This window comes from Mycobacterium sp. IDUB_19 (genome assembly GCF_055419445.1).
On the sequence record NZ_JBVAXR010000016.1, the window covers coordinates 57672 to 112233 of the forward strand.

Here is a 54562-nt window from a genome sequence, read left to right on the forward strand (position 1 = left end):
TATCCACCGGCCGGAACGTTCTCCGCGTACTGCGTGTAGTCCCCGCCGCCATGCTCCTGCTGGCCGTAACCCTGACCGCCCTGCTGGTAACCCGGGTCGTATCCGCCCCCCTGCTCGGGGTAGGCCGGCCGTTGCGGTTCGGGCGCGCCCGGGGGCGGGTAGCCGCCATCCTCGGGACGCGCGGGCCCGCGACCGTACTCGCCATAGCCGCCGCCGTAGCCCTGCTGGCCACCGCCGGGCTGACCGCCAGCGGGAGGACCGTAGCCGGCACCGCCCTGGCGGTAGCCCTGGTCGTAACCCTGCGCGCCTTGGTCGTAGCCCTGGCCGGCGTAGCCACCACCGGCAGGCGGACGCTGCTCATACGACGGCGGGTAGCCGCCCTGCCCCTGGTCGGGGTAGCCGCGACCCTGGTCCTGGTAACCACCCTGGCCCGGGTACCCACCCTGCGGCGGGTAGCCGCCTTGTTCGGGATAGCCGCCTTGTTCGGGATAGCCGCCACCTTGCTGCGGATAGCCGCCCTGGTCGGGGTAGCCGCCGCGCTGTTCTTGGTAGCCGCCCTGGTCGGGGTGGCGGGGCGGCTGGTATCCGCCTTGCGGTGGGTAGCCGCCCTGCTCTTGCGGATATCCCCCGCGAGAGTCGGGTCCGCCCTGCGGCTCCTGGCAGCCGCGCTGATCGTCTTGCGGACGCCCGTACCGCTCGTCGTAGTACTCGTCGCCGGGACGCCCCTGCCCCTGACCGCGGTAGCTCGAGTTATCAGTCATTGGTGCTACTCCTGGTTCTGCGCTGAACGCCTGATTAGATTGTGGCCGGGCGGGATCGTTGACCATCGGGCGGGGCTCGACATCGGGGTTGACAGCGCCGCGGGCGCGAAACTGTCCGGTATGCAGGTTCGGCAACTGCTCGAACCGAACGACGACATCACCATACGTTTCCCACCCCTGTTCATGGATATAGTCGGCCAGGTATCTAGCGAATGCGCCCGACGTGAGATCCGGATCGGCGCCCACCTTCTCGAAGTCGTGCATACCGAGGGTAATGACGTATTCGTTAGGCGCCAAAAGGCGATTTCCCCGAAGCGGCCGCAGGCCGTCCTCGGCTTCGCGGCGCAATAGCGCCTCAACCTCTTGGGGGACAATGGATCCCCCGAACATTCGGGCAAATGCGTCGCCGACGGTCGACTCGAGCTTGCGCTCAATCCGCGCCGCAAGCCCCCTTTGGCTACTCACGTCTCAGCGCTCGCCCGCACTTGTCGCGGTGTATCGCCGGCGCAAGGCAAACGATTCGCCCGCGTGTCGTATCACTCATGCATGGTATCGGGACACCGCTACGCTGCGTCACCGTGAGAACTCTGAGAATCATATCCATGCTGGTCAGACGCGGTTCGAGTGCGAGGCGGCGGGGCACTGAACGGGCTCTGACGTCCGCGGGCGCGGTTAGGGTGGAGGGCTACTACAGTGATATGGTCCATCGGTTGTTTTCCCCGGGCGAGTGGCGGAATGGCAGACGCGCTGGCTTCAGGTGCCAGTGTCCTTCGGGACGTGGGGGTTCAAGTCCCCCTTCGCCCACAAGGCGGTTCGATGGACCGCAGGCGCAAAGGCCACGAACTCTAAGAGGGGTCGTGGCCTTCGCTAATTGCCGTCCACAGGGACCGAGATTGGTCGCGCCCGGCTCCGGTGATTAACTGCAATCGTGCGCAGGAAACCAGAGCTGGCGCGACGTTTCTACGATCGCTTCGAGCCAGTGCATGCGGTGACGTACTTCGCGCCAGAGGCGCGGGCGGCACTCGACGAGCTGGGGTACCGAGGCTTCTGGATGGGCTACTTCGCGGCCCGGTCCGCCCCGCTGGGCGCGGCGCCGCCGGAGCTGGTGACCGCGGTCTTTCACAACTTCTCCCCCCAACGCGTCGCCAAGGCCCTGCCGGCGGCTTGGCAGACCGCCGGCCCGGAGGCCGCATTGCGGGCCCGGCAGGACTCGGCGGTCGCGGCGCTGCGCCGTTATGGCTTGAACGAAGATGAAAACGTCAGTGCCGCGGCGGAATTGGCTGGCAAGGCAGCGCGGCAGGCGGCCGTCGACGGGCGACCGTTGTTCGCCGCGAATCGCGCGCTGCCGTGGCCGGACAATCCGCTGGCCGCGTTGTGGCATGCCACCACGCTGTTGCGTGAGCAGCGCGGCGACGGCCACGTGGCGGTCTTGACCGCTGCCGGCATCTCGGGCCGGGAGTCCAACGTGTTGCACGCCGCCGCGGGCCGCGTCCCGCGGGATTACATCGCGCGCACGCGCGACTACGACGACGCGGAATGGCATCGCCACGAACAACGGCTGGCCGAGCGTGGACTGGTGGATGCTGACGGCTCGCTCACCGCGGCGGGCCGGGAACTCAAGGATCACGTCGAATCGAGCACCGACGCGCTCGGCCTGTCGGCGCTCGAGGCGCTCAGCGACGACGAGGTGGAGGCGTTGTTCCAGGCGCTCACGCCGATCACCCGAGCCGTGGTCGAGGGTGGCGACGTTCTATCCGTCACCCCAATGGCATTGCGCCGCGACGAACTGCATGACGCCAGTGCGCATTTAGGCGCTGGCTAGCGAGGTTTGGCGCTACGGATCGCGCGGCAGCAGGCGCTGCTTCTGCTCGATGAATTCGTCTTGGGTGAGAATCCCCGCGTCACGCAGGGAGGCCAGCTCCCGCAGCTCGGCGGCGATGCTCGTGATCGGGCCGCCCACCGGAGTCTGCGGCACTTCGGCTGCCTCGGCCGGCGCGGCATCCTTTGGCTTCCGCCCAAGCACCCCGATCCGCTCCTGGCGTCCCGCGCCACCTCCGCCCGTGGTGCCGGCCATGGCGCGCCCGGCCATGCTCGCCAGGGCCATCTGGCTGAACAGGCTTCCCGCGCTGGAGCCGGTGGCTTGTGCGGCGGCCCCGACGGTCGCGGCCGGGAGCGCCGTCGTCATGGCACGCAACTCGGGGGCCGCGGCCGCCCATCCCGGCGGCACCGACAATCGTCCGATCGAATTCGCTTGGTTGAAACCTCCGGTAACCGTCGCGGCGGGGTTGGTGAGCACCGGAAATGACGTCGGTGGCGCCGCTACGTTGCCCGGCCAAGATTGCACACCCGCCCAGCCGCTGACGATGTCATCGGTGTGGACACCGGTGTAGTAACCGCCCACGTCGTAGGGAAGAGCCGTGGTCCCCAGCGAGGTGTCGGCGGCAAGGCCGGCTGTCCCGATCTCCGGGTCGACGAAAACGGCACTCAGGTCCGCAAGCAGGCCCAGCAGATCCCGCCCGCCAAACCCCGGGAACGCCAGGCTCGGGCTCGCCAGATTCGTCAGCGCGTTGGGGACCGCGGAGAACGACTGCTGAATCGACGAGACGGCGCCCTGCGCGTCGCCGGCGCTGGTGTTGGCGGCTGCGTTGACGGCGGCGGCCTGGTCCCCGGACCCGCTGGAGCTGGTGCTCGACGGTGGCGAGGTGAGCGGTTCGAGCCGGGTCGCCGACGCCGACGCAGCCGCGTAGCTCTGCATGGCGCCGGTGTCCTGGGCCCACATCTCGCCGTACTGCGCTTCGGTGGTCGCTATCGCCGACGTGTTCTGGCCGAAGAAGTTCGTTGCCACCAGCGCGGCCAGCAGGCTTCTGTTGCCGGCGACCACCGGCGGGGGCACCGTTTCCGCAAACGCGGCTTCGTAGGCAGCCGCCGCCAGAATGGCCTGGTTGCCGGTCTGCTCAGCCTGCTCGGAGGTAGTTCTCAGCCACGAGATGTACGGGGCGGCCGCGGCCGCCATCGCCGCCGCCGCGGGGCCCAGCCAGGGCCCGGCGGTGAGGCCGTCGATCGCCGACTCGTACGAGCTAGCCGCCGAGCCCAGTTCGGCGGACAGCGCTTCCCAAGCGGATGCGGCGGCCAGCAGAGGTCCAGAACCGGGGCCTGCATAGATGCGCGCCGAGTTGATCTCCGGCGGCAATGATGCGAAGTCCATCGTGTTCCCTCCGATAAAGATGGCCGCCAGCCGACGGCCCGGTTGACGGCAAACGAACGAGGATACCGTCCGAGCTCGGGGTCCTGTGCTGACTGTTTTGCTTGCGGGGATCGTTAGTTGCCGTGTCGAAACCACGACTCCCGCCCAGCAGTCCAGGATCCGTGTTGGTGGGAGTACCCATTTACCCGGCTGTCCTGGCAAGACACGTTATGCCATGCGGCCAGGCAATTGGGCAGGGACACCTGAACCGGGCCTCTGGTGTGACAATCGGCGCGCTTCGCGGAACGACGGCAGACCGCTTTCGACTTGCTTTGCTCGGCGAACGTCAGGTAGGGCCCCGGCGCGACAACGGCGGTGCAGTGCGCGCCGTCGCTCGACCGGGCTTAGCTGCTGGGCTGGGTCTGCGCCCAGCCCCTCACCTCGGCGGTTACCGGGTCGGTGATCTCGTCGAACTCGGGGTGCTTCTTGAGCACCGTCTCGACCATCGAGCAGACGGGGACGACACGTTTGCCGGCGTCGCGCGCCCCGTTCAGCGCCCCCTCGACGAGGATGGTCGCCAGGCCCCGTCCGCCGAAGTCGGGGTCGACGACGGTGTGGTAGAAAACGCGCTGGTTGCCGCGGTCTGCATAGTCGGCGTGGCCGACGGTCTTGCCGTCGACGGCAATCGTGTACGTCTGGTGTCCCGCGGCGACGGTGGTCTCCGCGCCAGTCTTATCGGTTGTCATGTGGGTTCCTTATCCTTCCGGTCGGTGCGGTATTGGTCGTGGCCGCAGCCGGGTGGTCGGCAGCGGCGGGGCGGGCAGCCGCGGCACTGAACCCCGGTAGCCCTCAACTGCGCCGAAGCGCGGGTCGGCGCCCTCCCACAGTTGGCGATAGGCGACGATCTCATCGTGGGTGCGCCCGACGAAGTTCCACCACATCAGCAGCTCCTCGGTGAACGGGGTACCGCCCAACAGCACTACCCGCGCCGGCCGGTCCCCAACATTGCGCAGCTGCAGTGTGGCGCTGCCCGAGCCTTGATACCCGAGCTCGGCGACTGCCAGGGGCGTGCGTCTCATCGCTACGGCGCCCACATCGCAGAGCACGCCGTGTTCGAAGGCCGGGTCGATGTCGAGGCACAGCTCAGTGTTGGCGTCGAGATCGATCTGGGCACCCAGCAGCGGGGTGAATGTGGGCACCGGAGAACGGTTGCCGGCCAGCTCGCCGAGAAACACCCGCGCGACCGCGCCGGGCAGCGAGATCGAATCGGGCACATGGTGAGCGAAGCCGCGTCCGGTGTCGCGATCGGAGCCGGGCAGGGCGACCCACAGCTGGACTCCGTGCAGTACGGCGTCCGACTCGACCGATACCTCGGAATGACAAATCCCCGCGCCCGCAGTCATCAGATTCAACTCGCCGGGCCGGACCAGGGCGTGCACGCCGGCACTGTCGCGGTGTTCCACTTGCCCACTGAACAGCCAGCTCACCGTTTGTAGTCCCGTATGCGGATGCGGGGGAACGTCCATGCGCGCAGCGACAGGGCCGTAGTGGTCGATGAAGCACCACGCGCCGATCAGCGAGCGTTGTCGTTGCGGCAGGGTGCGTTGCACGCGGATGGCCCGGGGGCCGCCCAGCGGAACTTCTCGCGGGTGTAGCACCTCGATACCCGCAACCCGTGAAGCGCTGCAGGCGACTTCGGCCGGCGCGGTCTCGAGATTGCTCACCGTGCACCCTTCGTTGCGGGCGTGATACGGCCGACCGTACCCGGACCCGCCGGCCTACCTGCCCGGCGGCCGCAGCGCCCGCATGGCCACCCGCATGATCGGCTCGGGGATCTGGTCCTTCACCGACAGGGCGGCGTCGGCCGCGCGGGATCGCAGCGGGGTGCCCCGGCCGAAGATCCGGTTCAGCGGTCCGCCGGTCGGCTCGAGCACGACATGCAGCGGCGGCGTGCCCACGGCGGCGCCCAACGCGTTCGAGATGACCATCCGCTGGATCTCGCTGGTGCCTTCAAAGATGGTGTATAACTTGGCATCTCGATACCACTTCTCGACCGGGTGGTCGGTGATGTAGCCCCAGCCGCCCATGGTCTGGACCGCGCGTTCGGTGGCCTTGATCGCGACCTCGCTGGCGGCTAGCTTCGCCATCGAGCCCTCTGCGCGCTCGAACACGACGTCGTTGGCCGCCATCCAGGAGGCCCGCCAGGTCAACAGCCGGGCGGCGTCGATCTGTGTGGCCAGGTCGGCCAACGGGAACGCGATGCCCTGGTTGTCGATGATCGGCCCGCCGAACGCCTCTCTCTCGGTGGCATACGCCGTCGCGTACTCCAGCGCCGCCCGCGCGATGCCGATTGCCTGAGCGGCGACCATCGGACGGGTCTGCTCGAAGGTGCCCAGTGTCGCCGAGCCGGAGCGCTGTCCACCGGCGACGAGTTCGCGGGCTTTAGCGAGCTTGTGTTCGAGCTTGTCTTGTCCGCCAAGCAAATTGGCGGCCGGAACCCGGACGCCGTTGAATCGCAACTCCGCGGTGTGCGACGCGCGGCAGCCCAGCTTGTCGAGCTTGCGCACCAGTTCCAGTCCAGGGCTGCCGCCCGGTACTACGAAGAGGCCTTGACCGCGGTGGCCGAGCTCCTCGTCGACCACGGCGTTGACCACGTGCACGTTGGCGATGCCGCCGTTGCCGATCCACATCTTGTGGCCGTCGATGATCCAGTCGTCACCGTCGCGGCGGGCGCGGGTGCGCAGATTGCGTACGTCGCTGCCGCCCTCGGGCTCGGAAATCGCGAGTGCTGCTAGTTTGAGATCACCTGGGGTGCCGAAACATTCGGGCGCCCACTGCAGCATCTGCTCCGGGGACGCGGCCTGGCCGATCGCCGAGAGCGCCAGTGCCGGCATCACAATCGCCAGTCCGATTCCGGCGCAGCCCCAGAACAGCTCTTCCATGAACATCGGCAGCGACAGGCCGGTGGGATCGCCGATCAGATCGCGGTAGAACAGCGGACTGTAGAAGCCGCGTTCGGCCGCCTCCTCGAGGACGGGCCAGGGGAACTCCTGCCGCTGGTCGTAGTCCAGAGCGACCGGACGTATCACCGATTCGGCGAACTCGTGCGTGCGACGGGCGAGGTCGTGCTGCGCTGCGGTCGGCGTCAGGTCGAACGGCATGGTTGCACCTCTGGGTCGACGGTCTGATGTCCCGTCGCGATCGACTACCCCGTCGATTGGGTGAACAAACGTTCACGGCACGCGGCGCGCCGGTCAGGCTGCCGAACGCGGGCCAACCCGTGCGATCGGCAGGTGCAGCACCACCGCGGGCGTCGGGATGGCCTCGTGCTCGCTGCGTCCCAACAACGCCGCATTCTCGGGCAGCTGCCGGGAGTTGATCTCGCCGGCGGCGATGCGCCGCAGGATTTCGTGGGCTCGAGCAAGCTGGTCGCGCTTGCGGTATTGGCCGCCGGGAAGTTTGACGCCGGCCCAGACCCCGTATTCCTCCCGATGTGCGATCGCGTACTGGGCGCAACGCCGCTGCTGTGCCAACGGGCAGCGACGCAGGCATTGGATCCGCGCCTCGGTGGCTGACCGCTCGTAGGCACGCGCCTTGGCCGCGCCGTCACCACTGTCGTCGTCGGGGTAGCCGAACCACAGCTCGGGGTCGGTTGCGCAGGGGTGCCCCATGTCGGTCTCCTTGTCTTGGATTAAACGTAGGCAAAAGCGTATACACAACGAACGGGCCTTCGCAAGAGAAACGTGACAAAAACGTATATACATAGCGATAGGGCGCGGGCTGTGTAATATCCGGCCTATGGCCGGAGCCCGCGGGTGAGCCGTGAATCGGCAGGTGCGGCCATCCGTGCATTGCGTGAGTCGCGCGATTGGTCCCTAGCGGAGCTTGCTGCCGCGACCGGCGTCAGCATCATGGGACTGAGCTATCTGGAGCGCGGCGCCCGCAAGCCGCACAAAAGTACAGTTCAGAAGGTTGAAAACGGCCTGGGCCTGCCGCCGGGCACCTACTCGCGGTTGTTGGTGGCCGCCGATCCGGACGCCGAGCTGGCCCGATTGATCGCTGCGCAGCCCCCCGGAACGATGTCTCCGCCCCGCGCCGGGGCGGTGGTGGTCGACCGTCACAGCGACACCGAAGTGCTGGAAGGCTATGCCGAAGCCCAACTCGATGCCCTCAAATCCGTCATCGATCGGCTGCCGGCGACGACATCAAACGAATATGAGACGTATATTCTCTCTGTGATCGCGCAATGCGTGAAGGCAGAGATGCTCGCGGCCAGCTCGTGGCGCGTTGCCGTGAACGCCGGCGCCGACTCCACCGGCCGGCTGATGGAGCATCTGAAAGCCCTCGAGGAGACGCGCAGCGCCCTGCTGAAGCGGATGCCGACCAGCCTGAGCGCGCGTTTCGACCGGGCTTGTGCGCAGTCATTGCTGCCCGACGCGATCATCGCGGCACTGCTCGGCGTGAGCAGTGACGAAATGTGGGATATCCGCAATCGCGGGATGATCCCCGCGGGGGTGCTCCCCCGCGTTCGTGCGTTCGCCGACGCGACGGAGCCGCCGGACGACGACAGCACAGATCAGGACCGCGGCGAGGGGGACCGATGACCGGAAGCGACATCGAGGCGTTGAGCCGCGCACACCAGTTGTTCGCCGGGAGCACCCAGCAGCCAATGCTGGACGCACCCTACCGCGCATCGAACCGAACCATCGCATTGAATGGTGTTGTCGGACAGGACAATTACCAATTTCGGGTAAACCAAAGCCATGAAGCGCTGCGCTCGGCAGCGCGCACGGATACCGCGGCGGCGGGCGTCATCGCCGATGCCCGCCGGGACCGGGCGCAGGCGCGTGAGCTGACCGGGAACGTCCTCGACGAGGCCCGCGCCGACGCCGCCGCTTCCCCGATCACGCCGATTGCCCAGCGCGAGGCGATGCGTCGTCGGGCCGCGAGGCTTCGCGCGCAGCGGGCACATGTGTTGGCCGCCCGGCTGCGCGCTCGACGGCATTCGGCGGCGCTGCGGGCCCTGCGTTACCGAATGCTGCACCACCACGGTCCGGGATTGGGCGGACTGCGGCTGCCGCCGCCGAGTAGCCGGGCCGGAATTGCGGTGCGCGCGGCGCTATCCCGATTGGGCCGCCCCTACGTCTGGGGCGCGACCGGCCCCGATCAGTTCGACTGTTCCGGGCTGGTCCAGTGGTCCTACGCGCAGGCGGGAATCCATCTGGACCGCACCACGTATCAACAGATCAACGACGGAATCCCAGTGCCCCGTTCGCAAGTCAGGCCCGGCGATCTCGTGTTCCCGCACACGGGACACGTGCAGATCGCGATCGGCAACAACCTCGTCGTCGAAGCGCCGTATTCGGGTGCCTCGGTGCGGATCAGCCGGCTGGGCAACTACGTCGCGATTCGCCGCCCGATATGAAACTAGGTTGAACGCATGTCAGAACAAGCCGGCACTTCGCTAGCCGCCATAGCCGCGCGGCAGGCGGCGATGGCGACCCAGCACGGCTCGGTCGCCGAGGCAGACCGTGTGCTGATGGACGTGCTGGCCAGCGCGCATGCCGCGATGCGGGAGAGCATCGCGCGGCTGGACGCAATCGCCGACGAGATCGAGCGCGCTGTTCCGCACCAGGCGAGCCTGGCCGTCGATACGCCTATGGGGGCGCGCGAGTTTCAGAAGTTTCTGGTTGCCAAGCAGCGTGAGATCGCGGCGGTCGTGGCGGACGCGCACGATCTCGATCGTGCGAAAACGGCTGTGCTGGAAAGCCTGCGGGACCAGTACGGCACATCATCGGGCTAACGCGGCGATGTTCATCCACAGCCGCATCGCGGTGAATTGTCGACGGCTTGGGGCCTAAGTACTGTCACCGGGCATGGAGGGGTCGCGACACCGCCCGCGTTCGGGCGCAGCGCCGTTTGGCTAGCCGATGTCGACGTATGACGAGCTGTTGGCCACGGTCAAAGCCGTGCGCGACCGCGCCGGCGATCCAGACGCGTGGCAGACCGGGTTGACGCCGGCGGAGCTGGCCGCCGTGGTCACCCCCACGACACGTCCACAACAACTCGACGCGATCCTGGCCAAGATCCGCCAACAACATCCGGACCTGTTCGGCCCCGACGTGGCAACGGCCGGCCCGCCTCGGGTGCCGAGCCCACCTCAGGGAGATCGCCAGCAGGGCGCCGCGGCCGAAGCCATTGCGGGGGCTGAAGCCGCTCTGGCACATCAGAATTCGGCGAGCTCTCAGCTCGACCTACAAGTGATTTCGGCCATCATGAACGCCCATTTGAGGACCGTCGAAGGGGCAGAAGCGCTGGGCGCGTTGCAGCGCGAGACCGAGGCCGCGGTGCAAACTCGATCGGACTTGGACACTCCGGCAGGAGCTCGCGACTTCCAGCGGTTCCTGATCGGCAAGCTCAGAGACATCCGGGCGGTCGTCATGAACGCCAGCCTGGACGACACGTCGAAGTCAGCACTGATGGCGGCATGGACATCGCTGTATGACGCCTCGAAGACCGTGCCGAGCGGTGCGGGCGAGAGCAAGTCGGCATCGGTGGCCCCGGTCGCAGCGCCCGTGCGTGACAGTGGGCAACAGCCGCCCGACGCCGGATGGGATCCCCTATTGGATCCGCTGCTGACGGACGATCCCGGACTGCTGGGCGAGGATTCGGGGCAGGGTCCGCGCGAGAGCGCGGCGACTCCCACGACCGCGTCGTCGCTGCCGGGCATTCCCAACGTCGGTCTGGGGTCGACGCCCGGGCCGGGTTCGATGGCCGGCTGGGGCACGCCGAGCGGGTTGGCGCTTCCCGGGCGCGAGGGGGGCGGCGAAACCGATCCGGCGTTGGGCGGTCTGGACGACGAGGCGCCCGACGAGGACCCGGCCGATGACGAGGATCCGGACAAACGCAATGACGACGACCACGGCCAGGACGCGTCAACGGCGGAATCACCACCGGCGGGCCCGACGACGGTGACCTTGCCCGACGGTGAGACGGTGACGGCAGCCAGCCCGCAGCTGGCGGCGGCCATCGAGGCAGCAGTGGGCGGCGCGTCGATCCCGGATGCCTTCCACCAACAGGGAATCACCATTCCCGCACCGGGAACCGCGGTGGCCAATCCGGTCGATCCGGTTCAGGTCGCGCCGGGGGATATCGGGATTTTCACCGATCGCCATGCGCTGGCCCTCGGCCACACCAAGGCCCTTCTGGATGGCCAGATTCAGCCCATCGCCACCGTAAGCGGCGCAAGCTTTCTAGGCTGGGAGCATCCGCCGGCCGCGGCCGCCGCGACCGCGCCAGCCAGGACCGACGAACCGACACCCACCCGGCCGGCGGCCACGCCGGCCACTCGACAATAGTGAACTCGCCGGCCCGGCCGGCGGCGCAGGAACAGGAGACAGCGGATGGCAGATCGAATCCATGTGGTGCCCGCGCACTTACGTGAAGCCGCTGCGCGTCATCAGGAAACCTCCGAGTACTTGCGCACCATTCCGTCGTCGCATGCCGCCATCCAGGAGAGCCTGGACTCATTGGGGCCGATCTTCGGTGAACTTCGCGACGCCGGACGCGAACTGCTTGAACTCAGGCGACAGTGCTACGAGCAGCAGGCGGACGACCACGCCGATATGGCGCACAACTTGACCGTGTCGGCCAGGACTTGGGATCAGCATGAACAAGATGCGGGCGGCCAACTCGGCCGCATTGTCGACGGCGGTAGATGACAGACGCCAATCCCGCGTTCGACACCGTTCACCCGAGTGGGCACATCCTGGTCCGCTCGTGTCGCGGCGGATACATGCACAGCGTTGCGCTGAGTGAAGAGGCGATGGATACCGACGCCGCGACCCTGGCCCAGGGCATTCTGCTGACCGCGGATGTGTCTTGGCTCAAAGCGTTGCTTGAAGTTCGTGATGAGATCGTGGCGGCCGGACACACCCCGTCGGCGGAGGTTCCGACCCCGAATGACCTCGATGCGGCGATCGAGAAGCTGCTGGCGCACAAACTGCGCCGCCGCGACGGCGCCGACTAGCCCGCCGCCTCTAGACCAGCCAAGTTTTGGCGGCATCGGGGTCCGGTGCGATATCGCCCGGTGGCTCGATGGGATTGGCGCCGAACAACTCTCGTGCGCGGCCGAGCATGGCACGCACCTCGTCGAGTTGCTGCTGCAGCGCAGAATCAGCCATGGGCTTACGCTACCGAGCGCGTCACACCCGCACAATTCACCTTTGGTAATGAGCGTTCGGCAGGTATCGGTAGTCTGGCCCGGTGGCGATCTTCGGTCGAAAGACGGCGCGCCAGCGCCTCCGGAGAGCTACCCGGGAATCACTGTCGATGCCGGCCTTCAGCTCTCCTGTCGATTGCACCCCCTGGGTGATCGGTGGGCTTTGGCCTGCCGAACTGTCGACGGCGACCGACGAAACCGCCACGCTCGCACAGTATCTCGAGAAGGACTTGCAGCGAATCACCAACAGCGCCAACGACGAGCTGAGGATGGTCAAGCGGTCCGGACTCACCGATGCGACCCGGCACGCGGCGGAGGCCAAGGTCATCGACGAAGCCCGCGCCCGCGCCATGCGGCGAGTGGAATCGACAATTCGCCAACTGGACATGATGAAGGCGCAGATGCGTGCGCGGCGTCAAACCGCGCAGGTCGCGCGGCGTTACAGCGAGGCCGATATCGAGCGGACGCAAGTCATCCCCACGGTCCGGGCGTCGGAGCCCGACGTCCGAGAGCCGACGATCGACGAAACCCAAGTCATCCCGGTGGTCGCCGCGGCAGAGCCCGCAATCGCTGATCCGACGCTCGATCAGACGCAGGTCATCCCCGTCGTCACGGCAGAACCCGTCGCCGACGAGCCCGCGGCCGCTGCCGAGGTGCCGGTCGCGGACGTGTCAGCCGATGAGGACGACGAGTCCGAACCTGCGGTGGGCCGGCATCGACTTCCGTCAACAGCTGTCACTGCGGTCGTCCCAGTGCCGGCGGCGCCGGAGGCGGAACCTGAGCCCGAGCCGGAGCCCGAGCCCGAGCCCGAGCCGGAGCCGGAACCAGAACCCGAGCCGGAGCCTGAGCCGGAGCCGGAGCCGGAACCAGAACCCGAGCCGGAGCCTGAGCCGGAAGCTGCGGAACCCGAGCCAGAGCCTGCTGAAGCTCCGGCGGCCCCCGTCGACACCGAATCCGACGCGGAACGACTACACCGGCTGCTGGCGTTCGTGGTGCGCCAAGAACCACGGCTGAACTGGGCAGTCGGTGACCTGGCGGACGGCACGACGCTGTTGGTCACCGACCTCGCTCACGGCTGGATCCCTTCGGGGATCGCGCTTCCGGTGGGCGTGCAATTGTTGGCGCCCGGACGGCGCGCCGGCAAAGCCCCGGCGCTGCTCAGCGAGGCGATCCGGACCGCGACCTATACCCCCGGCGATCGGGTGGGCCGGTCGACTGACTTCGCCGAGACGGAGTCCTCGGTGCGGGCGCGCGAGCTGCCCGCGGTCGAAGACCTGGGATGGGAGCTGGGTCGACTCACGCACTGGCGCGACGGAATACCACGGTTGGTGCACACCTTGGCGAAAGCCTCCACTGCGGGAACTGGTGTCGTGGAGGAGGAAGCCGACCTGCTGCGGGTGCATCTCGACACCGCCCGCTACCAGCTCCTGAGCCAGTATCCGGACGCCGAGTCTGCGCTCCTGCTCAATTGCCTGCTGCTGGCCGCGACCGAAAGCAGTGTCGCCGGCGACACGACCTCGGCCAACTATCACCTGGCGTGGTTCCAAAAGCTCGATGAGCCGCCGGCCAGCCAGTGGACCACGGACCCGTCGGAGTAATCGGGCAGACGCCGCTCAAATCCCCAAAATCGTGAATTGACGCTGGTTGGAGGGGTCGATGATACTGACATGGTGTCGGGGTCGGGCGGACGCACGAATCTGAGCGACAAGGATCTCGTCGAGGCGGTTCTGCGTGAACTGAGCGAGGCGGCTGACAAGTGGGAAGCCCTTGTCGCGCAAGCCGAGACGATCACGTACAGCGTGGACTTGGGGGATATTCGCGCCGTGGCAAATTCCGACGGCAAGTTGGTTGAGCTGACGCTGCATCCGGGCGTGATGGCCGGCTACGCCCACGCAGCGCTGGCTGACAGGTTGAACCTCGCGATCGCGGCGCTTCGCGAGGAGGCAGAAGCCGAGAATCGGGCGAGGTACGGCGACGAGCTGCACTGATGTCGGTGTCGATGCAGCACTCTGTATCGACCGCCGGAAGGAGTAATGACCGTGCCACTCAATCTGTCCAACCGGGACCAGAATTCGGGGCACCTGTTCTACAACCGGCGGCTGCGTGCCGCGATCACCCGGTTTTCCGTCCGGATGAAGCACGACGACCGCAAACAGCAAGCGGCCGTGGCGCTGTCGATCGTGCTCGTTGTCATCGGCATCGGGTGGATGGCGCTGCTCCATGTCATGAAGCCGTCCGGGTTGGTCGGCCAGTCGTCGATCATCGGCGACCGCGATACCGGCGCGGTGTACGCGAAGATCAACGGGCGGCTCTACCCGGCGCTCAACTTGACTTCGGCACGACTGGCGGTCGGCAGCGCCGGCTCTCCGACCTGGGTCAGAGCCAACGAGATCGCCAAGTATCCGACCGGCCCGATCATCGGAATTCCCGGTGCGCCCGACACCTTGCCGGTCACGGCGAGCGCCGAATCGGCGTGGTCGGTCTGCGACGCCGCAGCCGCCCGCGGCAGTGGAACCGCTCCGGTGGTGACCTCCATCGCCGGCCAGCTCTCCCCCATCGGCCGGTCGGAGCCGATGGGCCCCAAGCAGGCCATCCTGGCAACGCACAAGGGCGCGACGTATGTGATCTGGCGAGGCCAACGGTCCCGCATCGACCCAGCGGACCGATCGGTGACATTCAACCTCGGCCTCGACCCCGGGGTGACCTACCCGATCGAAATCTCCAACGCCCTGTTCGACGCCATGCCCTCAACGGAACCCCTTGTACTGCCTGCGATTCCGGGTCGTGGGACCCCGTCGCGCTGGGTGCCGGGTTCGATCGTGGGCAGGGTGCTGGAAACCCGTGACGCCAGCGGCACGGTCAACGGCTTCTATGTGCTGCTGCCGGACGGCGTGCAGAAAATCACCAGCTTCGTCGCGGACCTGTTGCGGACCGCGGATTCAGAGGGTTCGACGACGCCTACCCTGGTCGCGCCCGACAAATTGATTCAAATCCCGGTGGTCGACGTGCTCGATGTCGACTACTACCCGTCGGAGAAGCTGGATTTCGTCGACACCGCGGCGAATCCGGCAACCTGCGTGGGATGGCAGAAGCAATCGGGTGATCCGCAGGCCAGGATCACGATCTTCACCGGCCGAGGATTGCCGGTTCCGATCGGCGAGGATTCCCGCCTGGTTCGGTTGGTTCGCGACGACCGCGACCCCAATTCCGCTGAGGCGCAACAGACACTGGTGCTACCGGGTGCGGCGAACTTCGTCACGACCACCAGCGGTGTCGCGACGGCCGACAGCCGGGAAAGCTTGTATTGGATTTCACCGCAAGGTGTTCGATACGGCATCCAATCGGATCACCCGACCTTGCAGGCGCTGGGGCTGGATCCACGGCTGGCCGTGCAAGCACCCTGGCCGATCGTGCGTACCTTCGCGACCGGGCCCGCGATTGGGCGTGACGCCGCCCTGGTGGCGCGCGACGCTGTCACCGGACGCGGTGCCGTGGCGCCAATTCCTGATCTCAATGAACTGGCAGGCGGGGGTTAAGTAGCGATGTCCAAACGAGGTTTCGTCCGCGGCAGCCGCAAGCCGGCGCCGAACGTTCCACCGGTGCGCATCGCGGTCGCCGCACCGTTGGCGTTGCCCGAGCGTGAACCCCGCAACATCCTGCTGATGATCGCGGTGCCCGCGCTGCTCGTCGGAATCATCGGCACCTTGGTGGTGATGTACGCGTCCGGGATTCGATCGCTGCAGTCGGGCTTCTTCCCGATGATCGGTCTGGTCGGGTTCGGCACGCTGATGTTCAGCGGGCGCTTCGGGCGGGGGCGCCGAATCAGCTGGGGCGAGCAGGAGAAACAGCGGCGCAGCTATCTGCGCCAGCTCGACGAGGACCGCGACGAGGTGCAACGCGCCGCCCAGGATCAGCGACGCAGCCAGCTCTTCGTGCACGGCGATCCGCAGAAGCTGGACACGGTCATCGGCGGCCCCCGGATGTGGGAACGGCGCCCCGCCGACCGGGACTTTCTCGACGTCCGCCTGGGGATCGGTATCCAGCAAGCCAGCGAGTCGGCGGTGTCGCTGCAGTGGCCCGACGTTCCGATCGGTGAAGAGCTGGAGCCCGTAACCGGTGGCGCGCTGAGGGATTTCATCCTCGAGCAGAGCAAGATCCGGGGTATCGGCAAGGTTCTGAGCCTACGGTCGAAGCCCGGCTTCAGCTTCATCGGTGACGATCCAAGCGAGCTGCACAGCCTTGCCCGCTCGATCCTGTGCTCGCTTGCCGTCTACCACAGCTCCAGCGATCTCAAGGTCATGGTGGTGACGCGCCATCCCGAGTTGTGGTCGTGGATGGTGTGGTTGCCGCACAACCAGCACGACGAAATGTTCGACGCGTGCGGACTGCGTCGGTTGGTGTTCACCTCCCCCACCGAGCTGGAAGAGGCGCTCGACGCCGAGCTGCACCGCAAGGGCCGCGGCCCGTGGACGCCGCCGGTCGGCATGAGCCCGACGTCGATGCCGTCGCCCATCGAGTCCAGCATCGGCCTGGCGCTGGGGCCGCACTGGGTGATCGTCGACGACAACGTCGGCACCCCCGAGCAGTGGGAGGGTGTGACCGGGCAGAAGGGCATGGCCGGCATCACCGTGTTGCGGCTGGCCACCCGCGCGAGCGTGGGCGTCGGATTCGCCGACGACAGTGAGCGTTTCAGTCTGCGCGAAGGCAGGCTCATGCACCGCGGCACGTTCTATGCCGTGGCGGACATGCTCGCCGAGAGCACCGCCAACCGGTATGCAAGAGCACTCGCGCGCTGGTCCCCGATGAGCGCCGGAGAACTCTCGGAGACCGACAGCCAGGGCGGCGAATTGCTGCGGGCGCTGGGAATCAGCGATCCGCGGGAACTGGACGTCGACAGACTCTGGGGTGAGAGCCGCGGCCGTGGCGACCACAAATGGGCGATGATGCCCGTGGGCGTCAAGCAAGGCGGCGAGCTACAGAACGTTATCTTGCGCGCCAAAGACTTCGGCGGTTTTGGTTTTCACTCGGTGGTGATCGGGACATCCGGTTCCGGCAAGTCGGAGTACTTCCTGTCGCTGTGCACCGGGATCGCGTTGACGCACTCCCCCGAGACGTTCATCGTGATCTTCGTCGACATGAAGTTCGAATCGGCGGCCCAGGACCTACAGGGGTTCCCCCACGTCGCGGGCTCGCTGTCCAACCTGGGCAAGGACGACCGGCACCTGGCCGAGCGGATGCGCAAGGCAGTCAACGGCGAGATCGCCCGGCGTTACCGGCTTTTCAACGAAGCTGGGGCGCGCGACGCCAACGAGTATGAGGAAATGCGGCTCGCCGGGCGGGATCTGGAACCGGTACCGATCCTGCTGGTGATCATCGACGAATATCTCGAGCTGTTCATCCATCACCCGGAGTGGATCGATCTCGTCATCCACATCGGGCAGGAGGGTCGCGGCTGTAACGTCTTCTTCACTCTCGGCGGTCAGCGGCTGGATCTGTCGTCGCTCAGTAAAGTCAAGAGCAACATCGCCTTTCGGGTGGCGCTGCGCGCTGAGACCGCGGAGGACTCCCGCGACGTGATCGGTAGCGACGCAGCGCTACACCTGCCGTCGAAGGAGAACGGCTACGCGCTACTCAAGGTCGGGCCACGCGATTTGGAGCAGTTCCGCTGCTTCTACGTGTCCGCGCCGTTCGTGGTGCCCAAGCGGGTCGTCAACGTGAACAAGACGGTGGACGTGAGCTTTTCGCAGCCGCGGTCGTTGACCTGGGCCTACCAGCCACTCAGCGAGGCGGACAGCGAAGCCCTGGCCGTCGCCGATGAGCCCGAAGAGCCCGACGAGTTCCTGTTCCACGCCGACGGTTTCCGGAAGAAGAAGTTGGTCGACGTCATCCGCGAGTCGCTGATGGCGCACGGCGCGCGACCACCTCACCAAATCTGGCTTCCGCCTTTGGAAGTCAGTGAGCCGATGGACGTGCTGGTGGCCAGCTGGCGGCGCAAGCCATGGTACGTCGACTACGGGCAGAACCCCGGCTTGGTGTTCCCGGTCGGCGTGGTCGACATCCCCGAAGACCACGCGCAGCGCGTGCACGCCGTCGATGCCGAGATGGACAACATCATGGTGGTCGCGACGGCTCAGCGCGGAAAGTCGACGACGTTGATGGCGTTGATCACCTCCGCGGCGTTGATGTACCGACCCGAACGCGTCACGTTTTTCTGCATCGGCGCCTCGCTGTATCCGGTCGAAGAACTGCCGCACGTGGCGTCCGTCGTCAGCCAAACGGACAACGAGGGCGTTTCGCGAACCGTCGCGTCGATCGAGGGCCTGATCCTGGCGCGGGAGGCGGCGTTCAAGCAGTACCAAATCGACATCTCCGAATTCCGGGAACGTCGATTCGGCACCGAGCGGGAAGGCGGAACCGATCCCGCCGACAAGTTCGGTGATGTCTTCCTCGTCGTCGACAACTTCAGCGACCTGTACGACAAGGACTCCGCGATGGGAGACCGCTTGGTCGCGATCGCCCGCCAGGGCTTGTCCTACGGGGTCCACATCGCGACCACTGCTACGGCGTGGCTGGTCGGGCAGAAACAGGCGCTGGTCAACGTATCGAATGCGCGTATTCAGCTGCGGCTCAGCAACCCCGACGAAACCCAGATGGGCGAAGGCCTCGAGCGGCGGAGGGCCGCCCGCAACACACTGGACCGGCCGGGGTTCGGGGTTACCCGGGAGGGCCACGAGGTGCTGATCGGGGTGCCGGAGATCACGACCGCCACCGGGGAACGGGTGCCGACGCGGCAACTCGGTGCCGTCATTGCCGAGGTGACCGGTGTCGGCCGGCTGGAGAAGTTGGCGCGACTGCCCGAACGGATCGAGCTGGCCCAGATCATCGCCGCGTTCGCGTCGACCGATGTCGCGTCGGACCCGTTCAACGTTCCCTTCGCCATCGGCGAAAGCGCCTTGCAGGCAACGTATTTGCCGACCCGGGTGGTGCCCAACATGTTGGTGCTGGGCCGCCAGGGGTGCGGCAAGACCACGACCCTGGCTGCCTTCGGTCAGGCGGTGATGAGCCGGTTCACTCCCGAGCAGGCGCAGATCACCATCATCGATCCCAAGACATCGCTGATTGGGAAAATCCGCGGACCGCATGTGCGGGCGTACGCCTATACCGCCGACGATATCGATGCCGTGATCGAGGAATTGGCGGCGATGATGCGCGACCGTCTTCCCCCCTCGGGTCTGAGCCAAGAGGAGTTGCTTTCCAGGAGCACCTGGGACGGGCCGCACCAATTCCTGCTGATCGACGACGAGCAGGAACTCCGTCCGCATGGCGCGATCGGCAAGGCTGCCGCGAGCGCGCCGCTGTGGGGATTGATCGAACGCAGTCGCGAGATGGGCCTGCACGTAATTGCCTCGCGGTTGCCCGGAAACTGGGCGGGTATCTCAGTGACGAATCCGTTCCTGCAAAAGATGACCAGTTCGCGGGCGCCGACGCTATTCATGGACAACGACCCGGCGATGGTAAAGGTGTTCGGCAGGGTCGGCGCTCAGCAACTGCCGCCGGGGCGCGGGCTGCTCGTCACCACCGACGGAGCGATCGAAGGTGTGCTGGTAGGAACGCCGGAATAGGCCGATCTTCGGCTTGCGGGCGGGGCGGCAGAAAAGGTGAATCGACACCTGCCAGCGGCCACCATAGAATCGGTCCATTCCGCGTGCTATCGGCGGGCACAACTTGCCTGGTGGGGAGCCAGCCAAAGGGGTATACCCCTACGGATGCATCCGGGCATTGAGAAATACGGAGGGCAAAATGACTGGGACATTCGGAATGGTGCCGGGCGGCGTTGACTTGTCGTCGGCGACCGAAGGCGCGATCAGCGAGGAAATGTCGGCAACGACCGCCGCAGGCGCGGCGGCGCTGACCGGTGTGCTGCCGATGGCACCGGACGCTGACTCTGTGGAATTCGCCGCCGCGCTGAACGCGGCGGGTGCGGCCTACATCGCCACCGCTAGTGAGCACGCCGGGCAGCGGTCCGCCTTCTCAGGCGCACAGGGCCTGGCATCGGCTACCACGAGCATGGTTGAGCTAGCCAACGCCGCCGCGAGCGCTATCTAACCGACGATGCCTGATCCCAGGTGGACGGGTCCGCCCGAGGGAATCGCTGCGATCTTCGAGGCGGGCAACCCGGCATCGGTGCTCGCCAACAATGCGGTCTGGATCACCGAGACCACGAATAAGGAACTGGCGGCCGGTCTTTCCAGCGTCAACGCTCTTGCCACGGCGGCGCAGTGGCAGGGCGTGGGTGCACTCGCGTCGATGGTTACCTCGACCGGGCTCAATGCCGGACTGCATACGCTGGTGGGTTGGACCGCGGAGAAGATTGGCGTCACCACGGCCGCCGTGGAGGCGTTCATGATCGCGCGGTCGTCGATCATCCCGTCGCTGGTGTCGACGACCAACCGGGTCGAGTGGAAGGCATTGCTCGACACGAACTTCTTCGGGCAGAACACCCCCGGGATGGCTGAGCGGGACGGCGAGTACTACGGCGAACACTGGCCGCACAACTCGAGCATCGGCTGGACCTACTCGGGTGCGCTGGCTGCCCTCGTCGCGGCGCTCGCGGTTCCCCCGCCGATCGCCCCGATGGGCGCCTCCCCTGCCGGCCCGGCAGCGGCGGCCTCGGCCGTCGGCCAGGCGGCGGCTCAGGCTGGGATGAACGGCGCGACGCAGGTGTCCAGCCAGGCGACGCAGGGTGCGGGAGAGGCAGCATCCGCACCCGCCGAGGGCGGCAGCCAGCTCAGTTCACTCATGCAGACGCCGATGCAAATGATCTCCGGCGTGATGGAACCGCTACAGCAGGCCGTCAAGGCCCCGATGGATGCGTTCCAGGGGATGGCTAGCATGCCGCAGGGGTTGCTTCAGTCGATGACGAGCGCGTTTTCGTCGGCGGGCGGAGGCAATGCCGGAGCGGCCGGCGCCGCCGCCGAGCCCTTTCTGGCCGGGGCGACCGGTCCGCTTGGCGGAGGGGCTGGCGGCGGCGTGGGTGCAGGTGGCGGCTTCCCGGGCGCCGGGTTGACCAGCTACACCCGTCCGACCAGCAGCTTTGAGCCGGAGGCCGGCGGCAGACCGACCAGCCTTCGCGCGGGCGTGCTCAATGCCTCCGAGCTACGCGGTCCCACCTCCCCGACGGGAACCGGGATGGGCGGCTCGGCGATGCCGATGTCGCCGGCCGGCATGCTGGGGCAGGGCAAGGAAGGCCAGGCCGACAAGGACGTGACCCGCGCCCGAGTCGTCGTCGGCGGCGATCCGACCGACGAAACGTAATCCGCACTCCCCTAGTGCTTACCGTCCGGGCCTTGAGTGGATGGCCCCGGCTCTCCTCACGCTGGCGCGTTTATCGCCCGGGGCCGGGCGGGCCGGCGAAGGCTTGGGCGATCTCCACCCAGCGCTGCGCGTCGGGACCGTGCGCGGTGATGTCGAGCGCACTCAGCGGACGCCGCTGGGTGACCAAGAAGCAGAAGTCCTCCGCGGCGCCCGCGACCCGCTGGGCGGCATCCGCCGGACCCCAGGACCAGGTGTCGCCGCCGGGCGCGCTCAGCTCGACCCGAAACGGCTCGGACGGCGGCACCAGCTCGTTGACCACGAACGCGTAGTCGCGGGTGCGAACCCCCAGATGGGCGATCGAGTACAGCCGCTCGGTCGGCGCCCGTTTGACACCAAGCGCGTCGGCGACGTCCAGCCCGTGTGCCCAGGTCTCCATCAACCGGGCGGTAGCCATCGACGCCGGGCTCATCGGCGGCCCGAACCACGGTAATTTCCGGCTCGCATCCACCTTGAGCAGCGCGTCGTGCAACCGCTGCCGGGTGGTCCGCCAATCGCTCAGCAGCTCGTCCGGCGGCATGGCGGCCAGTTCTTCAGCGCCCGCGTCGACAAAGCCGACGGGGTCCTGCATCGCTTCGGCTAGCACCTCGGCGAACCCCGCCTCGTCGGTGACCGAGACCAGGGCGACCCGATCGGTCCACAACAGGTGCCCGATCTGATGGGCGACGGTCCAGCCCGGCGACGGCGTCGGGTCGGCCCAGCGCTCCGCGGCGAGTGGTGCGACCAGCGCGTCGAGGTCGTCGCTCTCGGCACGCAGGTCGGCCACCATCGGCCCGGGATCCGCCATCACGTCCTCCTTAGCGACTGGTCACCGGCTGACCGCGCCGGCCCACGAGACTGTGCACGGCAAGCCCGGCCAGGTACAGCGCCGAGCCGAACATCACGAACGTGGGCGCATGCCCGTCGGCGGGGATCACCATCGCGGCCACCGTGATCGAGACGATGAACGAGACCCAGAACAGCGCGTCCTGCACCGCGAACACATGGCCGCGCAGGGCGTCGTCGACGTCCATCTGCATCGCCGAGTCGGCGCACAGCTTGATCATCTGGCCGGTAACACCAAGGAAGAAGCTGCACGCCACCATGACCGGCAGCATCAGTCCAGCCCCGGACAGCTCGATCAGCGCGGCCGCGATCAGCGCACCGTTCACCGCGGCGTAACGCCCCCAACGACGCACCGTGGGCGGGGTCAGCAGGGTGGCGAGGAAGGACCCGAGCCCCGAGGCGGCGAAGAACACCAGCGCGATACCCAATCCGCCGACCGCCAGGTTCTTGGTGTGATGGACCAGCAACAGGATCACCAGCGAGTTGATGCCCACCACCATCCGGTGTGACGCCAAGCCGGACAGGGCGGCGGCGACCGTCGGCGTGGACACCACCGTGCGCACGCCGTGCAGCCACCCGGTGATCACTGCATAGACGACCGATCCGTGGATTGCCCGCTTGGTGTCGTCCGGCCCGAGCACCCGGGGTCCGAACCGCAGGGACAGCAACAACGCGACCGACACCGGAATCAACGCCGTGAGGATGATGACGGACGCGCCCCGATCGCTACCGCCGACGAACCACCGGGGTATGAGCATGAAGTTGGCGCCGAAGAACGCCGCGATGGCGCCCGAGGCGGTGGCGAGCGAGTTCATCGTCACCACCTGTTCGCGCGGCACCACGTGCGGCAGCGATGCCGACAGGCCCGAGGCCACGAATCGCGAAAAGCCGTTGAAGAGCAGCGCCCCCAGCAGCAGCGGAACCTCGCCGGCGCGCACCGCCAGAATCGTGCCGATCACGATGATCAGGGCCAGGCGGCACAAGTTGGCCCCGACCAGCACCCACCGCCGGTCCCAGCGGTCCATCAACGCCCCGGCGAACGGTCCCAGCAGCGAATAGGGCAGGAACAGAACCGCGAATGCGAACGCGATCGACAAGGGGTCGGCCGCCCGGTCCGGGTTGAAAAGCAGCGCGCCGGCCACCGTCGCCTGGAAGAGGCCATCACCGAACTGACTCGCCATGCGCAGCTTAATCACCCGCCGCAGATCCGGCATTGCGCGCACCGACTGCCAGAGTTCGACGGGTGCGCGCGAGTGCATCCGGGTTTGGAACACAGAACCGACTTCCACGATTGGGCTGGATAAGGATGGTCGCACTCGACGTCGCTGTAGTAACAGTACAAATATTTACGGGCGGCGTTTGTTTGTGCCGAGCGATGCTACGGGAGTGCGATGATGGATTGATGCCGCCGCCGGAAGATCCCGAAGACTACATCGCACCCGCTGCCCAGCGGGTGCGTGCGGGTACTTTGCTGCTTGCCAATACCGACCTTCTCGAACCGACGTTTCGGCGCAGCGTCATCTACATCGTCGAGCATAACGACGGCGGCACCCTGGGCGTGGTGCTCAACCGTTCCAGCGAGACCGCCGTCTACAACGTGTTGCCGCAGTGGGCCAAGATGGCCGCCAAGCCGAAGACGATGTTCATCGGTGGACCGGTGAAGCGCGACGCGGCCCTGTGTCTGGCGGCGTTGCGGATCGGCGCCGACCCACAGGGTGTGCCGGGCTTGCGGCATGTGTCCGGCCGGATCGTGATGGTCGACCTCGACGCGGAGCCCGATGTGATTGCGCCGCTGATCGAGGGAGTCCGGATCTACGCGGGATACTCGGGCTGGACCATCGGTCAGCTCGAAGGTGAGATCGAGCGCGACGACTGGATTGTGTTGTCGGCATTGCCATCTGACGTTCTCGTTGGTGCGAAGGAGGACCTGTGGGGGCAGGTCCTGCGCCGACAGCCGCTGCCGCTGTCGCTGCTCGCCACCCACCCGATCGACGTCAGCCGGAACTAGCGCTCCTCCCCCACCTCCGTCGGCGCTGACTGCGACGACGTTGCATCAGCGTCGCGTGCCAGCCTGCTGGCAATCATCGCGCAGACCACAAGCTGGATCTGGTGGAAGATCATCAGCGGCAGCATGGTCAGGCCGACGGTCGCTGCGGGGAAAAACACCAACGCCATCGGCAGCCCGGATGCCAGGCTCTTCTTGGACCCGCAGAACAGCAGCACGATCGCGTCGCCGCGGTCCAGCTGGGCGAGCCGGCCGATCACCGTGGTGGCAGCCAGCACGACGGCCAGCAGCGCGGCGGCGACCAGGGAAACCAAGATCAAGCGCCACACGTCGACGCTGACCCAGACGCCCTGCACCATGCCCATCGAAAAGGCCGTGTACACGACCAGCAGGATGGACCCCCGGTCGACGACCTTGAGCACCGCCGCATAGCGGGCGATCAACCCGGTGATCCAGGGCCGCACCAGCTGGCCGGCGGCGAATGGCACTAAGAGCTGCAGCACGATGTTGCGGATCGAACTACCGTCCACCCGGATTGCGCCGCTGGTGTTCATCAGCAGCACCACCAGCAGCGGGGTCAGCACGATGCCAAGGATGTTCGACAACGACGCGCTGACGATGGCGGCGGAAACGTGGCCCCGCGCAATCGAAGTGAACGCGATCGACGACTGCACGGTCGACGGGACGAGACACATGAACAGGACGCCGTGGTACAGGTCGATCGTCAGAACGGAGGGCACCAATGCTCGAGCGGCCAGGCCCAGCAGCGGGAACAGCACGAATGTAGTGGCCAGCACCAGCAGGTGCAATCGCCATTGCCGGACGCCGTGCCAGGCCTGCTGCGGCGACAACCGCGCGCCGTACAAGAAGAAAAGCAGTGCGACCGCGGACGTAGCGGCGGTCTCGGCGGCGCCGGCGGCGTCGCCGTGCGCGGGCAGGAGGGCAGCAAGCGTCACGGTTGCCGCTAGGGCCAGCAGGAATGGATCGAGGATCGTCGGCAGGCGTGTGAGCATGGGCTACCGCACGGCGTAACGCCGGCGGGAATTCCTCAGTGGCAGGACTGCGTGCAGGCGATGCACTCGCCGGCGCAACTGGGTGCCGCTGCCTCCCGGCGCAGCGCGAAGCGGGCGCTTTGCCACGAGCCGGCGGCCAGCGTGCCGAGGGCGCCGGCCACGCAGACGATCAGCACCACAAACGCGGTGTGCGCGGATGCGGCGAGCGCCACCACACCGCCGGCGGTCAGCATCACCGCGGCCGCCAACTGCGTCGGCGCCATGGCGCGCAACGCGACCTGAGTGGCACCGGCAGTGTTGTTGTGAGAGAGCGACCAAGTCCCGAACCCGGCGGAAGCGACCGCCGCACAAACACACACCACCCCAGCGATCAGCATGGCCTCACAATACGAGCCCGGTCATCTATCCGCGCGCCGGGCTCCACAGCGCTTGTGCCGGCGCCGAATTAGCGCGAGCCGAGGTTACTGAAGTTCGGCAGCGGCGGCAGCCCAGGCACCAGGGCCAACAGGTTGGGCGTGGGCTGCGGGGAGGGCAGCTGGTTGGGCACGGCCATCTGGGCGGGAAGCCGGGTCGGCGCGCCGACCGGTGCTTGTGCGGGAACCGCGGCGGGAGCGGGCGCGGGTGTCTGCGCCGGGACGCCGACGGGTGCAGCAGCCGGGGCCTGGGCGGGAGCGGGGGTCGGTGCGGCGGCCCCGGGCGCGGCCACCTGGAACCCGTTGATGATGGCGTCGGTGGCGGGCGCGTCTGAGACGGCCACCGCACGGTCGGTGGTCACCGACAGCGACACTAGGTACGTGTCGTGGCCCGACGTGGCGAGGACGTGACGGCGCGAGGTGTTCAGCGTCATGTCGCCCTCGCGGTACGTGCCCTCGATAACCGACGACGGGAAGCCGTCGAAATCGGCCATCGACGCGTTGGTGGACTGCCAGGCCAGCAGTTTCTGGCTGTCGACGTAGCCGTGGGAGATGGCTTCCCTGGGATCGAAGGTGCCGACCAGTTTGTACACCACGACCTGCGCATTTGAGGTGTAGACGCTGCTGCCTTGCCGGTCAGCGATCACCGCGAACGCATCGGGCACATTGGGGTCGGGCACCTGGGTCCAGCGGGCCGGCACCGGCAGCGTGATGTCGAGGGCCTTGAATGCCTGCGGCTTCTGCGGCTCCAGCTTGACGCCCTTCGAACCCAAGTAGTCGCGCAGCGTTCCGGAGGCCGCCGGGGTGACGGTCTGCGGCGCCGGTGCAACCGCGGCGGCGTTAGGCGTCGCGGCCGGAGTCGCGGCGCTGTTGGGGGCGGCGGCGAGGCCGGGCGGGGCGAACGGATTGGCCGCCGGCGGGGTGGGGAGGAACCGGTTGCTGTTGGCCGCACCCGGAGCCGCCGGGATGTACTGGTTCGCCGGCACCGGGACGATGGGGCCGGGTGGCACGGGAACGAGAGGATCGGCCGAGGCCATAGCACCCGAAAATAGGGCGAACCCGATCACACTGGCGGCGAAACCGCCTGCGACTGCGCGCCAGGGGGCGGCGATCTGAGTCATCTCTGTCGGTCCTTCCGAATGGCTGGGTCCACCAGCATCCGCACGTATAGAGGCTGACTGTAACCAGAGGTCAAACGCACTGGACAGGGCCGAAATAGAGCTGGGATGAACCCCTGACCGTCGCGCAATGCAACCTTTATCAACCTGTGGCCGGCGGGCTTGGCAAGTCGGCCCTTATACGCTGTTCACGTGACCGAATCGCCGACCGCCTCGTCTCGGAGCGACCCTGCGGGTGCCCAGACGGAGTCCGACGCGCCGCCATACCGTTACACCGCGGAGCTGGCCGGCCGGATCGAGGGCACCTGGCAGGCCAACTGGGCCAGGCTCGGGACGTTCAATGTGCCCAACCCGGTCGGGTCGTTGGCGCCGACGGACGGCGCGCCGGTACCCGACGACAAGTTGTTCGTGCAGGACATGTTCCCGTATCCGTCGGGCGACGGGCTGCACGTCGGGCACCCCCTGGGCTACATCGCGACGGACGTATACGCGCGCTATTTCCGGATGATCGGCCGTAATGTTTTGCACGCCTTGGGGTTTGATGCTTTCGGACTGCCCGCCGAGCAGTACGCGGTGCAAACCGGCACCCATCCGCGCAGCAGGACCGAGGCCAACATCGTCAACTTCCGCCGTCAGCTGGGCAGGCTGGGTCTCGGGCACGACAGTCGGCGATCCTTCTCGACCACCGACGTCGAGTTCTATAAGTGGACGCAATGGATCTTTCTGCAGATCTACAACGCGTGGTTCGACACCGCGGCCGCCAAAGCCCGTCCGATCGCCGAGCTGATCGCCGAATTCGATTCCGGTGCCCGCCGTCTCGACGACGGCCGGGACTGGGCGACATTGTCGGTGGGGGAGCGCGCCGATGTGATCGACAGCCACCGACTGGTTTACCGCGCCGACTCGATGGTGAACTGGTGCCCCGGGCTGGGCACGGTGCTGGCGAACGAAGAAGTCACCTCCGACGGACGCAGTGACCGCGGGAACTTCCCGGTCTTCCGGAAACGGCTGCGGCAGTGGATGATGCGGATCACCGCCTACTCCGATCGGCTGCTCGATGATCTGGAGGTGCTGGACTGGCCGGATCAGGTAAAGGCCATGCAACGCAACTGGATTGGCCGCTCCACCGGTGCCGAGGCGTTGTTCTCGGCGATGACGACCGGCGGCGACATCGTCGACATCGACGTGTTCACCACCCGCCCCGACACCTTGTTCGGCGCGACCTATCTGGTGCTCGCGCCCGAACATGACCTGGTGGACGACCTGGTCGCCACCGCCTGGCCGGACGGCGTCGACCCCAGCTGGACCTACGGCGCCGCCACACCGGGGGACGCCGTCGCGGCCTACCGGCGCGCGATCGGCACGAAGTCAGACCTCGAGCGCCAGGAGAGCAGGGAGAAGACCGGCGTCTTCCTGGGCAGCTACGCGACAAATCCGGCCAACGGTAAACCGGTGCCTATCTTCATCGCCGACTACGTGTTGGTGGGCTACGGCACCGGGGCCATTATGGCGGTGCCCGGCCACGATCAGCGTGACTGGGATTTCGCCAACGCGTTGCACCTGCCGATCGTGGAAGTGATTGCCGGGGGCGATATTTCGGAAGCCGCCTACGCGGGTGACGGTGTGCTGGTGAATTCCGGCTATCTCGATGGCATGAACGTGGCAGCCGCCAAGGAGGCCATCACCGCGCGCCTGGAATCCGAGGGCCGCGGCCGTGCCCGCATCGAATTCAAGCTGCGGGACTGGCTTTTCGCGCGTCAGCGGTACTGGGGCGAACCATTCCCGATCGTTTACGACAGCGACGGCCGCGCGCATCCGCTGGACGAGGCCGCGCTGCCGGTCGAACTGCCCGACGTGCCAGACTATTCGCCGGTGTCCTTCGACCCCGATGACGCCGACAGTGAGCCGTCGCCGCCGCTGGCCAAAGCCACCGACTGGGTGCACGTCGAGTTGGATCTCGGCGACGGGTTGAAGTCCTACTCGCGCGACACCAACGTGATGCCGCAGTGGGCCGCCAGTTCCTGGTACGAACTGCGGTACACCGACCCGCACAACTCAGAACGATTCTGCGCCAAGGAGAACGAGGCCTATTGGATGGGGCCGCGGCCCGCCGAGCACGGTCCGGACGATCCCGGCGGCGTCGACCTGTACGTCGGCGGCGCTGAGCATGCGGTGCTGCACCTGCTGTATTGCCGGTTCTGGCACAAGGTCCTCTACGACCTGGGTCACGTGAGCTCTCGTGAGCCGTACCGCAGGCTGGTCAACCAGGGCTACATCCAGGCGTTCGCCTATACCGACGACCGCGGCTCCTACGTTGCGGCCGAGCAAGTGAGCGAGCGCGACGGCAAATTCTTCTATCCGGGACCCGACGGCGACATCGAGGTCTTTCAGGAATTCGGCAAAATCGGTAAGAGTCTGAAGAATTCGATATCTCCCGACATGATCTGCGACGAATACGGCGCGGACACCCTGCGGGTGTACGAGATGTCGATGGGCCCGCTGGAAGCTTCCCGGCCTTGGGCCACCAAGGACGTCGTTGGCGCGCACCGCTTTCTGCAGCGAGTGTGGCGGCTGGTGGTCGACGAGAGCACCGGCGAATCCCGGGTAGCGGATACGCAGGAGCAGCTGGACACCGAGACCCTGCGCGCACTGCACCGCACCATCGAAGGTGTTGCGGAAGACTATACGGCCCTGCGGAATAACACCGCGGCGGCCAAGCTGATCGAGTACACCAACCACCTGACCAAGGCGCATCGCGACGCGGTGCCGCGGACGGCGGTCGAGCCGCTGGTGCTGATGCTGGCACCGCTGGCCCCGCACATGGCCGAGGAGCTGTGGTCGCGGTTGGGGCACAGCACTCCGTTGGCGCACGGCCCGTTTCCGGACGCCGACCCCGCCTATCTCGTCGACGACACCGTCGAGTACCCGGTGCAGGTCAACGGCAAGGTGCGCGGGCGTGTGGTGGTGGCCGCCGACGCCGATGAGGACACGCTGAAAGCCGCGGCGCTGGGGGATGAGAAGGTCCAGGCGTTCCTGGCCGGTGCCGCGCCCCGCAAGGTGATCGTGGTCGCCGGCCGGCTGGTCAACCTGGTGGTCTGAACGCCGACTAACGCCGGCGCGGCCGCAGCACTACCTCGTGGACGTGGCCGTCGCGTGGCATCGCCACGGTCTGGGCGACGGCCGCGGCGACCGTCTCGGGCCGCAAGAAGTCGGCGGCGTCGTACTCGCCGCCCTCGAACGCGATGAGCTCGCGTTGCATCTCGGTGTCCGTGCGGCCCGGAAATATCGTGGTGACCCGCAGGCCCGGCTCGTCGGCGCGCAGTGAGTCGGCGAACGCGCGCAACGCGAATTTGCTGGCCGAATACGACGCCATACCAGGAGAAACCGTACGGCCCGCCCCGGAGTTGATGAACACGACCTGACCCCGGGCGCTTCGCAGGGCGGGTAACAGCTCCAGCGTAAGAGCCACCGCACCAAAGACATTCACGTTGAAAGTGGCGCGCCATTCGTCGACATGCGATTCGGCGACCCGTCCCGGGACGGACAGCCCCGCGTTATGTACCAGTACGTCGAGCTCGTCGACGATTTCGCAGGCGGCCTCGATCTCGTCGATGTCGGTAAGGTCCAGTGGGAAGGTGGTGGCGCCGAGCCGTTCCGCGACGGCGTCGAGCCGATCGGAGGGCCGACCGGCCAGCAGCAGCGTATGCGTCGGGGCCAGCGCTGTGGCGATGGCGGAACCGATACCGCCGCCGGCACCAGTGATGAGTGCAGTTGGCATGCAGGTCAGTCTACGGACATCACCAATGCCGTTGGAAAGCAGGTACTTTCACGCACGCTTGCGGGCGGGGGATTCTCCTCCGGCGGGGCCCGAGGTCGGCTCGCCCAAGGCCAGGCGTTCCAGCGGCGCCAGTGCCTTGGTCAGCAGGTTCAGGTCGGACTCGGGAAGTTGGCTCAGCATCGCGGCCAGGGCGGCGCGCCGGTTGGCGAGCGACTCGGCGTGCACGGCCCGCCCGCGCGGGGTGATGTCGACCAGCACGGCGCGCAGGTCGGACGGATCGCGAGAGCGCTTCACCAGACCGATCTTCTCCAGCCGGCGGATCGCCACGGTCGTGGTGGGGGTCCGCACCCGTTCGTGCGCGGCCAGGTCCGTCATCCGGATCGGGCCTTGATCGAGGAGCGTGACCAGAATCGACAGCTGTGCCAATGTCAGTTCGCCGGCGACTACTCCGCTCGGGTCGCCACGGCGCAGTATCGAAAACAGTTTGGACAGCGCGCGGTGCAAGCCTTCCGCAAGCTCGGTCACCTCGGCCGCGGTGGATTCGCTGTCCGCCATAAGTCGGCAGTCTAACCCGATATGGGTGGCGTACAAGGTAGCTACGGCGACTATTTGTAGCCCGTCAAAGCACTTGGGACAGGAATCGCTGCAGCCGCTCGGTCTTGGCGGCCTCGAATATCTGCTCTGGCGGGCCGGATTCCACGACTTTGCCCTGATCCATGAACACGACGGTGTCCGAAGCCGACCGGGCGAAACCCATTTCGTGCGTTACCACGATCATCGTCATGCCGCCGGCGCCGAGGTCGGCGATGAGCTGGAGAGCGCCCTTGACCATCTCCGGATCCAGCGCGGAAGTCGCCTCGTCGAAGAACATCACCTCTGGAGCCATGGCAAGCGCACGGGCAATCGCAACCCGTTGCTGTTGGCCACCGGACAGCATGCCGGGGCGGGCACCGGCCTTGTGCTTCAGGCCAACTCGCTCCAGCTGAGTCAGCGCGAGCTCACGGGCGGCGTCCGCGGACAGCCCGCGCAACTTGCGCGGTCCCAGAGCGACGTTCTTGAGGATGCTCAGATGCGGGAACAGGTTGTAATTCTGGAACACCATGCCGATGCGCTGGCGCAGCTCGTCGGGATCGTCGTCCAGCACCGACCGCCCGTCGAGCAGGATGTCGCCACTATCGGGTTCGTGTAGTCGATTCAGGGCACGCAGCAGCGTCGACTTACCCGAGCCAGAAGGGCCGATGACGGCCACTGTGCTGCCCGCCGGAGCGTCGAACGTGACGCCGCGCAGCACCTTCGTCCCGCCGAGGGTCTTGTGAATGTCCTTGGCTTCCAAAGAGACTGACGCCCGCGCTGCGGTGCCGGCGGTCATATCATGCCCTGGCCGAGTGTGGAGGTGACCATCGTCGCCGGGTCCTCCGACTCGTTGGCGGGACTGCCGCGGCGCAGCCGGATGTCGATGTAGTTCACCAAATGCGTTAACGGAACAGTCAATAACAGATAGAACAGACCCGCGGCCACCAGCGGTGACAAATTGCCGGTTTGCGCGTTGAGGTCGCGGCCCACCTGAAACAGCTCTCGTTGCTGGGCGACGAGGCCCAGGAAGTACACCAGTGCCGAGCCCTTCAACAACGCGATGAACTGATTGACCAGAGCCGGCAGTACTCGCCGGATGCCCTGTGGCACCACCACCAGCCGCATCGCGGCCGGATAACTGAATCCAAGTGCCCGTGCGGCTTCCAGCTGGCCGGCGTCGACGCTCTGAATTCCCGAGCGCAGGATCTCCCCGATGTAAGCGGCAGCCATCAGCCCCAGCGCGGCGATGCCCAACGGATAGGGGTTGTTGTTGGTCAGCCCGCCGACCAGCGGTCCGATGCCCATCCCGATGATCAGGATGATCACCACTTCAGGTAGACCCCGGAAGATATCGGTGTAGATCCGCGCCGGCCAGCGTAGCCAGCGCGACTGCGACATGCCGGCCATGGCCAGCACCATGCCGAGCGCCAGCCCGATCACGATGGCGCTGTTGGTCAGGATCAGCGTGTTGGGCAGCCCGGTCGTGAGCAGAGCGGGGATGGCTTGTTTGTAGAGATCCCAGTCCAGAAACTGGTCACGCAGTTGCGCGAGCGTGGATTTCGGGGCCGCCGGGCCCACCGGCTTATGGTGATTGCTCGCCGCGATCGCGGCGAAGTCCGGCAGCTGTGGAGTCGGCGCGGCTTTCGATCCGGGTTTCCAGCCCGGCGGCAGCGGCCGCGGGACCCATTCGGAATACAGCTTCGCCCAGGTGCCGTCGGCAATAACCGCGTCCAGCCCAGAGTTCAGGGCAGCGATCAGCGGCGGGTTGTCGTTGGCGACCGCGTAGCCGACGAAGTCGCCGGGGCTGAAGGCATTCGCGACGACCACCGCCGGATCGCCGGGCCGCATCACGTTGGCCGCCAGGGCCGCCGGCGCTACCCACGCGTCGAGTTGGTGCGTCTTGAGGCTGCCGTACACGGTGGCGAAGCCGGGATACTTCACCGGTTGCAGGTGCAGGGTGTCGACGACATAGGACTCCTCGACGGTGCCCTGAACTACCCCGATACGTTGCCCCTCGGCGAGATCACTGAAGGCCTTGATCGGTGATCCGGGCGGCACGATCAGCGCGTAGTAGCCGAAGTCGTAGCCGTTGGTAAACCCGACCGTGCGACGCCGGGCGGCCGTGGCTTTCACCGACGCCGAGCCGACGTCGAAGCGCCGCGACGCCACCTGGGCCAGCAGCGCGGAGAAATCCGTGCTGGCGAAACGGACTTGCAGGCGCAGCTTTTTCGCGATGGCGCCCAGCAGCTGATTGTCGAAGCCGCTGAAGGTGCCGGTGGCGTCGACGCAGACGGACGGCGGGGCGTCCGACAGCGTGCCGACGTTCAGGACGCCCGGCGTGCCGAGGCCTAACGCGTCGACGTTCACGGCGCTGAGCGGCTCGACGGTTGGCGTCGTGTGGTCGGCGTCCTGACCGACGCCGCCGACGGTGGCCAGGTCTTTCGGCAAGGCGGTCGCGCTGTCGGATCCGCCCGGCGCGCATTGGTTCCTATCGGCGAGCGCGGGTGCGGCCAGCACCAGGCCGCACACGATCAGAATTGTCGTGGCCAGTCCGAACAGCTTGGCGCCGCGCTTGGCGCGCGGGCTTTCGCACGGATTCATCACCGCCACGCTATCGACCGAACGGCAACTCGGCGCGATCAGAGCTGTATCAGAGCGCCATCGACGGCGCACCGCAGACCGCCTCGGACTCCGTGAGTACGCCAAGGGGCTCGGGCACAACCTGGCGAGCGTCGTCGGGTGCGGCGAAAACCCTGCGCCGGAACAGTTCGGCCAGCATTGTTTGCGCCATCAAGTAGGCACGGCCGACGCACGCCGCGCGCGCGGCTTCCGGGTCGCGTCGCTGGATCGCCGACGTTTCGTCTTCGTAGTAGGGCAGCATGTCGTCGCGGTTGTTCTGGTAGCTCATCCAGAACGCGTAGGGGATCAGGTCCTGCGAGGCACGGATGGTGGCATGCAGTCGCGGACCCGCGTACTCGTCGTTGACGGTGCGCCGGTACTCCGCGGTGATTTCGGTGAAGACCCGGGAATCCTTCGCGGTGCGCAGAGAGCGCATCAGCGCGTCGAGCTGTCCCAGGATCCGCGGGGTCGGACTGATCGCGGCGCGCGCCGAGGCAATGCCGTTGAGCAAGCCGTCGAGTTCGTGATGCTCGAGGACGGTGGCTTCGTCGAACCGCTCGATGAACGCGCCCCGGTGATAGCGGGTCGACACGATGCCGTCGTGTTCGAGTTGGACCAGGGCCTCTTGAATCGGGACGCGACTGACTCCCAAGCCAAGCGCGATCTCATTGCGGTCGACGCGGTCGCCGCTGCGTAGCTTCCCCGTCAGGACCAGGTTGAGGATGTGGTGGACAACCTGGTCCTTCTCTTTGACCCCGTATTTCTTCGGCATCAGTCTCTTTCGAAAGCGATCCAGCCATCAGCGGAGCAAAGTTTCTCATGACTTGGCGTCTTCGAAAAGGTGTTTGGCGGATGAATTGCAGGCGAACCCGAATTAGCGCGCGTCGCGCCAGCGGCATAATGCCTCGGCGGCGCTGAGGTCGTAGTCGGGACCGTTGACGCCAACGGTCAGCAGCGTCACCCCCAACGCGGTGAGGCCTTCGGCATTGGCGATCAACCCGTCCACACCCTCGCCGCGGCGCACGCCGCTGTTGTCCTCCACACCGGCCGACCTCTCGATGGTGGACGGGTCGCGCCCGACGGCGGCACAGTGTTCGTCCAGCACGGCCGCCGCGCCCGGATAGGTGTCGACGGAGGTGAAGCCGTGCCAAATGTCGCCGTATTCGGCGACCAGTCGCAGCGTCTTTCGCGGACCCTTGCCACCGATGAGTATCGGGATGTCGCGGGTCGGTGCGGGATTGAGCTTGGTCAGCCGCGACGTGATGCGGGGGAATGCGGCCGCCAGGTCGTCGAGGCGGCTCCCCGCGGTGCCGAATTCGTAGCCGTACTCGTCGTAGTCCTTCTCCTTCCAGCCCGATCCGATTCCCAGGATCAACCGGCCCTCGGATATGTGGTCGACGGTGCGCGCCATATCGGCCAGTAGCTCCGGATTGCGGTAGGAGTTACACGTCACCAGCGCGCCGAACTCGATGCGCGATGTCTGCTCGGCCCAGGCCGCCAGAACCGTCCAGCATTCGAAATGCGCTCCCTCGGGATCACCGTAGAGCGGGAAGAAATGATCCCAAGTGAATGCGACGTCGACCCCAATGTCCTCGCAGCGGCGCACGGCGTCGCGGATGTGGCGGTACTCGGGGGCGTGCTGGGGCTGCAGTTGTACACCGATGCGAACGGGACGGGTCATGGGACCACCGTAGGAGCCGCAGCCTCTCAGCGTGCGTCGAGTACCCCGCTCAACAGGTCGATCAGCGCCCGAGGCTGATCGCTTTGCACGGAGTGCCCGGAGTTCTCGACAACGTGCGCCTGACGGAAATACGTTGCGCGGCTGGCAAGTTCGGCGGCATCGTCGTCGGAGACAAACGGCGACGAGCCACCGCGCACCAGAGTGACGGGTGTGGTCAACGCATCGACGTCGCTCCACAAATCACCGAAGTCGGGCACGACGCGGATGGCGTCGTAGCGCCACGCCCAGTTGCCGTTGTCGAGTCGGCGGGAGTTATGGAACACGCCGCGTCGCAGCGCCTTGACCTCGCGGTGCGGTGCCGCGGCGACGGTCAGGTCCAACATGGCCTGGAAGCTGGGGAACTCGCGCTCGCCGGAGACCAGCGCCACCGTGCCCTGTTGCTCGGTGGTCAGCTCGGCATACCGGTGTAACGCCGACGGGGTGACGTCGACGAGAACGAGCTCGCGCACCAGTTCCGGTGCTATCGCACCCACCCGGATCCCGGTCAACCCGCCCAGCGACATGCCCACGATCAGGTCGGCATCGGGGGCGAAGTCACGGAGCACCGGTGCCACGGCGTCGGCGTTGTTCCGCGGCGAGTAATCGCCATCCTCGCGCCAGCCGGAATGACCGTGACCGGGCAGGTCCACTGCCAGCGCCGGCACGCCGAGTCCGACGATGACGGTGTCCCAAGTGTGGGCGTTCTGTCCGCCGCCGTGCAGAAAGACGATCCGCGGGGGAGTGTTGCCCCATCGCAGCGCGCTGATTCTGCCGTTTGGCGTGTCGGCCTCGATCCGTTCTACGTCAGGCAGCGGACCCGTGACGCCGGCCTGCTCGGCGTTCTCGGACAGCAACGAGAATTCGGGCAGCCCGTCCAATTCGTCTGCGGAGATCTCGGTCACGATCTTTGACACTAGAGGACATAACGGCGGCGAATACCGTGGAATCGCTCCCACATCGCGGCACTGCGCTCCGCGGCACTCACCATGGCGGTGTCCGGCGGAAGCATGCGCGCGATGTCGTCGTGTTTGACCACGTGGGTGTCCAGCGCGGCGGGTTCGCCGTCCAGCATGTGGCGGTAGGTCAGGTTGCCGCGCTCGAAGCCCTGGGTGTCCAGCCAGTTGTGGACATTCGGATCACGATGCGCCATGACCAGACGGATGCGCCCGTCGCGGTCGGCTTTGGTGCGGCTCGGCGTGTAGCTCACCGGGCGGTAGAGGTAGTCCATGCTGTTGAAGAAGACGCCCATGTTGGTGAACATCCACAGCCCGTCGTGAGCGTCGAACTCGACGATCAGCGCCTCGTCGGGAGCCAGCTCCCAATACATGTTTGCGGCGGCACGCCCGCGCTTGCTGTCCGCTTCGGTCGCACCGACCCGGGGAAACCTGTTGGGATGCTCGGCGTCGACTCCGCCGTAGGTGAACGGAAACTCTGGCCAGTCAGACATCAGGCCGGAGACGAAATCGCCGGCCCATTCCATCGCCTCGGCCATGATCTCGGGGAAGGGGAGCGGTTTCGGGTCGGCCATGTCGACCCGCTCGATCCGCATCTGGGCAGGGCGCTCGTCCCACCGGTCGAATCCCTGGCGGATGAACAGCTTTCGCGATTGCTCGGTGGTGGGTAGCCAGTTGGGGCCACGCTCGGACCCGCCGATGTAGATCTCGAATTCACCGTCCGCGCCGACGCTGAGTTGACGGCCGAACAGGTTGGCCTCCGGTGTGTCACCGAAGGGTTCATGCAGCACGCCAGGCCCGCGGACTCGCGCGCCCTGCACGGTAACGTTGAAAAACGGTGCGGTGCCACGGTTTCCGCACAGCCGATAGGTCGACTGCCCGTCGATCCAGGCCTGCTGATAGGTGAAGTCGGCGCAGTCCCCGCCGAGCTTGCGGGTCGGGCCGTTGAACGTGTGCAGCACCGGATAGTGGGTGTCGCGCGTCTCGAGCGACAGATCGAAAGCCTGGCCCAGGTTCTGCGTCAGGAAGCGGAACGCGTCGACACGCTGCACCCCCGAGGTGGCGTTGGCGTCTTTGAACACCTGGTCGCCCGCTCGCTGCAGCTGCGCGCAGAACTCGCTCCACGCTGTCCGCAGCGCTACGTCGTCAGCACCGTCGCCGAAAGCCATTGTCACGCACCCAATCTGTCCAGCATTGCCCCGACGACCGCGCAGGCGCGCCGGGCGGATTCCAGACGCCCCTCCTGCTCGATTCGGGGCCCGATCAGTTCCAAGTCGAACCCATGTGAGTAGCCCGCGGCAAGGGTTTGAGCGACGAATTCTTCGATCGGAATCGCGCCGTCGCCGGGAACCGCCCGGCCCGGCAGCGCGCGGTCGCCCAGTACGTAGTCGCTGAGCTGGATGAGCTCGGTTCGCGGCAGGACGCGCTGCACCACCGCCTCGAAATCGCCTTCTGCCCAACAGTGAAAAAGGTCGATGCAGACACCCAGCCCGCTCATCTCGGCCAGCGTGACGGTGTCGCGCAGCGTATGGGCGAGATGCAGGTCGGCATAGAGGCTGGAGGCGTTCTCGACGGCCAGCGCCACACCGGCCTGCTTGGCATGCGCCACGCATGGGGCGATCATCGCGGCGAACCGGTCGGCGGCCTGGCCCCAGGTGAGGGTGTCCCGGCCGCCGGTGAGCAGGTAGACCATGCGTGCCCCCGCGCCGGCCGCGGCGTCGATCACCGGCAGCAGCGCATCCCGCGCGGCGTGCGGGTCGCTGGTCAGCCGGCCGCCGGCGAACAGGTGATAGACCGCCTCCACGGTGTAGCTGTTGCGCTGCAAAAGCTTTGGAAGCTCGGGGTCGAGCAGCTGGCTGTCCAGGATGCTCAATCGGGATACGCCCAGTGCTGCCCAATTCTCTTCCAGCTCGGCCAGCGTGGCACCGTAGAAGGTGACGTTGTGCACCGACAGACGCTGGTGGGCCGCCATCGTGTCAGCCACGGTTCTCGATCGCGACGCCGAATCGTTCGCGGAACGGCTTGAATTCCGCGTGCAGCGCGTCGAGGTCTTCACCGATGTCGATCAAAAGCTGCGTGGAATAGCGGAACTTGCCGTATCGGTCACCGCGATTGTCGGCCAGATAGGCGCGCATCGCGGATTCGGCGTCGGGCGTGACCTCGCGGCCGCAGAACCGGTAGTAGCGCTGCACTGTTCCCACCTGATCGGCGATGAAATCGGTATAGCGGACATGCAAGATGCGCGGATCGTCCACCATCGGATTGCTCATCGTGTTGGCGACGCCGGCACGGGTCAACTCCAGATGCATTTTCGCCAGGGCGTGCAGGTCTACGGGACCGACCATTCCCTCGGCGATGTCGGCCATCATCATGGTGCGTGACGCCGCAACCTGCACCGGGTCGCGGTGCAGCCACACCAGGGTGGCGTCGGGATAAGCCTCGAACATCTCCTTGAGCCGGAAGCCGTGAAAGCCCTTCAGCACCCAGTATTTTCGCGGCCGGCAGTATTGCAGCTGTTGCAGCATGGCCTTGTGCAGCCGGTACTGGGCCGCGGGATCGGCGGCCAGACCGCCGACCAGGGACTGCATCGGCACTCGCCACCACGCTGTCGGTGTCATGACCCGGAAGTCGAACGCCCAGGTGCGTTCGTCCTCGGGTAGGCCGTTGCCGAGCATGTCGTTGTAGGGATGGCTGTGCAGCCATTTGGGCATCTTGCCGTTGATCTCGCGCCAGTCGGAGTCGGCCTGCGCGCGACGGGGATCGTCGGGGCCGGCCAGTCCCGGCGGCGGCGACGGGTACATCACCTCCCAGAAGCGCAACGCCCGCGCGTGCGGGTCGACGGACATCAGCGCGTGCATCAGGGTTGTGCCGGAACGTGGTTCGCCGGTGACGAACATCGGCGCCTCGACAATTTCGTCGCCGATCGGGTAGCGGTTGCGGTCCTCGATAAATTCCAGCCGCGACGTCAGTAGCCATCGGCACACCAGCGCCGCTTCGCGGGCGCCGTCGGCGTCCATGCCGAGGCCGTTCAGATGGTCGGCGGCGATGGCGAAGCGCTCGGGCAACGTGGGGTCGCCGTAGTCGCGCAATCCGGTCTCTGCCTCCGCGGCGCCCAGCAGCTCGGCGGAGTCCAATCGGGCGCTCACGCAAGGTCTCCGCACAGCCGCATCAGTTCATCCTCTGCCGCACGGACATTGGCGGCCGACGACGCAGCGTACGTCAGGCCGGCCATGGCTCCGTAGTCCAGAATCTTGGGGACCCGCAAACCCGCATCCACATAAGTCTTGATGATCTTCGCGACCTCTCGGGGTGTCCCGTGAGGCACGACGGCAAGCAGCATTTCGGGCTGCACGCTGTCCAGGAACGCCAGGATTCGCTCGCGGGTGAGCACCGCGGGGTCGATGTCTTGGAACCCACGCCAACTGTCGCCCATCGGGTGTTCAAACCCGAAGCCGCGCAATGTCTCTGGCGACACCTGCAGTAGAAATGCCTTGACCAGCGGAGCCTGCAGGATCTCGGCCAGGGCGTCGTCGTTCGTGCCGATCAGGCACACTTGCATGAAGCCCGGCGTGATCGCCATCGGATCGCGGCCGGCACGCTCGGCGGATGTCTTTACGGCCGAAAGCATCTCGGCGTAGTGTTCCGGCGTCCAGGCCCCGGCGGGCCACCAGCCGTCGGCGTGACGGCCCGCGATGTCGAGCATGCGCGGGCCGCTGGCGCCGATCCAGATCTGCGGCACGCGGCCCTGGTACGGCTCGGTGTCCATGCGCGCGTGATGCAGCGTGTAGAACTGCCCCTCGAAGTCCACCGGCCCGTCGCTGTCCCAGAGCAGCCGGATCACCGTCAGCGACTCCTCGAAACGGCTGACCGGTCGCGAGAAGTCGAAGCCGTACGGCAGGGTGTTCTCACTCTCACCGCTGCCCAGGCCGAGGATGAATCGTCCTTTGGCCAGATGGTCGATCGTCAGCGCCGTCTGAGCCAGCATGCAGGGGTGGCGCCGCACGGTGTCGACCACGGCGCTCACCAGCGGCACCCGCTCGGTGAGCACGGCGGCCGCGGCAGCAACCGACAGGCCGTCGAGATGGCGATGTGGTGACGGCGACGCGGTGGCGAGATCGGTGAATTCGGGCGTCCAGATCGAGTCCGGCCAGAAGCTGACCATGTGATCGGGCAGCCAGATCGAGTGGTAGCGCCCGCCGTCGAGTTCGGCGAGGCGGGACATGTCGAGAGGCAGGGTCGTGCGCAGGAATGCGGCGGGCTGAACTTTCATCCGTGACCTGGACCTGATTCGTCGATGGAGGGTGCTGCGGGTAATGCTAAGCGACTGCACAGCACGCCGTTCACGGGATGGCAGGTGCACAGCGCTTGCTGACGAATTGAGTGTGAGGCCTTGGCTTCGAGTGTGCGGTCAGGGCGGGAATGTCGGGGTATTTCAACCCTCAGCGCACACAAAACGAGTGTGGGGCGAAGCCGCGCAATGCGACCCCGCCCCACACCCGGTAGAAGCGAACTAGCCCTCGATGATGAACTCTTCGAGCTGCGTGCGCGCAATGTCGTCGGGCAGCTGCTTCGGGGGGCTCTTCATCAGGTAGGCCGACGCCGGGATCACCGGTCCGCCGATGCCGCGGTCCTTGGCGATTTTGGCCGCCCGCACCGCGTCGATGATGACGCCCGCCGAGTTCGGCGAGTCCCACACCTCGAGCTTGTACTCCAGGTTCAGCGGCACGTCACCGAACGCACGGCCTTCCAGCCGCACGTAGGCCCACTTGCGGTCGTCGAGCCAGCCGACGTGGTCGGACGGGCCGATGTGCACGTCCTTCGTCTTGAACTCGCGCTGCAGGTTGGAGGTCACGGCCTGCGTCTTGGAGATCTTCTTGGACTCCAGCCGCTCACGCTCGAGCATGTTGAGGAAGTCCATGTTGCCGCCGACATTGAGCTGCATGGTGCGGTCCAACTGCACACCGCGGTCCTCGAACAGCTTGGCCATCACGCGGTGCGTGATCGTCGCGCCGACCTGGCTCTTGATGTCGTCACCGACGATCGGCACACCGGCGTCGGTGAACTTCTTGGCCCACACCGGGTCCGAGGCGATGAACACCGGCAGCGCGTTGACGAACGCCACGCCGGCGTCGATCGCGCACTGCGCGTAGAACTTGTCGGCCTCCTCGGAGCCCACCGGCAGGTAGGACACCAGCACGTCGACCTTGGCCTCACGCAGCACCTGGACCACGTCGACGGCCTCGGCGTCGGAGATCTCGATGGTCTCGGCGTAGTACTTGCCGATGCCGTCGAGCGTCGGGCCGCGCTGCACCGTCACATTGGTCGGCGGCACGTCGGCGATCTTGATCGTGTTGTTTTCCGACGCGAAGATCGCCTCGGACAGGTCGAACCCGACCTTCTTGGCGTCCACGTCGAACGCGGCCACGAACTTCACGTCGCGTACGTGGTACCGGCCGAACTTGACGTGCATCAGGCCGGGGACGGTGCTGTTCGGGTCGGCGTCGTAGTAGTACTGCACGCCCTGAACCAAGGAGGACGCGCAGTTACCGACGCCGACAATGGCGACTCGTACCTCGGCCGACGCCTCCGGCGCGTTGTGCTGATTCATAGGGCGTTCTCCTTACCTCAATTACCTATGCCTTGGGGGGCTTGCTGATTTCGTGCGCGGTTTATGCCTGCTCGGTGAGCCCGGGCGCCGCCCGCTCCGCGGCGATGAGCTCGTTGAGCCACTTCACTTCGCGCTCACTGGACTCGAGCCCGAGTTGATGAAGTTGCCGCGTGTAGCGGTCGAGTGAATTGCTGGCCCGCGCCACGGCGTCACGCAGACCTTCCCGGCGTTCTTCGACCTGCCGGCGGCGACCTTCGAGGATCCGCATACGAGCCTCCGCCGGAGTGCGATTGAAAAACGCCAGATGCACGCCGAAGCCGTCGTCGGTGTAGTTGTGCGGGCCGGTGTCGGCCACCAACTCGCCGAAACGCTGACGACCCTTCTCGGTGAGCTCGTAGACCCTACGGGCCCGCCGGACCGGAGTACCGGCCGGCGCCGCGTTCTCGGCGATCAACCCATCCGCCTGCATGCGGCGCAGCGCCGGGTAGAGCGAACCGTAGGAAAACGCGCGGAACGCACCGAGTAGGCCGGTCAGCCGCTTGCGCAACTCATAGCCATGCATCGGCGATTCGATGAGGAGGCCAAGGATGGCGAGTTCCAGCATCGGATCACCTCCTTTGCATCACTGGTTACGACGGGTCGACGCCTCGCGTCATAGTATCGCCCCGATATATTAGCCACAACACGACCTAGTGCTGGCATGCGGTCAGTCACCAAGACCGGATTGGTCAGACGGCGCGGGCGCCGCCCTCAGCTGGAGGGGTAGGTCACACGCTTGACGGTGCCGTCACCTGCGAAATCAATCGACCCGCCGCCGTAATCGCTGGAGACGTACACCGACAGCGTCAACGTTCCGGGGGCGGTCGGGTCCTTGGCCGGTTCGATGATCAGGTACGTCGACTTGACGTCGGACGCTTTGATCCCCACCGTCTCGGGGGCCCCGCGCATGATGCCGACCGCAGCCTTGACGTCGAACTTGCCCAGGTCCGCCGTGACGGCCTTGGAGTCGGTCTTGGGCGAGGTGGTCGGGTCGCCCCAGCCGCCGCGATAGTCGTAGTCCAGCACCCGGCGGTCGTCGGACGGGTCCGGGCGATAAATGCTGGCATAGGTTGGGTAGACGAGTAGTCGGTAGCCGATGGTGTCGCCGAATTTCTGGCGGGCCTGCTCCAGCAGGCCGGTGAGCCCGCCGAGCGACTGCAGTTGCTTGGGCGGGGTCAGCACCACGGCCGCGACGCCGTCCGGTTTGGCACCCGGGTCGGCGGTGAAGTCCAGCGGTGAGCTGGTGTTCCCGTACAGCCCCCAGCCCAGGCCCATGCCGAACAGCACCGACACCACCAACGCGGCGATCGCGATGCCTCTGGCGGGAACTCTGGGCAGCGCCGTCGACTTTGCCGCACGCAGCCGCGGCGGCGTGCTGCCCTGCAGGTCCGACACCAGGACCTTCAAATCACCCAACGTCACGGCATTGGTGGCCTTGCTGATGCGCTCGCGGTGTTCCTCGCCGGACAGCTCGCCATCGCCGAGCGCATTGTCGAGCACCGCACACGTGTCTTGCCGGTCGGTGTCTTTGGCGCGGGTTGCGGTTGTCACCCCGCCGCCGAGTGGTGCGCCCAGCCATTTCGCCATGGGGAAGATCGTAGAAGTCACCTGTTGTTACCGCGGCGCGGCAGTGCCGACGGCGTTGGTTGCGTATCGGCGGTGCCGACGGCGACGTACTCTGGTCAACGTGCGACTGCAGCGACAAGTGGTGGACTACGCGCTTCGGCGGCGCTCACTGCTGGCCGAGGTCTACTCGGGCCGCACGGGTGTGTCCGAGGTGTGTGACGCGAACCCCTATTTGCTGCGCGCCGCGAAATTTCACGGCAAAACCAGCCAGGTGATGTGCCCGATCTGCCGAAAGGAGCAGCTGACTCTGGTGTCGTGGGTGTTCGGAGATCACCTGGGTGCGGTGTCGGGTTCGGCCCGCACGGCAGAAGAGCTGATCATGCTGACGACCAAGTTCGCCGAGTTCTCGGTCCACGTGGTCGAGGTGTGCCGAACCTGCAGCTGGAACCACCTAGTCAAGTCGTATGTGCTCGGCGCGGAACGCCCACCCAAGGGGACCCGCGGCCCGCGGACGGCACGCAACGGCGCCCGCACGGCCATTGAATAACGAAGGGCGCCACGGTCAGTCGCCCGATGACCCGAACGGGTCCGCGACTGAGCGTATGGGCACGCAAGCCAATCCTGAGCGTCCGGACGATTCCGACCGTCCGGCGCACCGAGCTGACGGCGGGACCCGGCGCCGGGTTCCTCCGGACGACCGGCAGACGACGATCCTGCCGCCGGTCGTCGATGATCGCTCTCCTCGACGGTCCGACCCCATCGACGAGGTCAGGGCCGCGCTGGACAGCCCGGCGTCCAAGCCCCGGGACGCGATCGACGAAGTGAAGGCCGCCCTCGATGGCCGGTCGAGCACCCCGCCGCGGCGCGACCGCCCGCTCTCGGGTCGCCCACCGGAAGGCCCCCCGCCGCCACCGCGACGTCCCGGCCCGCCCGGCGGTGCCGACGGGCCGAGCCACCGGGCTCCCGGGCCGGGGGTGGACTGGAGCTGGGTCGAGCAGATCAACTGGCGGTGGGTGCGGCGCGCGGCCTACCTCACTGCGGCGGTCCTGATCCTGTTGCCCATCGTCACCTTCACGATGGCGTATTTCATCGTCGACATTCCCAAGCCGGGCAACATCCGCACCAACCAGGTCTCCACCATCCTGGCCAGCGACGGCTCGGAGATCGCGAGAATCGTTCCTCCCGAGGGCAATCGGGTAGACGTCAACATCAACCAAGTGCCGGTGCACGTCCGCCAGGCCGTCATCGCCGCCGAAGACCGCAACTTCTATTCGAACCCCGGCTTCGACTTCGCCGGCTTCGCGCGCGCCGTGCAGAACAACCTTTTCGGCAACGGCGATCTGCAGGGCGGGTCGACGATCACGCAGCAATACGTGAAGAACGCGCTCGTCGGGTCCGCTCAGCACGGATTCGCGGGTCTGCTGCGAAAGTCGAAGGAACTCGTCATCGCCACCAAGATGTCGGGGGAGTGGTCCAAAGATGAAGTGCTGCAGGCCTACCTGAACATCATTTACTTCGGGCGCGGCGCCTACGGGATTTCGGCGGCGTCCAAGGCCTACTTCGACAAGCCCGTCGACCAGCTCAGCGTTTCCGAGGGAGCGCTCTTGGCGGCGCTGATTCGCCGGCCGTCCTCGCTGGACCCGGCTGTGGATCCCAAGGGCGCCGAGGCTCGCTGGAACTGGGTGCTCGACGGCATGGTGGAAACAAAGGCGTTATCGGCGAGCGATCGTGCGGCACAGACATTTCCCCAGACCGTCCCGCCCGATCAGGCCCGGGCGCAGAACCAGACCACCGGCCCCAACGGCCTGATCCAGCGTCAGGTCACCAAAGAGCTGATGGAGCTATTCAACATCGACGAGCAGACCCTGAACACGCAGGGCCTGCAGGTCACCACCACGATCGACCCGAAGGCCCAGCAGGCCGCCGAGAAGGCGGTGTCGAAATACCTTGACGGGCAAGACCCCGACATGCGCTCGGCCGTGGTGTCCATCGACCCGCACAACGGCGCGGTCCGCGCTTACTACGGCGGCGCGGACGCGAACGGCTTCGACTTCGCCCAGGCCGGGCTGCAGACGGGATCGTCGTTCAAGGTGTTCGCGTTGATCGCCGCCCTCGAGCAGAACATCGGCTTGGGCTTCCAGATCGACAGCTCGCCGCTGACCGTCGACGGCATCAAAATCACCAACGTCGACGGCGAAAACTGTGGCACCTGCAATATCGCCGAGGCGCTCAAGATGTCGCTGAACACCGCCTACTACCGGCTGATGCTCAAGCTGAAAAACGGACCCCAGGCTGTCGCCGACGCCGCGTTCCAGGCCGGCGTCGCCAAGAGTTTCCCCGGTGTCCCGCACACGCTGTCCGAGGACGGCAAGGGCGGCCCACCCAACAATGGAATTGTGCTGGGCCAGTATCAAACTCGGCCGGTCGACATGGCCTCGGCATATGCGACGCTGGCCGCTTCCGGCGTGTACCACCCGCCGCATCTGGTGCAGAAGGTCGTCAACGCCGATGGCCAAGTACTTTTCGACGCCGGCAACTCCGACAAGGGCGCCGACCAACGCATCGACAAGGCGGTCGCCGACAACACCACCGCGGCCATGCAACCGATCGCCGCCTATTCGCGGGGCCACGCCCTGTCGGGCGGCCGGGCGTCGGCGGCCAAGACCGGCACGGTGCAGCTGGGCGACACCCAAGCCAACAAGGATGCGTGGATGGTCGGCTACACCCCGTCGTTGTCGACGGCGGTGTGGGTGGGAACCGTCCAGGACAATGTGCCTCTGGTAACCGCTTCGGGCGCAGAGGTTTACGGCTCGGGCTTGCCATCGGATATCTGGAAGTCGACGATGGACGGCGCGCTGAAGGGCACCTCCAACGAGACCTTTCCCAAGCCGACCGAGATCGGTGGCTACGCGGGTGTGCCCGTCGCGCCCCCGCCGCCGCCGCCGTCGGAGACCGTCATCCAGCCGACCATCGAGGTGGCGCCAGGCATCACCATTCCGGTCGGACCGCCCACGACGATCACTGCGGCACCCCCGCCCCCACCCGGGGCGCCGCCGCCGGCGCCACCATTCGGGCAACCGCCACCGTGACCGGCGCTCGGCAGGAGAGCGCCACCATTTCCCCGCGGACGCTGGCCGACGATCTGCGTAGCGCGGACAACCGTGATTGCCCCAGCCACACCGACTCTTTGGGCTCCGCGTTCGCCGATGCCATCGGCGGTCCGGTGGGCCGGCATGCGCTGATCGGGCGTTCCCGGTGGATGACGCCGGTGCGGGTGATGTTCGTGATCGCCCTGGTATTCATGGCGCTGGGCTGGTCGACCAAGGCGGCTTGCCTGCAGAGCTCCGGTACCGGAACCGGCGATCAGCGGGTCGCCAACTGGGACAACCAGCGCGCCTACTACGAGTTGTGCTATTCGGATACGGTGCCGCTGTACGGCGCGGAGTTGTTGAACAAGGGCATGTTTCCGTACAAGTCGAGCTGGGTCGAGACCGATTCCAGTGGTGCGCAGCAGACCCGCTACGACGGCAAGCCCGCGGTGCGCTACATGGAGTATCCGGTGCTGACCGGCCTCTACCAGTACACCTCGATGGCGCTGGCCAAGACCTACACCGCGTTGACCAAGCTGGCCCCCCTTCCGGTGATCGCCGAGGTGGTCATGTTTTTCGACGTCGCAGCGTTCGGGCTGGCGCTGGCCTGGCTGGCCACCGTATGGGCGACCGCCGGCCTGTCCGGCCGCCGCATCTGGGATGCGGCCCTGGTGGCCGGCTCGCCGCTGTTGATCTTTCAGATATTCACCAACTTCGATGCGCTCGCAACGGCATTCGCGATGAGCGGACTGCTGGCATGGGCGCGGCGAAAACCGGTGCTGGCCGGCGTGCTGATCGGGTTGGGCGCCGCGGCCAAGCTGTACCCCCTATTGTTCCTGGGCCCGATGTTGGTGCTGGCCATCCGGACCCGGCGCTTTAGCGCCCTGGCCCGCACCGCGGGAGCAGCCGCAGCGACCTGGGTGTTGGTGAATCTGCCTGTGCTGGTGCTGTTTCCGCGGGGCTGGTCGGAATTCTTCCGGCTGAACGCCCGCCGGGGTGACGACATGGACTCGCTGTACAACGTCGTGAAGTCGTTCACCGGTTGGCGCGGCTTCGATCCCAAGCTGGGTTTCTGGGAGGCGCCCACGGTGCTGAACGCCGTAGTCCTCGTGTCTTTCGTGGCCTGTTGTGCGGCAATCACTTACGTTGCGCTCACCGCCCCGCAGCGGCCCCGGGTGGCGCAGCTGTTGTTTCTGGTCGTCGCCGCGTTCCTGTTGACCAACAAGGTGTGGAGCCCGCAGTTCTCGCTGTGGTTGGTGCCGCTGGCGGTGCTGGCGTTGCCGCATCGACGAGTGCTGCTGGCGTGGATGACGATCGACGCGCTGGTGTGGGTGCCGCGGATGTACTACCTCTACGGCAACCCGAATCGTGCTCTGCCGGAACAGTTTTTCACCACCACGGTGTTGCTGCGCGACATCGCGGTCGTCGCACTGTGCGCGTTGGTGATCCGCCAGATCTACCGGCCCGACGAAGATCTGGTGCGCTGGGACGGACGCGTGGACGACCCGGCGGGTGGGCCGTTCGACCGCGCTCCCGATGCGCCGCCCGGATGGCTGCCCGACTGGCTGCGTCCGACCCGGTCGCGACGTTCGGCCGCGCCGGCGCTCCCACTCGACACCGACGCCGAACTCGAGACGGCAACAAGGCAGGCGTGATGCTGGTCGCCATCCCATTGTTCCCGCGCTTCACCGCACTCGACGCCGTTGGGCCTTACGAAGTGCTGCAACGCATTCCGTCGATCGACGTGATATTCGTCGGGCACCGCCGCGGTGAGGTACGCACGGAGAACGGCATGCTCGGCGTCGCCTGTGACGCCAGCTTCGACGAAATCAGCGCGCCCGACGTGGTGGTGGTCCCCGGCGGCATCGGCACCCGCCAGCTGATTCACGACGAGCCCGTTCGCGCCTGGCTGCAGGCGGTACACCCGACCACCACATTCACCACCTCGGTGTGCACGGGTGCGCTGTTGCTTGCCGCCGCGGGATTGCTCGACGGGCTCACCGCGACCACGCATTGGCGGGCCGCCGATCTGCTCAACGAGTTGGGGGCACGCTACGTGTCCGACCGGGTCGTCGAGCACTTGCCGCAGCGCATCATCACCGCGGCCGGGGTGTCCAGCGGCATCGACATGGCCCTGCGGCTGGCCGAGCTTCTCGTGGACCGGGAGGCCGCGCAGGCCGCGCAGCTGCTCATCGAGTACGACCCGCGGCCGCCGTTCGACTCCGGTGCGCTCGCCAAGGCAGACGACGCGACCAAGGCCCGGGCCGAGGAATACCTGCGCCAGCGGCGGTAACCGCTTACCAAGGTCAACGGCGGCAATAAGACGGCCCCCGCGATGGCCGCCGGCGTCTCGAACCACGGATGGACCTACCGCGACATCACCGCCCTACTCGACTAGACGTCGCTGCGCGGTGTGCCTTAGTCATCCCACGTGAGGCCGTATGGCCCTAGGTGCGCACGCGACACAGGCAAATGCTTGCGGATATGAGCGGCCAAGGCTATGACGGTGGACTGGGCGTGGGCCAGCCCGCCCCAGGCGCTCAGCCGCTGACACATGTTGAGGCGCTACGGCTATTGGCCAGCATCAGCTATGGGCGGGTCGTCTTCACCCTCGACGCGCTTCCCGCGATTCGCCCCGTTAATCACCTGCTCGACGAAGACCGGATCATCATCCGTACCCGCCTGTCGGCTTCGATCTCCGCTTCCGTGCGATCCAGCGAACGCATCGTCGTGGCGTATGAAGCCGACAGCCTCGACCCCCAGACCCAGACGGGTTGGAGCGTCGTCGTCACCGGACACGCACGCACCATCACCGACCGCACCCAAATCTCGCGCTACGAGCAACTACTCCACCCGTGGGTCAACCACGCTGACACCGTCGTGGCCATCGACCCTGTCATCATCACCGGCCTCCGCATCGCGGCCACGAACGCGCCGGACTGACCCACTACCGGATTGCCGGGAGTTTGGGGGCCAGCCGGTCGTCCGGTACCCTGATGCGGTTGCCGACGCAGGCGACTCTCCTGCCACGGAACGACCGTGGCCGTACAGACCAGAGGAGGTGGTGAGGTTTCCATGCGTCCATACGAAATCATGGTCATTCTTGACCCCACACTTGATGAGCGCACTGTTGCTCCGTCCCTGGAGACGTTCCTCAACGTCGTCCGTAAAGACGGCGGATCCGTCGACAAGGTGGACATCTGGGGTAAGCGCCGGCTGGCCTACGAGATCGCCAAGCACGCCGAAGGCATCTACGTGATCGTCGACCTCAAGGCGGAGCCGGCCACGGTTTCCGAGCTCGACCGTCAGCTGAGCCTCAACGAGTCGGTGTTGCGCACCAAGGTGATGCGCACCGACAAGCACTAAGCGGGGTAGCGCGCACGCTCCCCGCCGTCGGCGCCCTTGCGTAGGCTCAGCGAGAACATGCTCATGACCGTTTACCGTCCCCAGGCGGACTCAGGAGGAAATTGTGGCTGGTGACACCACTATCACCGTTGTCGGAAACCTGACTGCCGACCCCGAACTGCGGTTCACTCCGTCGGGTGCCGCCGTCGCGAATTTCACCGTGGCGTCGACACCCCGGATCTTTGACCGCCAGAGTTCGGAATGGAAAGACGGCGAGGCGCTGTTCTTGCGGTGCAACATCTGGCGCGAGGCCGCGGAGAATGTCGCGGAAAGCCTCACCCGCGGGTCGCGGGTGATCGTCACCGGACGGCTCAAGCAGCGCTCGTTCGAAACCCGCGAAGGCGAGAAGCGCACCGTCTTCGAGGTTGAGGTCGACGAGATCGGGCCCTCGCTGCGGTATGCCACCGCCAAGGTCAACAAGGCCAGCCGCAGTGGTGGCGGCGGTGGTGGCTTCGGCAGCGGCGGGGGCTCTCGGCAGGCGCCCCCGGCGCAGGCGCAGGCAGGCGGCGCTCCGGCTGACGACCCGTGGGGCAGTGCCCCCGCATCGGGCTCCTTCGCCGGCGGCGACGAAGAACCGCCGTTCTGACGTCAACCAACACAAGACCAGTAGCAAACGGAAAGAAAGAAACACATGCCCAAGTCCACGAAACGGCGCCCGGCTCCGGAAAAGCCGATCAAGACACGGAAATGCGTCTTTTGCTCGAAGAAGGGCCAACCGATCAACTACAAGGACACCAACTTGCTGCGCACCTACATCAGCGAGCGCGGCAAGATCCGGGCCCGTCGGGTCACCGGTAACTGCGTGCAGCACCAGCGCGACATTGCGATCGCGGTGAAGAACGCCCGCGAGGTGGCCTTGCTGCCCTTCACTTCGTCGGCGCGATAACCGCCGCACGCCAACCGAAAGTACGAAAACGATGAAGCTGATTCTGACGGCCGACGTCGACCATCTCGGTACCATCGGCGAGACTGTCGAGGTCAAAGACGGGTACGGCCGTAACTTCCTCCTTCCGCGTGGCCTGGCGATTCTCGCTTCGCGCGGTGCCCAGAAGCAGGCCGACGAGATCCGACGGGCTCGCGAAACCAAGGTGGTGCGCGATCTCGGCCACGCCAACGAGATCAAGACGGCGATCGAGGCGCTGGGTCCGGTCTCGCTGCCGGTGAAAACGGCGGCCGATTCCGGCAAGTTGTTCGGCTCGGTGACCGCCGGTGATGTCGCCGCGGCAATCAAGAAGGCCGGCGGCCCGAATCTCGACAAGCGCATTATTAGGTTGCCCAAGTCGCATATCAAGGCGGTCGGCAGCCATTCGGTCGCGGTGCATCTGCACCCCGAGATCAATGTCGACGTCGCGCTCAACGTCGTAGCGGATAGCTAACTCAGCACTGTTTGTCGACATCCGGCGGCTGCCCTAAATCGGGGGCCGCCGGATTTTGTCGTGCCGTCAGCGCGACGAGAGGTTCCGCTGTGGATGGCCCTCGTGTGTCGGGCTGGCGAACTATTTCCGTGACGTCGCCGAGGGGGCCCCTTAACCCCCCCGTAACTCAGCGAAAATATGGCCGAAAGCCAACACGCCCGGCGCAGTAACCTGCGACGACACGCCGAAGAGATTCTTCTCCACACTAATTCACCCGTTGTGTACGACCCTTATCAGCAGGGATGTCGCAGCGCCGCGTTTTAATCCACAGGTTCTCCACAACCCACTCAACACAGGTGTCGATGGATATGCACACACGATGCACAACCTTATGAACAGCGGCCCTTTCAAGTGCTGCCCAGCAACGCTTACGGTCTTCCAGGCGCGAGGCTTACGGGTGCTTGGTTCAGGGGTGTGTGAGCGTCCGGACCTACGCTGCAAGTGTCGGCTGTCGAATGTATGTTCGTATGCGTGTTGCAGAGAGGTGAGAGCCCGTGGCGGTCGTTGATGACCTAGCGCAGGGCATGGACGCTTCACCGCCCAGCGAGGAGTTCAGCCGTCAGCCACCGCAGGATCTGGCCGCGGAGCAGTCGGTGCTGGGCGGGATGCTGCTGAGCAAGGACGCCATCGCCGATGTGCTGGAACGGCTGCGGCCCGGCGACTTCTATCGCCCCGCACACCAGAACGTCTACGACGCGATCCTGGACCTGTACGGGCGCGGGGAGCCCGCCGACGCGGTGACCGTGGCCGCCGAATTGGATCGCCGCGGGATGCTGCGCCGGATCGGCGGGGCGCCCTATCTGCACACGCTGATCTCCACGGTGCCGACCGCGGCCAACGCCGGGTACTACGCGACCATCGTGGCCGAGAAGGCACTGCTGCGCCGCCTTGTGGAGGCGGGAACGCGGGTCGTGCAGTACGGCTACGCCGGCGCCGAGGGTGCGGACGTGGCCGAGATCGTGGACCGCGCGCAGGCCGAGATCTACGATGTCGCCGAGCGCCGGCTCTCGGAGGACTTCGTTCCGCTCGAGGATCTGCTGCAGCCGACGATGGACGAGATCGACGCCATCGCATCCAACGGCGGCGTCGCACGCGGCGTGCCGACCGGTTTCACCGAACTCGACGAGGTGACCAACGGTCTGCACGCCGGGCAGATGATCATCGTCGCGGCCAGACCTGGAGTCGGGAAATCGACGCTGGGATTGGATTTTTTGCGTTCATGCTCCATCAAGCACCGGATGGCCAGCGTCATCTTCTCGCTGGAAATGAGCAAGTCCGAGATCGTGATGCGGCTGCTGTCGGCCGAGGCGAAGATCAAGCTGGCCGATATGCGTTCGGGCCGAATGAACGATGACGACTGGACCCGGCTGGCGCGGCGGATGAGCGAAATCAGCGAGGCGCCACTGTATATCGATGACTCGCCGAATCTGACCATGATGGAGATCCGCGCCAAGGCACGCCGGCTGAAGCAGAAGGCCGACCTGCGTCTGGTCGTGGTCGATTATCTGCAGCTGATGTCGTCGGGCAAGAAGGTCGAGTCGCGGCAGCTGGAGGTTTCCGAATTTTCGCGTCAACTCAAGCTTTTGGCCAAGGAGATCGAGGTTCCGGTGGTGGCGATCAGCCAGCTGAACCGTGGTCCCGAGCAGCGCACCGACAAGAAGCCGATGCTGTCCGACCTTCGTGAGTCGGGATCGCTGGAGCAGGATGCGGACATGGTCATCCTCCTGAACCGGCCGGATGCTTTCGAGCGCGACGACCCGCGTGGGGGAGAGGCCGACTTCATTCTGGCCAAGCACCGCAACGGCCCGACCAAGACCGTTACCGTCGCCCACCAGCTGCACCTGTCGCGCTTCGCCAACATGGCGCGGTAGGAGGGAGAGTAGAGGCGGCCGCGGCGGTTAGTAGGCGGTAGGACTAGGGCAAACACGGCGGGTCGAGATAAGACCGTTTTTGCTAGGTGGCTGTCATGGGGTGAAGGTGGCCAGTGCGGTGACGTGAATCTCGGCGTACGGCCGGATCGGCAAGCTGGCAAGCGCCTCCTCCAAAGCGTCTGCATCAGTGGCTGACCAGATGCCGATGTTTGTCCGAGTACCAGGCAACCGCCAGAGTTGCCGAATCACGCCCTGCGACAGCAGCTCTCGGCCTCTAGACCGTTCACGCTCGATGAGAGCCACACGTTCGCCCTCGGGCAGCTCGTAGGCGCGGGCAACGTCCACGCGAATTAGAAAGTCCATCTTCCTCATCATCCTTTCGGTGTTGCCACTGCTTTGGCCCGTGGCCGGTTTTCAATCGATGGCGTGGCCTCTGTGGATGAGCACGATCTCTGCGTGACATGGGTCGCAAGCTAGCTCTCGCGCGCTGGTGCCCATTGTTTAGCGCATTCACCGCTCAAACTGCTCCGCACCCCTAGCGCCGTGTCACCCCAGCTATCAAGCCGGGCGAAGCGCAGGCGCCCAGTCCAGAATCCGTGTGGGACCCAGTCCGCGTCGCCGTAGCCTCGCCGCCGAAGAGCGCGTGCTAGTCGAGAACCGCGATCGCCTCCACCTCGACGAGGTGCTCAGGCTGGAACAACGCGGCGACACCAATCAAAGTGCCCGGCGGCACGAACGTGGCGACACCGAGTTTCGCGCAGGCTCGGGCACGGCCCTCCTGCACTAAGGGCATCTTGTCCAGAGTCCAATCGGCCACGTAGATGGTTAATTTGGCGATGTCGTCGAAGGAGCCGCAATCTCGGCGAGTGCGGCACCGACGTTGAGAAAACACTGCTCGACCTGCGCGGTGAGGTCGCCCTCGCCAACCAGCGCTCCATCGGCGTCCCAGGCGACCTGCCCGGCCATGAACACGAGCTTGGAACCGGTAGCAATCGACACCTGGCGGTGAAAGTC

The 54562-nt window shown here is 66.4% G+C and carries 54 protein-coding genes, 1 tRNA gene and 1 pseudogene (1 of these 56 running past the window's edge); 27 read left to right on the forward strand and 29 right to left on the reverse strand.

Translation table 11 applies throughout. The features are described from left to right. A protein-coding gene (locus ACZY0B_RS14920) for a DUF3662 and FHA domain-containing protein (protein WP_463764902.1) crosses the window boundary here: on the reverse strand, window positions 1-1226 show its 5' portion. It extends 472 nt beyond the left edge of the window; 1226 of the gene's 1698 nt are visible here — the first part of the coding sequence; its start codon is at window positions 1224-1226; the stop codon falls past the left edge of the window. 256 nt (window positions 1227-1482) lie between these two features. Here ACZY0B_RS14920 and ACZY0B_RS14925 point away from each other — a divergent pair. Further along, window positions 1483-1565, forward strand: a tRNA-Leu gene (locus tag ACZY0B_RS14925). A gap of 124 nt (window positions 1566-1689) precedes the next feature. After that, window positions 1690-2583 (forward strand): SCO6745 family protein, encoded by an 894-nt coding sequence (locus ACZY0B_RS14930; RefSeq protein WP_463764903.1) that lies wholly within the window; start codon window positions 1690-1692, stop codon window positions 2581-2583. 12 nt (window positions 2584-2595) lie between these two features. On the opposite strand, the gene ACZY0B_RS14935 is transcribed toward ACZY0B_RS14930, so the two are convergent. The 5 genes from ACZY0B_RS14935 to ACZY0B_RS14955 all read right to left on the reverse strand — a co-directional run bounded on the left by ACZY0B_RS14935 (window position 2596) and on the right by ACZY0B_RS14955 (window position 7616). After that, window positions 2596-3966, reverse strand: coding sequence for a PPE family protein, SVP subgroup (locus ACZY0B_RS14935; protein WP_463764904.1), 1371 nt, complete (start codon window positions 3964-3966; stop codon window positions 2596-2598). A gap of 383 nt (window positions 3967-4349) precedes the next feature. Further along, window positions 4350-4691 carry a GNAT family N-acetyltransferase gene (locus tag ACZY0B_RS14940; RefSeq protein ID WP_463764905.1) on the reverse strand — a complete coding sequence of 114 codons (342 nt, stop codon included), beginning with the start codon at window positions 4689-4691 and terminating at the stop codon, window positions 4350-4352. Window positions 4692-4700: 9 nt separating this feature from the next. Further along, the gene (locus tag ACZY0B_RS14945) at window positions 4701-5669 is read right to left on the reverse strand and encodes a pirin family protein (RefSeq protein ID WP_463764906.1); all 969 of its coding nucleotides are present in this window, start codon (window positions 5667-5669) and stop codon (window positions 4701-4703) included. 54 nt (window positions 5670-5723) lie between these two features. Next, entirely contained in the window at window positions 5724-7106 is a 1383-nt protein-coding gene (locus ACZY0B_RS14950) for an acyl-CoA dehydrogenase family protein (RefSeq protein WP_463764907.1), read from the reverse strand. Window positions 7107-7199: 93 nt separating this feature from the next. After that, window positions 7200-7616 carry a WhiB family transcriptional regulator gene (locus ACZY0B_RS14955; RefSeq protein WP_463764908.1) on the reverse strand — a complete coding sequence of 139 codons (417 nt, stop codon included), beginning with the start codon at window positions 7614-7616 and terminating at the stop codon, window positions 7200-7202. Between the two features lie 144 nt (window positions 7617-7760). On the opposite strand from ACZY0B_RS14955, the gene ACZY0B_RS14960 reads away from it, so the two are divergent. From ACZY0B_RS14960 to ACZY0B_RS14985, 6 genes are all read left to right on the forward strand, one after another. After that, window positions 7761-8549, forward strand: coding sequence for a helix-turn-helix domain-containing protein (locus ACZY0B_RS14960; protein WP_463764909.1), 789 nt, complete (start codon window positions 7761-7763; stop codon window positions 8547-8549). Further along, window positions 8546-9370, forward strand: a complete 825-nt coding sequence (locus ACZY0B_RS14965) for a C40 family peptidase (protein WP_463764910.1) — start codon at window positions 8546-8548, stop codon at window positions 9368-9370. The genes ACZY0B_RS14960 and ACZY0B_RS14965 overlap by 4 nt, the downstream gene beginning before the upstream one ends. 15 nt (window positions 9371-9385) lie before the next feature. Next, the gene (locus ACZY0B_RS14970; RefSeq protein ID WP_463764911.1) at window positions 9386-9748 is read left to right on the forward strand and encodes a DUF4226 domain-containing protein; all 363 of its coding nucleotides are present in this window, start codon (window positions 9386-9388) and stop codon (window positions 9746-9748) included. A gap of 127 nt (window positions 9749-9875) precedes the next feature. Next, on the forward strand, window positions 9876-11303 hold the full coding sequence (locus ACZY0B_RS14975; protein ID WP_463764912.1) for a DUF4226 domain-containing protein: 1428 nt from the start codon (window positions 9876-9878) through the stop codon (window positions 11301-11303). A 45-nt stretch (window positions 11304-11348) separates the two neighbouring features. Next, the gene (locus ACZY0B_RS14980; protein ID WP_463764913.1) at window positions 11349-11666 is read left to right on the forward strand and encodes an ESX-1 secretion-associated protein; all 318 of its coding nucleotides are present in this window, start codon (window positions 11349-11351) and stop codon (window positions 11664-11666) included. Beyond that, the gene (locus tag ACZY0B_RS14985; RefSeq protein WP_463764914.1) at window positions 11663-11974 is read left to right on the forward strand and encodes a DUF2694 family protein; all 312 of its coding nucleotides are present in this window, start codon (window positions 11663-11665) and stop codon (window positions 11972-11974) included. The genes ACZY0B_RS14980 and ACZY0B_RS14985 overlap by 4 nt, the downstream gene beginning before the upstream one ends. 10 nt (window positions 11975-11984) lie before the next feature. On the opposite strand, the gene ACZY0B_RS14990 is transcribed toward ACZY0B_RS14985, so the two are convergent. Next, entirely contained in the window at window positions 11985-12128 is a 144-nt protein-coding gene (locus ACZY0B_RS14990) for a hypothetical protein (RefSeq protein WP_463764915.1), read from the reverse strand. A gap of 82 nt (window positions 12129-12210) precedes the next feature. Between ACZY0B_RS14990 and ACZY0B_RS14995 the strand changes: the two are divergent. The 7 genes and pseudogenes from ACZY0B_RS14995 to ACZY0B_RS15025 all read left to right on the forward strand — a co-directional run. Further along, window positions 12211-12544 (forward strand): annotated as a pseudogene (locus ACZY0B_RS14995) (hypothetical protein); the annotation flags it as partial. Window positions 12545-12567: 23 nt separating this feature from the next. After that, complete coding sequence (locus ACZY0B_RS15000) at window positions 12568-13764, forward strand: DUF5631 domain-containing protein (RefSeq protein ID WP_463764953.1); 1197 nt, start codon at window positions 12568-12570, stop codon at window positions 13762-13764. Window positions 13765-13833: 69 nt separating this feature from the next. Next, the gene (locus ACZY0B_RS15005) at window positions 13834-14154 is read left to right on the forward strand and encodes a DUF2710 family protein (RefSeq protein WP_463764916.1); all 321 of its coding nucleotides are present in this window, start codon (window positions 13834-13836) and stop codon (window positions 14152-14154) included. Between the two features lie 51 nt (window positions 14155-14205). Beyond that, window positions 14206-15702, forward strand: a complete 1497-nt coding sequence (eccB, locus tag ACZY0B_RS15010) for a type VII secretion protein EccB (protein ID WP_463764954.1) — start codon at window positions 14206-14208, stop codon at window positions 15700-15702. Window positions 15703-15708: 6 nt separating this feature from the next. Next, window positions 15709-19788, forward strand: coding sequence for a type VII secretion protein EccCa (gene eccCa, locus ACZY0B_RS15015; protein ID WP_463764917.1), 4080 nt, complete (start codon window positions 15709-15711; stop codon window positions 19786-19788). A 178-nt stretch (window positions 19789-19966) separates the two neighbouring features. Further along, window positions 19967-20272, forward strand: a complete 306-nt coding sequence (locus ACZY0B_RS15020; RefSeq protein WP_463764918.1) for a PE domain-containing protein — start codon at window positions 19967-19969, stop codon at window positions 20270-20272. A 6-nt stretch (window positions 20273-20278) separates the two neighbouring features. Next, window positions 20279-21481, forward strand: a complete 1203-nt coding sequence (locus ACZY0B_RS15025) for a PPE domain-containing protein (protein ID WP_463764919.1) — start codon at window positions 20279-20281, stop codon at window positions 21479-21481. A gap of 70 nt (window positions 21482-21551) precedes the next feature. Here the strand turns inward: ACZY0B_RS15025 and ACZY0B_RS15030 are convergent, their stop codons facing one another. Together ACZY0B_RS15030 and ACZY0B_RS15035 are read right to left on the reverse strand one after the other, a co-directional pair. After that, window positions 21552-22325 (reverse strand): TIGR03084 family metal-binding protein, encoded by a 774-nt coding sequence (locus ACZY0B_RS15030; RefSeq protein ID WP_463764920.1) that lies wholly within the window; start codon window positions 22323-22325, stop codon window positions 21552-21554. A 10-nt stretch (window positions 22326-22335) separates the two neighbouring features. Beyond that, on the reverse strand, window positions 22336-23622 hold the full coding sequence (locus ACZY0B_RS15035; protein ID WP_463764955.1) for an MFS transporter: 1287 nt from the start codon (window positions 23620-23622) through the stop codon (window positions 22336-22338). A 140-nt stretch (window positions 23623-23762) separates the two neighbouring features. On the opposite strand from ACZY0B_RS15035, the gene ACZY0B_RS15040 reads away from it, so the two are divergent. Next, window positions 23763-24371 carry a YqgE/AlgH family protein gene (locus ACZY0B_RS15040; RefSeq protein WP_463764921.1) on the forward strand — a complete coding sequence of 203 codons (609 nt, stop codon included), beginning with the start codon at window positions 23763-23765 and terminating at the stop codon, window positions 24369-24371. Here ACZY0B_RS15040 and ACZY0B_RS15045 read toward each other — a convergent pair. The 3 genes from ACZY0B_RS15045 to ACZY0B_RS15055 all read right to left on the reverse strand — a co-directional run bounded on the left by ACZY0B_RS15045 (window position 24368) and on the right by ACZY0B_RS15055 (window position 26915). Beyond that, window positions 24368-25381, reverse strand: coding sequence for a bile acid:sodium symporter family protein (locus ACZY0B_RS15045; RefSeq protein ID WP_463764922.1), 1014 nt, complete (start codon window positions 25379-25381; stop codon window positions 24368-24370). The genes ACZY0B_RS15040 and ACZY0B_RS15045 overlap by 4 nt on opposite strands. A 35-nt stretch (window positions 25382-25416) precedes the next feature. Next, on the reverse strand, window positions 25417-25758 hold the full coding sequence (locus ACZY0B_RS15050) for a hypothetical protein (protein WP_463764923.1): 342 nt from the start codon (window positions 25756-25758) through the stop codon (window positions 25417-25419). 68 nt (window positions 25759-25826) lie between these two features. After that, window positions 25827-26915 carry an LpqN/LpqT family lipoprotein gene (locus tag ACZY0B_RS15055; protein ID WP_463764924.1) on the reverse strand — a complete coding sequence of 363 codons (1089 nt, stop codon included), beginning with the start codon at window positions 26913-26915 and terminating at the stop codon, window positions 25827-25829. Window positions 26916-27104: 189 nt separating this feature from the next. On the opposite strand from ACZY0B_RS15055, the gene leuS reads away from it, so the two are divergent. Continuing rightward, window positions 27105-30011, forward strand: coding sequence for a leucine--tRNA ligase (gene leuS, locus ACZY0B_RS15060; protein ID WP_463764925.1), 2907 nt, complete (start codon window positions 27105-27107; stop codon window positions 30009-30011). A gap of 7 nt (window positions 30012-30018) precedes the next feature. Here the strand turns inward: leuS and ACZY0B_RS15065 are convergent, their stop codons facing one another. The 14 genes from ACZY0B_RS15065 to ACZY0B_RS15130 all read right to left on the reverse strand — a co-directional run bounded on the left by ACZY0B_RS15065 (window position 30019) and on the right by ACZY0B_RS15130 (window position 43789). Beyond that, window positions 30019-30690, reverse strand: coding sequence for an SDR family oxidoreductase (locus ACZY0B_RS15065; RefSeq protein ID WP_463764926.1), 672 nt, complete (start codon window positions 30688-30690; stop codon window positions 30019-30021). A gap of 48 nt (window positions 30691-30738) precedes the next feature. Continuing rightward, window positions 30739-31245 carry a MarR family winged helix-turn-helix transcriptional regulator gene (locus tag ACZY0B_RS15070; RefSeq protein ID WP_463764927.1) on the reverse strand — a complete coding sequence of 169 codons (507 nt, stop codon included), beginning with the start codon at window positions 31243-31245 and terminating at the stop codon, window positions 30739-30741. 64 nt (window positions 31246-31309) lie between these two features. Further along, window positions 31310-32059, reverse strand: coding sequence for an amino acid ABC transporter ATP-binding protein (locus ACZY0B_RS15075; RefSeq protein ID WP_463764928.1), 750 nt, complete (start codon window positions 32057-32059; stop codon window positions 31310-31312). After that, a complete protein-coding gene (locus ACZY0B_RS15080; RefSeq protein WP_463764929.1) occupies window positions 32056-33864 on the reverse strand; it encodes an ABC transporter substrate-binding protein/permease in 1809 nt (602 codons plus the stop codon). The genes ACZY0B_RS15075 and ACZY0B_RS15080 overlap by 4 nt, the downstream gene beginning before the upstream one ends. A gap of 49 nt (window positions 33865-33913) precedes the next feature. Further along, window positions 33914-34654 carry a GntR family transcriptional regulator gene (locus ACZY0B_RS15085; protein ID WP_463764930.1) on the reverse strand — a complete coding sequence of 247 codons (741 nt, stop codon included), beginning with the start codon at window positions 34652-34654 and terminating at the stop codon, window positions 33914-33916. Window positions 34655-34756: 102 nt separating this feature from the next. Continuing rightward, on the reverse strand, window positions 34757-35563 hold the full coding sequence (locus ACZY0B_RS15090; protein WP_463764931.1) for an LLM class F420-dependent oxidoreductase: 807 nt from the start codon (window positions 35561-35563) through the stop codon (window positions 34757-34759). A 26-nt stretch (window positions 35564-35589) separates the two neighbouring features. Continuing rightward, window positions 35590-36504: an alpha/beta fold hydrolase gene (locus tag ACZY0B_RS15095; RefSeq protein ID WP_463764932.1), complete on the reverse strand. Its 915-nt coding sequence runs from the start codon at window positions 36502-36504 to the stop codon at window positions 35590-35592. Window positions 36505-36515: 11 nt separating this feature from the next. Then, the gene (locus ACZY0B_RS15100) at window positions 36516-37724 is read right to left on the reverse strand and encodes a DUF1214 domain-containing protein (RefSeq protein ID WP_463764956.1); all 1209 of its coding nucleotides are present in this window, start codon (window positions 37722-37724) and stop codon (window positions 36516-36518) included. A 2-nt stretch (window positions 37725-37726) separates the two neighbouring features. Further along, entirely contained in the window at window positions 37727-38527 is an 801-nt protein-coding gene (locus ACZY0B_RS15105; RefSeq protein WP_463764957.1) for a sugar phosphate isomerase/epimerase family protein, read from the reverse strand. Window positions 38528-38531: 4 nt separating this feature from the next. Then, a complete protein-coding gene (locus ACZY0B_RS15110; protein WP_463764933.1) occupies window positions 38532-39701 on the reverse strand; it encodes a sulfotransferase family protein in 1170 nt (389 codons plus the stop codon). Beyond that, complete coding sequence (locus ACZY0B_RS15115; RefSeq protein ID WP_463764934.1) at window positions 39698-40825, reverse strand: LLM class flavin-dependent oxidoreductase; 1128 nt, start codon at window positions 40823-40825, stop codon at window positions 39698-39700. The genes ACZY0B_RS15110 and ACZY0B_RS15115 overlap by 4 nt, the downstream gene beginning before the upstream one ends. A 240-nt stretch (window positions 40826-41065) precedes the next feature. Then, on the reverse strand, window positions 41066-42163 hold the full coding sequence (locus ACZY0B_RS15120; protein ID WP_463764935.1) for an inositol-3-phosphate synthase: 1098 nt from the start codon (window positions 42161-42163) through the stop codon (window positions 41066-41068). Between the two features lie 61 nt (window positions 42164-42224). Continuing rightward, entirely contained in the window at window positions 42225-42767 is a 543-nt protein-coding gene (locus ACZY0B_RS15125; protein WP_463764936.1) for a PadR family transcriptional regulator, read from the reverse strand. Between the two features lie 146 nt (window positions 42768-42913). Continuing rightward, complete coding sequence (locus ACZY0B_RS15130) at window positions 42914-43789, reverse strand: DUF1707 SHOCT-like domain-containing protein (RefSeq protein WP_463764937.1); 876 nt, start codon at window positions 43787-43789, stop codon at window positions 42914-42916. A 100-nt stretch (window positions 43790-43889) separates the two neighbouring features. Here ACZY0B_RS15130 and ACZY0B_RS15135 point away from each other — a divergent pair, with 100 nt between their 5' ends. From ACZY0B_RS15135 to dnaB, 10 genes are all read left to right on the forward strand, one after another. Then, the gene (locus ACZY0B_RS15135) at window positions 43890-44315 is read left to right on the forward strand and encodes a DUF5318 domain-containing protein (RefSeq protein WP_463764938.1); all 426 of its coding nucleotides are present in this window, start codon (window positions 43890-43892) and stop codon (window positions 44313-44315) included. After that, entirely contained in the window at window positions 44308-46857 is a 2550-nt protein-coding gene (locus tag ACZY0B_RS15140; RefSeq protein WP_463764939.1) for a transglycosylase domain-containing protein, read from the forward strand. The genes ACZY0B_RS15135 and ACZY0B_RS15140 overlap by 8 nt, the downstream gene beginning before the upstream one ends. Beyond that, a complete protein-coding gene (locus ACZY0B_RS15145; RefSeq protein WP_463764940.1) occupies window positions 46854-48512 on the forward strand; it encodes a glycosyltransferase family 87 protein in 1659 nt (552 codons plus the stop codon). The genes ACZY0B_RS15140 and ACZY0B_RS15145 overlap by 4 nt, the downstream gene beginning before the upstream one ends. Further along, entirely contained in the window at window positions 48512-49150 is a 639-nt protein-coding gene (locus ACZY0B_RS15150; RefSeq protein ID WP_463764941.1) for a DJ-1/PfpI family protein, read from the forward strand. Before ACZY0B_RS15145 ends, ACZY0B_RS15150 begins: the two co-directional genes overlap by 1 nt. A gap of 191 nt (window positions 49151-49341) precedes the next feature. Next, a complete protein-coding gene (locus tag ACZY0B_RS15155) occupies window positions 49342-49800 on the forward strand; it encodes a pyridoxamine 5'-phosphate oxidase family protein (protein ID WP_463764942.1) in 459 nt (152 codons plus the stop codon). A 132-nt stretch (window positions 49801-49932) separates the two neighbouring features. Next, window positions 49933-50223 (forward strand): 30S ribosomal protein S6, encoded by a 291-nt coding sequence (rpsF, locus tag ACZY0B_RS15160; RefSeq protein ID WP_463764943.1) that lies wholly within the window; start codon window positions 49933-49935, stop codon window positions 50221-50223. 103 nt (window positions 50224-50326) lie between these two features. Next, window positions 50327-50848: a single-stranded DNA-binding protein gene (locus ACZY0B_RS15165; protein ID WP_463764944.1), complete on the forward strand. Its 522-nt coding sequence runs from the start codon at window positions 50327-50329 to the stop codon at window positions 50846-50848. Between the two features lie 45 nt (window positions 50849-50893). After that, window positions 50894-51148 carry a 30S ribosomal protein S18 gene (gene rpsR, locus ACZY0B_RS15170; RefSeq protein WP_463764945.1) on the forward strand — a complete coding sequence of 85 codons (255 nt, stop codon included), beginning with the start codon at window positions 50894-50896 and terminating at the stop codon, window positions 51146-51148. A gap of 31 nt (window positions 51149-51179) precedes the next feature. Continuing rightward, the gene (rplI, locus tag ACZY0B_RS15175; RefSeq protein WP_463764946.1) at window positions 51180-51638 is read left to right on the forward strand and encodes a 50S ribosomal protein L9; all 459 of its coding nucleotides are present in this window, start codon (window positions 51180-51182) and stop codon (window positions 51636-51638) included. 533 nt (window positions 51639-52171) lie between these two features. Beyond that, window positions 52172-53548: a replicative DNA helicase gene (gene dnaB, locus ACZY0B_RS15180; RefSeq protein WP_463764947.1), complete on the forward strand. Its 1377-nt coding sequence runs from the start codon at window positions 52172-52174 to the stop codon at window positions 53546-53548. Between the two features lie 93 nt (window positions 53549-53641). Here the strand turns inward: dnaB and ACZY0B_RS15185 are convergent, their stop codons facing one another. The 3 genes from ACZY0B_RS15185 to ACZY0B_RS15195 all read right to left on the reverse strand — a co-directional run. Continuing rightward, a complete protein-coding gene (locus ACZY0B_RS15185) occupies window positions 53642-53911 on the reverse strand; it encodes a muconolactone Delta-isomerase family protein (RefSeq protein WP_463764948.1) in 270 nt (89 codons plus the stop codon). A gap of 283 nt (window positions 53912-54194) precedes the next feature. Further along, complete coding sequence (locus ACZY0B_RS15190) at window positions 54195-54341, reverse strand: hypothetical protein (protein ID WP_463764949.1); 147 nt, start codon at window positions 54339-54341, stop codon at window positions 54195-54197. 32 nt (window positions 54342-54373) lie between these two features. Then, window positions 54374-54562, reverse strand: a 189-nt coding sequence (locus ACZY0B_RS15195; RefSeq protein ID WP_463764950.1) for a RidA family protein, incomplete at its 5' end; no start/stop codon positions are given.

Bases quoted from the DNA above. Each gene is read 5' to 3' on its own strand.
- ACZY0B_RS14935 (WP_463764904.1), bottom strand. From the start codon at position 3,966: ATGGACTTCGCATCATTGCCGCCGGAGATCAACTCGGCGCGCATCTAT.
- ACZY0B_RS14940 (WP_463764905.1), bottom strand. From the start codon at position 4,691: ATGACAACCGATAAGACTGGCGCGGAGACCACCGTCGCCGCGGGACAC.
- ACZY0B_RS14950 (WP_463764907.1), bottom strand. From the start codon at position 7,106: ATGCCGTTCGACCTGACGCCGACCGCAGCGCAGCACGACCTCGCCCGT.
- ACZY0B_RS14955 (WP_463764908.1), bottom strand. From the start codon at position 7,616: ATGGGGCACCCCTGCGCAACCGACCCCGAGCTGTGGTTCGGCTACCCC.
- ACZY0B_RS14965 (WP_463764910.1), top strand. From the start codon at position 8,546: ATGACCGGAAGCGACATCGAGGCGTTGAGCCGCGCACACCAGTTGTTC.
- ACZY0B_RS14970 (WP_463764911.1), top strand. From the start codon at position 9,386: ATGTCAGAACAAGCCGGCACTTCGCTAGCCGCCATAGCCGCGCGGCAG.
- ACZY0B_RS14975 (WP_463764912.1), top strand. From the start codon at position 9,876: ATGTCGACGTATGACGAGCTGTTGGCCACGGTCAAAGCCGTGCGCGAC.
- ACZY0B_RS14980 (WP_463764913.1), top strand. From the start codon at position 11,349: ATGGCAGATCGAATCCATGTGGTGCCCGCGCACTTACGTGAAGCCGCT.
- ACZY0B_RS14985 (WP_463764914.1), top strand. From the start codon at position 11,663: ATGACAGACGCCAATCCCGCGTTCGACACCGTTCACCCGAGTGGGCAC.
- ACZY0B_RS14990 (WP_463764915.1), bottom strand. From the start codon at position 12,128: ATGGCTGATTCTGCGCTGCAGCAGCAACTCGACGAGGTGCGTGCCATG.
- ACZY0B_RS15000 (WP_463764953.1), top strand. From the start codon at position 12,568: ATGCGTGCGCGGCGTCAAACCGCGCAGGTCGCGCGGCGTTACAGCGAG.
- ACZY0B_RS15005 (WP_463764916.1), top strand. From the start codon at position 13,834: ATGGTGTCGGGGTCGGGCGGACGCACGAATCTGAGCGACAAGGATCTC.
- eccCa (WP_463764917.1), top strand. From the start codon at position 15,709: ATGTCCAAACGAGGTTTCGTCCGCGGCAGCCGCAAGCCGGCGCCGAAC.
- ACZY0B_RS15020 (WP_463764918.1), top strand. From the start codon at position 19,967: ATGACTGGGACATTCGGAATGGTGCCGGGCGGCGTTGACTTGTCGTCG.
- ACZY0B_RS15025 (WP_463764919.1), top strand. From the start codon at position 20,279: ATGCCTGATCCCAGGTGGACGGGTCCGCCCGAGGGAATCGCTGCGATC.
- ACZY0B_RS15030 (WP_463764920.1), bottom strand. From the start codon at position 22,325: ATGGCGGATCCCGGGCCGATGGTGGCCGACCTGCGTGCCGAGAGCGAC.
- ACZY0B_RS15035 (WP_463764955.1), bottom strand. From the start codon at position 23,622: ATGCACTCGCGCGCACCCGTCGAACTCTGGCAGTCGGTGCGCGCAATG.
- ACZY0B_RS15045 (WP_463764922.1), bottom strand. From the start codon at position 25,381: ATGCTCACACGCCTGCCGACGATCCTCGATCCATTCCTGCTGGCCCTA.
- ACZY0B_RS15050 (WP_463764923.1), bottom strand. From the start codon at position 25,758: ATGCTGATCGCTGGGGTGGTGTGTGTTTGTGCGGCGGTCGCTTCCGCC.
- ACZY0B_RS15055 (WP_463764924.1), bottom strand. From the start codon at position 26,915: ATGACTCAGATCGCCGCCCCCTGGCGCGCAGTCGCAGGCGGTTTCGCC.
- ACZY0B_RS15065 (WP_463764926.1), bottom strand. From the start codon at position 30,690: ATGCCAACTGCACTCATCACTGGTGCCGGCGGCGGTATCGGTTCCGCC.
- ACZY0B_RS15070 (WP_463764927.1), bottom strand. From the start codon at position 31,245: ATGGCGGACAGCGAATCCACCGCGGCCGAGGTGACCGAGCTTGCGGAA.
- ACZY0B_RS15075 (WP_463764928.1), bottom strand. From the start codon at position 32,059: ATGACCGCCGGCACCGCAGCGCGGGCGTCAGTCTCTTTGGAAGCCAAG.
- ACZY0B_RS15080 (WP_463764929.1), bottom strand. From the start codon at position 33,864: ATGAATCCGTGCGAAAGCCCGCGCGCCAAGCGCGGCGCCAAGCTGTTC.
- ACZY0B_RS15085 (WP_463764930.1), bottom strand. From the start codon at position 34,654: ATGCCGAAGAAATACGGGGTCAAAGAGAAGGACCAGGTTGTCCACCAC.
- ACZY0B_RS15090 (WP_463764931.1), bottom strand. From the start codon at position 35,563: ATGACCCGTCCCGTTCGCATCGGTGTACAACTGCAGCCCCAGCACGCC.
- ACZY0B_RS15100 (WP_463764956.1), bottom strand. From the start codon at position 37,724: ATGGCTTTCGGCGACGGTGCTGACGACGTAGCGCTGCGGACAGCGTGG.
- ACZY0B_RS15105 (WP_463764957.1), bottom strand. From the start codon at position 38,527: ATGGCGGCCCACCAGCGTCTGTCGGTGCACAACGTCACCTTCTACGGT.
- ACZY0B_RS15115 (WP_463764934.1), bottom strand. From the start codon at position 40,825: ATGAAAGTTCAGCCCGCCGCATTCCTGCGCACGACCCTGCCTCTCGAC.
- ACZY0B_RS15120 (WP_463764935.1), bottom strand. From the start codon at position 42,163: ATGAATCAGCACAACGCGCCGGAGGCGTCGGCCGAGGTACGAGTCGCC.
- ACZY0B_RS15125 (WP_463764936.1), bottom strand. From the start codon at position 42,767: ATGCTGGAACTCGCCATCCTTGGCCTCCTCATCGAATCGCCGATGCAT.
- ACZY0B_RS15130 (WP_463764937.1), bottom strand. From the start codon at position 43,789: ATGGCGAAATGGCTGGGCGCACCACTCGGCGGCGGGGTGACAACCGCA.
- ACZY0B_RS15150 (WP_463764941.1), top strand. From the start codon at position 48,512: ATGCTGGTCGCCATCCCATTGTTCCCGCGCTTCACCGCACTCGACGCC.
- ACZY0B_RS15155 (WP_463764942.1), top strand. From the start codon at position 49,342: ATGAGCGGCCAAGGCTATGACGGTGGACTGGGCGTGGGCCAGCCCGCC.
- rpsF (WP_463764943.1), top strand. From the start codon at position 49,933: ATGCGTCCATACGAAATCATGGTCATTCTTGACCCCACACTTGATGAG.
- rpsR (WP_463764945.1), top strand. From the start codon at position 50,894: ATGCCCAAGTCCACGAAACGGCGCCCGGCTCCGGAAAAGCCGATCAAG.
- rplI (WP_463764946.1), top strand. From the start codon at position 51,180: ATGAAGCTGATTCTGACGGCCGACGTCGACCATCTCGGTACCATCGGC.
- ACZY0B_RS15185 (WP_463764948.1), bottom strand. From the start codon at position 53,911: ATGGACTTTCTAATTCGCGTGGACGTTGCCCGCGCCTACGAGCTGCCC.
- ACZY0B_RS15190 (WP_463764949.1), bottom strand. From the start codon at position 54,341: ATGCCCTTAGTGCAGGAGGGCCGTGCCCGAGCCTGCGCGAAACTCGGT.